The following is a 57,671-nucleotide window of genomic DNA, read 5'->3' as shown; positions in this document are numbered from 1 at the left end:
CGGAGTTGTTGGCGGTGAAGTTGGCGGTACGGACGTTGCCTGGCACGGCCTGCGTCTGGTCCGCGGCGTTTCCGCCACTCATGGTGACGTAGTAGGTGCTGATGGGGTCGCCATTGGTGTTGGGTTCGGCCCAGGTGGCCCGCAGCTGGTTCTGGGTGCCCACGGAGGATGCGACGGCGGACGACGGCGCGGCAGGTGCGGCGGGCACGCCGGCCGGGTTGTCTTCTGCGGAGTAGGTCCCCCAGTCGGACGGGCCGAGTTCGTTGACAGCCTGCGCGCGCACCTTGTACTTCACACCGTTGGTGAGGCCGGTCCAGGTGTAGTTCAGCCCGGCTACCTCGTTCTTGACGGCAACCCCGCTGGCCGGCGGCGGTGAAATCTCCAGGTTGTAGTGCTTCACCGGCGAGCCCTCTGTCTTGGCAGCGGGCCAGGTGATGGCCATGGTCTTGTCGCCGGCCTTGACCGTGGGCGCCTCCGGCGGGGACGGCTTTTCGTCAGGCCGGATTTCGTTGGACTGCGGGGAAGGAGCGGAATCCCCCACCTCGTTGGTGGCCAGCACCGTGAACACGTACTTCACGTTGTTGGTGAGTCCGCTCAACGTGCAGGTGGTGGTGGGGCACTTCTGTTCGAAACCGTTGTTCGAGCGGACCGTGTACCCGGTGATGGGGGCGCCGTTGTCCGAGGGCGGCGCCCACTTGAGCACGGCGGTGCGGCTGCGGACGTCAGTGGCGCTGGGCGCCGAAGGCGCATCGGGTTTGCCGCGGACGGTGAGACGCAGGCGCCCGTCGACCTGGCGTGACAGGTCGCCCGTTTTGTCCCCCACGGTGTAGCGGACCACCATGACGCCCTTGTACCCGTCAGCCGGGGTAACGGTGATGCTGTCGCCTGCCACCGCCGGCTGTCCGGCCGCGGCTCCGGTCTCCACGGTGGCGCCAATGATCCGCAGGGGTGTGTCCGGGAACGGATTGAAGTCGTTGGCCAGGACTTTGACCTGTTCCGTCTTTCCCGCGTTGGCTTTGTCCACCACGTCATCGTTGGCCACGGGCAGGGGCCGGTTGGAGGCGACGTGGCGGGCGGTGATGGTGGCGCCCACGGCGGGTGACCTGCCGTCGGTGACCTTCACCTGGATATTTCCAGTGACGCCGACCCCAAGGGAACCGTCGGCAGTGATGGCGAGCGTGGCGCCGTCGACCTTTGCCTTGAACCCGGCCGGAAGCGTCCCGTCCAGTTCGAAGCGGAGGTTGTCCTTGTCCCGTTCATCCACGTCCTTGGCCAGCCCGGCCAGGTCAACCGTTGCCTGTTCGGCTTTCGGAACGTCCACCGAAGTGCCGCTGAAGGTGGGCGGGTGGTTGGCGTTGGGGTCCGGGATCACCTTGGTCATGATTACCAGCGTGGCTTTCAGGCCGTCGCCATCGTCCGGTCCGGAGCCGTCCGTCACCTCGAACGTGATGGAGCCGGGGCCCACATAATCGGCTTTCGCGGTGTAACGCAGGGCCTTGCCGTCGGACTGGATGACGCCCTCCGGCGATCCGCCCTGGACCCGCACCGAATCAGCCACGGTGACCCTGGCGGTGCGGCCGTTGCGGACCCGGACGTATTCGGCGAGGTCCAGGGTGATGTCCTTGCCGGACATGACTTCGACCGGCTCCGTTTTGGCCAGGGTGGGGTACTGCGCACCCTGGCCGGGGATCCACATGAGGGCCGTGGAGGTGAGGCCGTCCACGTCGGTCACGGTGTAGGGGATCAGCTGGTCCTCCGCGGTCAGCGTCACCACGAGGTTGCCGGAGCCGCCCACGCGGGCATTGGGGTTGCCGTCGGGCAGGCTGATATTAAGGTCTGCGGCCACGCCGTCGGCATCGGAGTCGTTCTTCAGGACGGGTACATCCACTGCGGTCTTGCCAAGGGTTTCGGCCACCGTGACCCGGTCATCCTTGGCCACGGGCCGTTTGAGCTCCGCGTCCGGGCTGGTCCGGATGCGGATCACCGCACTGGCGGAGGCCTTCTTGTCGTCCTGGATGCGGTAGCTGATGCTTTCGTTGCCGGCGGCCGCGGGAGCGGTGAAAAGCACCTTGGCGCCGTCCGTTGCCTCGACCTGAAGTTCGGGTGCGGCCTCGAAACCGTCGGAAACCAGGCTGAGGGGATCGCCGTCGGGGTCTGAATCATTGGCCAGGGCCTCCACGGCCACTTTGCGGCCGGGCCGGACGTCGACGGCGTCGTCCACGGCAATGGGTCTCTGGTTGTTGGCTTCCAGCGGGGCGATGCCGACAATGACGGTGCCGGTGTTCTCGGCACCGATCCGGTCGCGGACCCGGTAGGTGAAGCTGTCGGTGCCCGCAGCATCGCCCGCGGCGGTGAATTCCAGGTAGCCGTCCCGCACCACGGCTGTTCCCATGGCCGGTGCCTTGTCGATGCCGATGAGCTGGACGGAGTCGCCGTCGGCGTCGATGCCGTCCAGGGGCACGGGTACTTTGACCGTCATTCCTGCCACGACGCGGGCGGTCAGGTTGCGCGGCTCGGGCCGGGTGTTCCGGTCATCGTCGCGGGCGCGGATGCGGATGGTGACCTGCTGGGAGTCCACCTGCCCGGATGCGTTCTGCACCTTGTAGATGGCATAGACGGTTTTTGCCTCGGGCCCGGCGATGAACCGTAGCTGGTCGCCCGCCACGAACATGCGCCCGTCGGCAGCGTCAGGCTGCTGGGCAAGATCGGGCAGCAGGGTGAGCTTGGAGCCGTTGGGGTCGGAATCGTTGGCCAGGACAGGGATGGTGACGACGTCGTTGATCCGGACCGTGGCCTCGTCCGGCTTTGCCTGGGGTGCCTGGAGCTTGGCCGGGGCAGGGACCATCAGCACGGCAATCTCGCCGATGGCGGAGGAGCGGCCGTTGGACACGGTGTACCGCACGGTCAATTGGCCTTCGGCGCGGATGTCGGTGATCCTCACCACGGAGTGGTCAAGCACCGCGACGCTCACCGGCAGTCCAGCGTCGGCGGTCACGGATTGCACCACCAGGACCCCGCCCGACGGGTCGAAGTCGTTGCCAAGGACGTCTACCAGGACGTCGCCGCCGGTGGGCAGCAGTGCGGTATCGCGGACGGCAACGGGCGCTCCCTCGTCGGTGCCCGGCACCACATCCACGCGCACCAATTGCTGTGCGCTGGCGGGACCGTTGGTCGCCAGGTAGCTGACGTAGTGCGCCCCGAGGGTGCGGGAGTTGAAGGTGAAGGTCTGCTGGTCCGGGTTGAGGGTGGCAGTGGATTCAGCGTCGGGGCTGGCCTGCGCCAGCCGCAGGGTCCCACCCTGGGGGTCCGAATCGTTCTTCAGCGGCGTGATGACGGTGTCGCTGCCTGCTACTGCCACCACGTGGTCGGCGTTGGCGATGGGCGGCAGGGCGCCGGGGCTCCTGACATCCACAGTGATCTTCCCCTCCGCTGTGGATTGTCCGTCCGAGACCGAAACGGTCAGGACCTTCCGGCCGGGACCGGAGCCGGAATCCTGGAAGGTGAGCTGGCCGTCGGGGCGGATGCGGGCCTGGTCCAGGGGGTCGCTGCTGGACACGGAGACGGCGAACAGGTCGTCGCCGTCAGGGTCCATCCAGTCCGGAAGGATATTTTGCGTGACGGCCTTGCCCGATTGGACCACCAGCGTGGTGTTCCGGTTCGGTTTCTGCCGCGGCGCCGTGTTGGTGCCGGGCGGGACAATGCTGAGGGTGATGTCCGCCGACGCGGAAAGGCCCCGGCCGTCGTCCACCGTGTACGTGAAGGTCTCGCTGCCTGTTTTGTCAGCCGGTACGGCGATCTGCAGGCCTGTCGAGCCGTAGATGGGCGACACCGCACCCGCCTTCACCCCTTCCGGGGTGCGGACGGTGAGGACGTCGCCGTCGGGGTCGGAGTCGTTGTCCAGCACCGGCAGGATGGTTGTCTTGCCGGCACGGATGCCGAATTGGTCCGGTTTGGCCACCGGGGCATTGTTGGGTTTGGTGCGGTCCGGCAGGACCGTCTGCTGGACTTCGTCGGCGGAGTCCTTGTCCGCGTCATCGGAGGTTTCCTTGGGCGGGATGACGTCGTCCCAGTTGTTGACCAGCTGCATGTTCTGGTTCACCAGCCACACATTGCCCGAATTCACATCATTGAGGACCACCAGATCCCGGTTCACCCGGAAAACATACGACGGCGACGCACTCGCCTTAGGCACGTCCACCTTCTTATCGTCCCCATCATTGACGCAATCCCGGACATACTTATTCGCCCCCGACCACGCCGCATGCACACAACCACCCAACTGCACCGGAGCAGCCGGAACACCCTCACCATCGAAGGTCACCGTCCTCGCAGTCCCCCCACCCAACGGCTGCTCCAACAACGCCGACCGCGTCGCCACCGCCACAACATCACTGCCCGGCCCGGCCTGCTGCAGCCTCGCCTCCCGCGCATTCTCCAACGCCAACTTCTTACCACCAGGCAAAAACAGGCTCCCCGCCGCAGCATCCAACACCACCGGCCGGTCCCCCACCACCGTCATCTGCAAATCCCCCGCACCCTTAAGACCATCCCAGGCACTGGACTCCGACGACGTCACCGCCCCACTGGCATCCACCCCCGTCACCGTCACCACCCCGGTCTTCGGATCCGCCGAATAAATCCGGTCATCGGCACCCACCGCCGACACAATCCCCTCCGAACCCACCATCACCGGCTCGGACGCTTCCTTATCAAAACCATTCACCGTGGACGGCGACACCGCCCACACCTTCCCCGACGCAGCATCCGTCACCGAAATCGTCCGCGCACCAAAACTCACATCAGCCGCCCCCGGCAACTGCTTATCCCCACCAAGACGCATATTCGCCGGCGACACCTGATTCAACGTCGAACCAGTCTCATCATCAACAAAAACCTCACCGGCATGCTGCAACACATCAAACGTCGTCGACGCCGGCGTCACCGCCCCATCCAACACCCGCGACGGATAATTCAACCGCCCCACAGCATTCTTCGACTTCGACACCACCCACACGCCACCGTCATTCAACTCCACCTCAGTGGTCTTAAACCCCGGATACAACACAGCACCCGTCACCACAACAGCCACCACAGCACCAAACGCAGTACCAGGGAACCACCGGGGGCGCGAAAACCGGCGCTTGGGCAGGCCGGCAGCAGTGCTTTGGGCGCGCGTTTGTCCGCGGCGTTTCATTCGTAGAATCTCCCCCAGATTTCTGGCTCACAGCCGGACCCGGCTTCCATGGACGCCGGGCAGCACAACAGTACCGCTAATTCACCAACAAGTGGATAAACAGTGACAAGGACGCCGGAACCAAGACGCCGCGCCCCGGATTCACCAGGGCTTAGTCCAACACCAAGCCCTTGCCGCGGCCGCGCGTGAGGCGTACCGGGTTGATCTCGCCGAACCCGCGGACGTTCTCGGGGTCCTGCGGGATCAGGACGAAGCGCTCATCGTGCTCCAGGGCAGAGGCGGTCATGGAGTCCACCAGGACGGTGCCGGGATCGGCGAGGGTAGTCAAGCGTGCTGCGAGGTTGACGGTGGGACCATAAATGTCACCGAGGCGGGACAGGATCCTGCCCCACACCATGGCCACCCGGGCTTCCGGGAGAATCTCATCCTCGGTGAAGGCCTCGGCGAGCGCCAGGGAAATCTCGGCGCCGGCCGCAGGGGTTTCGGCGATATAGAGGACTTCATCGCCCACGGTCTTGACAAGCCGTCCGCCGCCCACGGAGATGATCTCGGCGCACTTGTTTTCAAAGCGCTGGACCAGCCGTGCGAGTGTCTTTTCGTTCATCCGGCGGGACAGGCTGGTGTAAGAAACCAGGTCCGCGAAACCCACGGCGCGGGCCAGGGGCAGCGGCGCGTCATCCTCGTCGCCTTCCCGGCCTTCTTCGCTCGCCTGTAAGCCTGCTTCAGCCCGGAGGGCGAGACGCTGGACGGCGGCGTTGAGCTGTCGGCGCCAGGAGTACACCAGGACTTCCTCGAGCGGGTCAACCAACGCGGGGAGCTCATTGACCAGCCGTTTTCGGGCCACGGCATCCGTGACGCCCTGCTCGTGGACCATGTCCTCAACCAGGGCCTCGATCTGCCAGACCACCATGCGGTCGGTCATCTGCCCGATCGAGCGGGTGATCGAGATGGCCGCTTCCTCGGTCAGCTTGCCGGTGCGGACCAGGTCCACCACGGTGGACAGGGCCGCTTGGTCGCGCTCGGTGAAGGCAACGTCCTCGTCGCCGAGATTCGGGAAGCCCAGGGCGCGCCAGAGTTTGCGGGCCGAGAGGAGTGAAAGGCCGGCGCCGGCCGCAACTTCACGACGGCGCAGCTTGCGTTCCCCGCCCAGGAGGCGGGCCTCGAGGGCCTTCATGGCAAGGCGCTCGGCGGACATCGCGCCGGTGGGCGGGTGCCGGTCGACGGCGGGCATCACGGGGTCGGAAAAGGTTTCGGACCCCGACGGGTCGGCGGAGGAGTCCGCGCCGGTATCAGAAGCGGCAGGCCGAAAAGCGGCGGATCCAAAAGGGGCAGGATCAAAGCCGGCGGTGCCGGGTGCGATGCTGTCGACGCGTTCCTGCTGGTCCTCATCGGTCATCCCGTCCACCTTCTCTCATATCCTCCGGAAACGCACCGGCGGGGTAATACGTGGCGCCGCCCGGCTGGGCCCCGCTTTCATCCGGCAATTCCCCGATGGCATCGAGGATAAAGTCACGGAACCTTGCAACCTCGGGCACGTCACGAAAGGTCACCACGCCCTGGTACCCGGTTTCCAAGGATATATTCCCGGAGCGCACCAATCGCTGCAGCACCGATTCGTGGACCGTCAGGTTACGGACCGATGCGAGGTTCACCTGCTGGTCCCGCCGGTTCAGCAGGCCGTACCGGGCCACCATCCGCTGGCTGGTCAGGGTGTAGCGGGTGCCCTGCCAGCGGAGCAGGCGCGGCAGGCAGTAGCCCAGCCATACCGCTGCAGCCGCGAGGACGCAGGCGGTGACGAGCCACGGCGTCCATTGCCGGCCGATCGCTGGCGCCAGGCGTGCCGCGCCGCCGCGGATGATCCAGGCGCTTGCGTAGGCAGCCAGCGCCGGGGCCAGCACGAAGGCCACCGCAGCCCCGGCCAGCCTCCTCGGCTGCGGACGGGTTGTGACGATGACCTGCTCCCCGGGAACGAGGGTTTTACGCATAACCGCCTTGGTTGGGCGCGTCCGGCGCTGTCCAGGGCCGCAGGTGCACCACGTCTCCCGCCGTCACCACGTGCTCGCGCCCGTCGCGGTCCACCACCAGCAGCGAGCCGTAGTCGTCCAGCCGGGAGGCGTGTCCAATAATTTCGTGGTCGCCGGGAAGCTGGGCGCGCACCTGCTTGCCCAGCGTGACCATGACGGCCTCCACCCTTTTGTGCAACGAGGGCCCACCCGCCATGCCCGCTGTGGGGTCGCCGTCGGCATTGCAGAAACTGCGGTAAAGGACCGCAAAGTGGGACAGGTAGCTCTTCAGCAGGGCTGTGCGGTCTGTGGTGCCGGCACCTTCAAGGGCCACGGAGGTGGCGGTGGGAACGGGAAGTTCGCTTTCGCGCAGGGTGACGTTCAGGCCGGTGCCCAGGATGACGGGGGGCACGTTGCCGTCCGCCATCGGTCCGAGCTGTGCCAGGATGCCGGCGATCTTCCTGCCGCGCACCAGGACGTCGTTGGGCCATTTGAGCTCGGCCGGGATGCCGGCGGTTTCCAAAAGTGTCTCCCGCAGCGCGAGAGCCGCGATCAAAGAGAGCCAGGAGTAACTCTGGGTAGGCAGCGGCCGTCCGTCCGCGTTGACCGGGCGCAGGACTATCGAGACGGACACCGAACTCAGCGGCGGAGTTTCCCAGTGCCGGTCCAGCCGGCCCCTGGCGGCAGTCTGGTACTCGGCGGTGAGGACGGAGAGGTCCGGCCAGGCCGCGGGATCCACCGTGGCACCGCGCAGGAGGTCAGCATTGGTGGAGCCGGTGGAGTCCACCACATCGATCCGGGGTATCCCCGTGGCGGACAGGAAGCGCTGGTCGGCCAGGTCCCCTCGGTTCAGGGGGGTGCCCGGTGCGTGTGCGTCGTCCATACCTAAATCCTACCGAGCGGAACACCGCGCCGGTGGCGCCGCTACAGGAAGATGTCGGGAACCAGCTGGTCCTCGGGCGCCCCCAGGCTGTAGGGGCGGAAGTCCGCCACGCCGGCAGCAGCCAGGACCTGCTCGTCCGTGTAGAAGTTGCCCGACGGCGGCGTGCCGGTACCGAGGTTGGCTCCGGTGAGGACCGCATGGGCGGCGTCGGCCATGATCTGCGGGCCCCGCGCGGCCAGGACCATGCTTTCGCCGTGGGGCATGTTGCGGATGGCAGCGGTGTCGATCAGGGTGCAGGGCCACAGGGAGTTGACCCGGATCCCGTCCGCCTTCAACTCCTCGGCGAGGCCCAGGGTGGTCAGGCTCATCCCGTATTTGGCCATGGTGTAGGCGAGGTGTTTGCCCGCCCAGGAGGGGTGCAGGTTCAGCGGCGGGGAGAGCGTGAGGATGTGCCCCTGCTCCGAGGCCCGCAGCGCCGGCAGGGCCAGTTTTGACAGCAGGAAGGTGCCGCGGACGTTGATGTCCTGCATCAGGTCGTACTTCTTCATGTCGACGGCGTCCGTAGTGGACAGGTCGATGGCTGACGCATTGTTGATGACGACGTCGATGCCGCCAAACCGCTCCATCGCGGCATCCACCGCGCCGGCCACGTCGTCATCCCTGCGCACGTCACCCACCAGTGGCAGAGCCTGGCCACCCGCGGCCACCAGTTCCTCGGCAGCGGTGTAGACCGTACCCTCCAGCTTGGGATGCGGCTCCCCCGTCTTGGCCAGGAGCACGATGTTGGCGCCGTCGCGCGCCGCCCTTTTGGCTATGGCGAGCCCGATCCCGCGGCTGCCGCCGGAAATCAGGATGGTCCGTCCGGCCAGGGAACCTGCCGCCCGGTAGGGGCTGTCGGGAGCATGCAAAGCATCGTCGCTTGGGGTCATGGCACCACTGTAGCCCAACTAAGTTACCGGTGAGTAACATTGATGGGAGGCGGCTGGAACGGCAGAAAATTGTAGGTTCCCTACAGCCGTGGGCGTCCAAAGCGTCACTAGACTTGCCAGCAGGGTTCGTCTTTTGTGTGGATGCTACTTAAAGCGCCGCGCAGCCCGACGTACCAGCCAACGGAATTGACCTGCTACAGAGCCGGAGACACTTGATGAGCCACGATCTGACAACGACCGCGGGGAAGATTGCCGATTTCCGCGACCGCCAGGCGCGCGCCGAACAGCCCTCCGGCCCCGAAGCCATCGAAAAGCAGCACGCGCGGGGCAAGAACACCGCCCGTGAGCGCATTGCCCTCCTGCTGGACGAGGACTCATTTGTCGAGTTCGACGCCCTGGCTGTCCACCGCTCCACCGCCTTCGGCATGGAGAAGAAGAAGCCGCTGGGCGACGGCCTGGTCTCCGGCTACGGCACCGTGGATGGACGGCTGGTTGCCGTCTACAGCCAGGACTTCACCGTCTACGGCGGATCACTCAGCCAGGTCAACGGCGAAAAGATCGTCAAGGTCCAGGAGTTCGCGCTCCGGAACGGTTGCCCCGTCGTCGGCATCCTGGACGGCGGCGGCGCCCGCATCCAGGAAGGCGTTGCCTCGCTGGCCATGTTCGCCGACATCTTCCGCAACAACGTCCATGCCAGCGGCGTGGTGCCGCAGATCTCGCTCATCATGGGCCCCTCCGCCGGCGGCGCGGCCTATTCCCCCGCCCTCACCGACTATGTGGTGATGGTGGACAAGACCTCGCACATGTTCATCACCGGCCCGGACGTCATCAAGACTGTCACCGGCGAGGACGTGGACATGGAAACCCTGGGTGGAGCGCGGCAGCACAATGCCACCACCGGAACCTCCACCTACCTGGCCTCGGACGAAACCGACGCCATCGAGTTCGTGCGCGAACTGCTGGACTTCCTGCCCTCCAACAACCTGTCCGAGGCGCCCGTGCTGGGACACCAGCAGGAGTTGGAAATTGACGACGACGACCTCGCCTTGGATGCGCTGGTCCCGGATTCTGCCAACCAGCCCTACGACATGCGCGCCGTGGTGGAACAGATCGTCGACGACGGGCACTTCCTCGAGATGCAGGCCTTGTACGCCCCCAACGTGATGATCGGCTACGGCCGGGTGGAGGGGCACACTGTTGGCATCGTGGCCAACCAGCCGCTGCAGTTCGCCGGCACCCTGGACATCGCCGCCTCCGAAAAGGCCGCCCGCTTTGTCCGCCACTGCGACGCCTTCAACATCCCGATCATCACCCTGGTGGACGTTCCCGGGTTCCTTCCCGGCAAGGACCAGGAGTTCCAGGGCATTATCCGCCGCGGGGCCAAGCTCCTCTACGCCTACGCCGAGGCCACCGTCCCCAAGCTCACCGTCATCACCCGCAAGGCCTACGGCGGCGCCTACATTGTCATGGGTTCCAAGAAGCTTGGCGCGGACCTGAACCTGGCCTGGCCCACGGCGCAGATCGGCGTCATGGGTGCACAGGGCGCGGTGAACATCCTGTACCGGCGCGATCTGGCAGCCGTCGCCCAGGACGGCGGCGATGTTGAGGCCCGCCGGGCCGAAGTGATCCGCCAGTACGAGGAAGAACTCCTCAACCCCTACCAGGCTGCCGAACTCGGCTACGTGGATGCGGTCATCGCCCCCTCGGACACCCGCATCCAGATCATCAAGGGATTGCGTGCCCTGCGCGACAAACGGGCCAGCCTCCCCGCCAAGAAGCACGGGAACATCCCGCTGTGACGCCCACTGAAAGCCCTGCAGGCCCAGCCGACACCCCTGAAGCCCAAGCCGCTCCCCTGCTCTCTGTTGTCAAAGGGCAGCCGAACGCCGAGGAACTGGCCGCGCTGACCGCCGTCGTGCTCTCCCTGGGTGGCGAGAGCCCTGCTCCCCGCAAGAGCCCCAGCGTGCGCCACTGGGTGCGCCGGCAGCAGCTCCGCCTCGCCCCCACGCCCGGGCCGGGCGCCTGGAAGCGCAGCCAGGGCTGACAGGAGCGCCGACCCCGGCGGGGCATGCTGACGTTGCCCACCCTGCCCCGTTAGGCTCTGGGTGTGACTACAGACACCTCTTCCGCCGCGCGCCCGCATACCCGGATCGACGCCGTCGCGGACAACTACACAGACACCCTCATCAGGCTCAACCCGACGTTTGCCACCACCCTTGGCCTGCCCGGACATGAGACGGAGTACCAGGACTTCTCCCCCGCCGGCATCGCAGGTTTCGCAGAGGCGGCACGTGATGCCCTGGCCACGTTGGAAGGCCTGGAGCCTGAGGACGACGTGGACGCCGTCACCTTGGACGCCATGCGGGAGCGGCTGGGCCTGCAGCTCCTTATCCACGCCTCCGGGTGGGAGTACGCGGAGCTGAACAACATCGCCTCCCCGGCCCAGGACATCAGGGCCATTTTCGACCTCATGCCCACCGACACCGAGCAGGACTGGGAACACATTGCCGGGCGCGCGCACAACGTGCCTGCGGCCATCAGCGGCTACACCGAATCCCTGCGCCTGGCCAAGGACGCCGGCAGGGTGGCAGCTGCACGCCAGGTGCGGATCGTCATCGAGCAGGTGGCGAAGTACGCCGCGGCAGACGGCTTCTTCGCCAAGCTGGCGGCGCAGGCCTCCACCTCTGCCGGGCCATTGCCCGCAGCCCTGCAGGACAAGCTCGACGCCGGCGCTGACGCCGCCCGGCGTGCCTACACCGGACTGGCGGAATTCCTGCGCACCGAACTGCTCCCCGCTGCTCCCGAGAAGGACGCCGTAGGCAGGGGCCGCTACGCCCTGGCTTCCCGTTCGTTCCTGGGCGCCGAGGTGGACCTGGAGGAAACCTACGCGTGGGGCGTGCAGGAACTGGACCGCCTCATCGCCGAGCAGGAACAGGTTGCGGCAACCATCAAGGCAGGCGCCACCATCTCCGAAGCCAAGGAAATCCTCAACAACGATCCCGCCCGCCAACTGAAAGGCACCGAGGCACTGCGGGAATGGATGCAGGGCCTCTCCGACAAAGCCGTGGCCGAACTCGCCGGCGTGCACTTCGACATCCCGGACGTCATGAAGAAGCTCGAGTGCAGGATCGCCCCCACCGACGAAGGCGGCATCTACTACACCGGCCCCTCCGACGACTTCAGCCGCCCCGGCCGCATGTGGTGGTCCGTCCCCGCCGGCGAGGACACGTTCACCACCTGGGCTGAAACCACCACCGTGTACCACGAGGGCGTCCCCGGCCACCACCTCCAGGTGGCCACTGCCACCTACCGCCGCGAACTGCTGAACAAGTGGCGTCGCAACGTCTGCTGGACCTCCGGCCACGGCGAAGGCTGGGCCCTCTACGCCGAAAAGCTCATGCAGGAACTCGGTTACCTGAAAGACCCGGGCGACCACATGGGCATGCTGGACATGCAGCGCATGCGTGCAGCCCGGGTGGTCTTCGACATCGGCGTGCACCTCGAACTGGAAATCCCCGAACGCTGGGGCTCCGGCACCTGGACCGCCGACAAGGGCTACGACTTCCTCAAGGAAAACCTCCCCATCAGCGAGGGCCAACTGAACTTCGAGTTCACCCGCTACCTCGGCTGGCCTGGCCAGGCCCCCTCCTACAAAGTGGGCCAGCGCCTCTGGGAACAGATCCGCACCGAACTGGAATCACGGCCCGGGTTCGACCTCAAGGAGTTCCACACCAAGGCCCTCAACATCGGCTCCGTTGGACTCGATACCCTTCGCCGGGCGCTGCTGTCCTGACTCAATCGCGAGATGTTAAGCACACCGGCGCTGGGAATAAGTAACAAATGCCACTGTCTGCCTTACGTTCTCGCGGTTTTTCCAGATCTCGGCGCAAATCATGTACGTAACATTTCTCAATGTTGGTTCGACGTGGTATTGGATGGGGTCTAGCTTGTTCTGGTGAGCACTCAGACAAGCACCCCATCTCCCGCAGGGAAGACCGGATTCCAGCTGCCCAAATGGGCGGGCTCGTTCGGCTTCCAGATTATCGCCGCCCTTATCGTGGGCCTCGGCCTCGGACTGCTGGCCAAATACACCGGCAGCACCAAGGCCAACCCCAACGCGCTCGGCGCCACACTGCAGACCATCGGCTCAAGCTACGTGTCCCTGCTGCAGACCGCCGTCGTTCCGCTGATCTTCACCGCCGTGGTCAGCTCCATCTCCAACCTGCGCCAGGTATCGAACGCGGCCAGGCTGGCATGGAACACGCTGCTGTGGTTCGCCATCACGTCCCTGATCGCAGTGCTGATCGGCATGGGCCTGGGCGTCCTGCTGCAGCCCGGAGCCAACACCGGCATCAGCGGGGACGCCAAGTACACCGGCAAGTCCGGTGACTGGTGGGCCTTCCTCGTGGGCCTCTTCCCCAAGAACTTCCTGGGCCTGGGTGCCAGCTCCACCGTCGGCGATTCCGGCGCCGTCACCACCTCCGTCAGCTTCAACGTCCTGCAGATCCTGGTCATCGCCATCGCCGTGGGCGTCGCCGCCCTCAAGGTGGGCAAGGCTGCAGAGCCCTTCCTGAAGCTGAATGCCTCGGCCCTCGCCGTCATCCAGAAAGTCCTATGGTGGATCATCCGCATCGCACCGCTGGGCACCATCGGCCTGATCGGCAACGCCGTCGCCGTCTATGGCTGGGACACCATCGGCTCGCTCGGCAAGTTCACCGTGGCCATCTACGCAGGCCTGGTCCTGGTGCTGTTCGTGGTCTACCCCATCCTGATCCGCAGCCACGGCCTGTCCATCAGGCAGTACTTCTCCGGCGTATGGCCCGCCGTCCAGCTGGCCTTCGTATCCCGCTCCTCCGTGGGAACCCTGCCGCTCACCCAGCGCGTGACCGAGCGCAGCCTGGGCGTCCCCCGCGCCTACGCTTCCTTCGCCGTGCCGCTGGGCGCCACCACCAAGATGGATGGCTGCGCGGCCATCTACCCTGCCGTGTCGGCCATCTTCGTGGCCCAGTTCTTCGGCATCCACCTGGACTTCAGCCAGTACCTGCTGATCGCCCTGGTCTCGGTCCTCGGATCCGCAGCAACCGCCGGCACCACCGGCGCCGTGGTGATGCTCACCCTTACGCTCTCCACGCTGGGACTGCCGCTGGCCGGCGTCGGACTCCTGCTCGCCATCGACCCGATCCTGGACATGGGCCGCACCGCTGTGAACGTTGCAGGCCAGGCGCTGGTCCCCACCATCGTGGCCAAGCGACAGGGCATCCTGGATGAGTCGCTGTACAACGCGCCCCGCAACGGCACGCCGTTTGTGGACGACAGCGACGCCGTGGCCGCCGCGACCGACGGCACCACTGCTGACACCGCACCCCGCGAACTGCAGGATGCAAAGGCGTAACGGGCACCAGATATAGAAGAGCGTCCCCGGGAGATTACCCGGGGACGCTCTTTTGGGTTAAGGACTCCCAGCACGCTGGGTTAGCGGCCGCCGCCCCCGATTACTCCGCTCTGGACAGCCTTGGTCACCGCGTCCGCCTCGGCCTGTGTCAGCTTCCCGTCCGTGACCGCCTTGTCCAGCCGGCTCTTGAGCTCAGCGGCATGCTCGGACTGCTCCTCGCTGCGGATCTCCTGGAGGGCCGCTGTCACCTTCGCCTCATCAATGCCCAGCGATGTGGCAAGGGACTTGGCGAGCGCAGCCTCGCGGGCAGCCGCATCCGGCTTCTGCCCCTCAGCCGGCGGCGTGCTGGGCTTGTTGGCCTCGCGGAAGGTTTTCAGGGCTTCCTTCACCTTGGCTTCGTCCACGCCGAGCTTCGCAGCCAGCGTGGAGGCCTGCTCCAAGCCGTGGCCGCCGCGTCCGCCGCGCCTGCCCATCCCGTCCTGGGCAGCACCGGTGCTTCCGTCAGCCGAAGCGCTGGAACTCGAGCTGGGCGTGGGAGTGGGCGTCGTAGTGGTGGCAGAGGCCATTCCGGCAACGCCGATTCCGGCACCGAGCGCCAGCGCGGCGGCTGACAGGCCCAAGGTCATCTTCTTCGTGCGTTTCATCTTTTGTCTCCTGATTCGCCGTCGCGTGACGGCTGCTGGTGGTACGCCTCTTGGCGAGACACACCAAGCTTCACTGGCCAGGATCAGGAGGGGCTGTTCGGAACCTTTCGTTCTCCTGTGAATCCAGTTGGACCTTCAGTCCTCGGGAGTCTCACAACTTGCATGCAGTGCAAAGTTGCACGTAGTGTAAGGGCTGTGGCAACACCCCTTTCTTCGCCAGGCGCTGAGCCGGCTACCCCATCGCGCCGGGAGCTCAACAAGGCAGCCACGCGCCAGGCCATCACGGACGCCGCGCTGGGACTTCTTCGTTCCAAGGGCCCCGGCAACTTTACGGTGGAGGACATCGCCGACGCCGCGGGCATTTCACGCCGCACCTTCTTCAACTACTTCAGCAGCACCGACGCCGCCCTGGCGTCCATCGTCCACGGCTTCCTGGACAAGGCCATACAGATTCTGCGCCTCCGCCCGGCAGAGGAACCCATGCTCGAGTCGGCGCAGGCCGCACTGGTGGCCCTGGCCGACCCCAAGGCCATAGCACCGCTGGCGGAACTGTTCACGCTGACGCAGCAAAGCCCGCTGATGTCCTACCCCGAACTCGAGGCATGGGACTACTGCCGGACCCAGGTCTTCACGGTCGCCCGGGAACGCCTCGCCGGTACCCCCGGCGGACAGGACGAGCTGTACGTCCACGCCTTGGCCGGCTCCATCATCTCCTGCGGCAAGGCAGCCATGGAGGTCTGGTTCAGCCGCCGCGGCCCGGACTTATCCCCCGCTTCGCTGGACGAGCTCCGCCAGCTGCTCATCGACTCCATGGCCCTGCTGGGCGCAGGCTTCAACACCACTGCTTTCCCATCCGCAACCCGTTCCTCCTGATCAGATCGGCTCTCCCGCATGGCACTCCTCCTCTACCGCCTCGGCAAGTTCTCCTACCGCCGGCGCTGGCTTGTCATCTCGCTTTGGCTTGCCGTGCTGGTGGCCGTGGGCGGTTCGGCCGCGGCCTTCCACGGCACCCTGTCCAACAACTTCCAGATTCCCGGAACCGAAACCCAGCGGATCGCGGACAAGCTCAAGCAGGAGCTGCCCTCGGCGTCCGGCGGAAGCGCCACCATCGTCTTCGAAGCGCCCGACGGCGGCTTCACAGCGGAGAGCCGGGCGGCCGTAACGGACGCACTGAAGAAGCTCCAGACCCTCCCCGAAGTCCGCGGCACGGTGGATCCGTTCGCTACCCAGGCCCAGGTGGACCAGGCCGGCAAGGCCATCACCGACGGCGAACAGCAGCTGGCCGCCGGCCAGGCCCAGCTTGACGCCTCCCGGACACAGCTGGAGGCCGGCAAGGCGCAGCTTGCGGCCGCCGAGCAGCAGCTCACCGCGGCGGGAGCGCCGGCAGCACTGATTGAGGCCCAGCTGGGCCAGCAGAAGGCGGCGCTGGCGGCCGGGCAGGCCAAGCTCGACGCCGGCACCCAGGAACTGGAGGCCAATAAGGCCAAGCTGGAACTCGGCAAGCGCCAGGCCCAGGCAGCCTCCGCGATCCGCTTCGTTTCCGAGGACAACAAGGCGGCCGTGGCCCAGGTGCAGTTCAACACGTCCATCAACGGACTGGCCCCAACGGTCCGCAAGCAGGTGCAGCAGATCGCCCACGAAACCTCCTCGGCCGGCGTGACGGCATTCGCGAGCAAGGAGATCACCGAGGACATCTCGGCCCTCTTCGGTACCGCGGAAATCGTCGGCATCGCAGTGGCCGCATTGGTCCTCATCCTCATGCTGGGAACGCTGATTGCCGCCGGGCTTCCGCTGTTGATGGCCATCATGGGCGTCGGCGTGGGTGTCGGCATTACGTTCGCGCTCTCGGGCCTGTTCGACATGAGCTCCATCTCCCCCATGCTGGCCCTCATGCTGGGCCTCGCCGTGGGCATCGACTACTCCCTGTTCATCGTCAACCGGCACCGGACCCAGCTCCTGGCTGGCATGGACCCTGAAGAGTCCGTGGCCCGGGCCAACGGCACATCCGGCAACGCGGTGGTCTTCGCCGGCCTCACGGTGATCATCGCCCTCGCAGCCCTGGTGGTTCCCGGCCTGCCGTTCCTCACCGTCATGGGCCTTTCAGCAGCCGGAACCGTGGCCGTTGCGGTCCTGGTCGCCATCACCCTGACCCCCGCCATGCTGTCCCTGATCGGCCGGCGCATCATCTCCAAGCGGGCCTGGGCCAAGTCGGAGGCCCACAACGCTGAACCGGGCCACGAAGCCAGCGACCTTGCGCTCGACCGCGAACGCAGCACCCACGGTTGGGGCGGCCTGGTCACCAAGCACCCGTGGGTGGCGCTTATTGCCGGCGTCCTCCTGCTGGGCACCCTCGCCCTGCCAGCTACCCAGCTGCAGCTGGCCCTGCCCGACGGCGGCTCCGAACCCGTGGAGTCCGAGGCCTACCAGGCCTACGACCTGACCGCGCGCAGCTTCGGTGAAGGCGTCACCGGACCCATCGTGGCGGTGGGCGAGTTCCCCGCAAACCTGGACGCAACCCAGGCGCAGAAGCTGCAGTATGACATCGCGGACAAGCTCCGTGCCGTGGACAACGTGGTGGCCGCCGTGCCGGTGGCGCTCAGCGAAGACCGCCGCACCGCCGTGTTCCAGGTCATCCCGAAGGAGGGCCCGGCCAGCGCCAGTACGGTCAAGGTAGTCTCCGAACTGCGCGGGCTCAACGGCGACATCAAGGCCGACTACGACGTCGCCATGGGCCTGACCGGGCAGACCGCCGGCAACGTGGACGTCTCCACGAAGCTTGGTGACGCCCTGCCGCCTTACCTGGCGATCGTCGTCGGCCTTTCCCTGGTCCTGCTGCTGCTGGTGTTCCGCTCCATCGTGGTGCCGCTGCTGGCCACGGGCGGCTTCCTGCTGTCCCTTTCGGCGGCCTTCGGCGCCGTGGTGGCCGTGTACCAGTGGGGCTGGCTGGGGAACGTCTTCGACGTGGCCAACCCCGGGGCGGTGCTCAGCTTCCTGCCCATCATCCTGATCGGCGTGCTGTTCGGCCTGGCCATGGACTACCAGGTGTTCATCGCCTCCGGCATGCGCGAGGCCTACATGCACGGATCATCCGCCAAGGAGGCAGTCCGTGTGGGCTTCCGGCACGCGGCAGCTGTGGTTACGGCCGCGGCGATCATCATGGTGAGCGTGTTCTCCGGCTTCATCTTCAGCCACCTCACCATGGTCCGGCCGCTGGGCTTCGCGATGGCCTTCGGCGTCCTGTTCGACGCCTTCGTGGTCCGCATGACCATCGTCCCGGCCGTGATGTACCTGCTGGGCGCCAGGTCCTGGTGGCTGCCGCGCTGGCTGGACCGGATCCTGCCGGACGTTGACGTGGAGGGCGCCAAGCTCAACCGCGGCCAGGCTGCACCGGTTGCCGGCGAGCTGGTCCACTAGGCTGAAGCCGTGCTCCATCTGATCCTCGCCTCCCAGTCCCCCGCCCGCACCAAGCTCCTGGCCGAGGCCGGTATCCGGCACACCGTGCTGGTGTCCGACGTCGACGAAGCCGCCGTCCAGGAACGGTATGGTGTCACCGACCCGCATGACACCGCGCTGCTGCTGGCCCGGGCGAAGGCTGAGGCCGTGGCGTCGCTGCCGGAGGCGGAAGGTGCGCTGGTGCTGGGCTGCGACTCCGTCTTCGAGTTCGACGGCGAGGCCCACGGCAAGCCCTACACCGCCGACGTCGCCCGCGAGCGGATGCTGCGGATGAGCGGCAGGGCGGGCGTGCTGCACACGGGCCACTGGCTGGTGGACTGCAGGGACACGGACGACGACGGCAACGGCGGCCGCGGCTCGGGCGCCACGCTCGGGGCGGTCGCCTCCGCCGAAGTTTCCTTCCTGGACATGGAACCGGCAGAGATCGACGCCTACATCGCCACCGGTGAACCGCTGCACTGTGCGGGTTCCTTCACTATCGACGGCCTGGGCGGGGCCTTTATCCGGAAGGTCGACGGCGACCCGCACGCCGTCGTCGGCCTTTCCGTCTCCACCCTGCGCGGGCTGCTCGCTGCCGCCAATGTGCGGATCACGGACCTCTGGCCGCCGCGCTAAGACCGGCGGTTTTCAGACCTCCTTGTAGCTTCCCTACAAAGGAAGGCTGCTGCACACGCGGATTCCGCAAGTAATATCGGCGGAACCCTCAAAACCGCGCTAGGCTCCCTGAAGGAAAGAAGGAGACGCCTTGTCAGCAAATTTGGAGCAGTCCGCAGGAACCACGCAGCCGAGCCTCACAAAGGTGCTGATCGCCAACCGCGGCGAAATCGCCGTGCGCATTATCCGGGCGGCCCGGGACGAAGGCCTCGCCTCCGTCGCCGTCTACGCTGACCCGGACCGCGATGCCCTGCATGTCCGGCTCGCTGACGAGGCCTATGCCTTGGGCGGCACCACCGCCGCCGAGTCCTACCTGGTGATGGACAAGATCATCGAGGCCGCCCGCCAGTCCGGCGCCGACGCCATCCACCCCGGCTACGGCTTCCTGGCGGAAAACGCCCAGTTCGCCGCCCGGGTGATCGAGGCCGGCATCACCTGGATCGGCCCCTCCCCCGAGGCGATCTCCGCCTTGGGCGACAAAGTCCAGGCCCGGCACATCGCCGAAAAGGTGGGTGCCCCGCTGGTGCCCGGCACGGCCGATCCCGTTGAGTCCGCGCAGGAGGTCCTGGACTTCGTTGACCAGCACGGCCTGCCCGTGGCCATCAAGGCCGCTTTCGGCGGCGGCGGGCGCGGCATCAAGGTGGCCCGTACCCGGGAAGAAATCCCCGAACTGTACGAGTCCGCCGTCCGCGAGGCCACGGCAGCCTTCGGCCGCGGCGAATGCTTCATCGAGCGCTTCCTGGACGCCCCGCGCCATGTGGAGACCCAGTGCCTGGCCGATTCGCACGGCAACGTCGTGGTGGTGTCCACCCGCGACTGCTCGCTCCAGCGGCGAAACCAGAAACTCGTGGAGGAGGCCCCGGCCCCGTTCCTCACTGAGGACCAGAACCGCAAGCTGTACGAATCGTCCAAGGCCATCCTGAAAGAGGCCGGCTACCTGGGCGCAGGCACCTGCGAATTCCTGGTTGGCCAGGATGGAACCATTTCCTTCCTTGAGGTCAACACCCGCCTCCAGGTGGAGCACTGCGTCTCCGAGGAAGTGACCGGCATCGACCTGGTCCGCGAGCAGTTTCGGCTGGCCCGCGGCGAGGAACTGGGCTACGGCGACCCCGAGGTGCGCGGCCACTCCATCGAATTCCGCATCACCGGTGAGGACCCGGGCCGGAACTTCCTGCCCGCCCCCGGCACCCTCCGCGTCCTGAAAAACCCCACCGGCCCCGGTGTCCGCGTGGACTCCGGCGTGGAGCAGGGCGACGTGATCAGCGGAAACTTCGATTCCATGCTGTCCAAGCTCATCATCACCGGCGCCAGCCGCCCGCAGGCCCTGCAGCGTGCCCGCCGCGCCCTGGAGGAGATGGTGGTGGAGGGCATCCCCACCGTCATCCCGTTCGACCTCGCTGTCGTCTCGGACCCTGCGTTCGCACCCGCCGAAGGCCCCTTCAAGGTCCACACCCGGTGGATCGAAACCGAATTCAGCAACAACCTGCCCGCATGGACCCCTGAGGGGACCGTTGACGGCGAAGGCTCCGGCGAAGACCGCCAGCGCGTGGTGGTGGAGGTAGGCGGCAAGCGCCTTGAGGTGGTCCTTCCCGCGTCCCTGGGGACGCCGGGAACGGCAGCGGCTGCGACGGGCAAGCCGGGCAAGTCCAAGAAGCGCTCCCGCTCTGCTGGTCCCGCCGCCGCCACCGGCAATGCGCTGACCTCCCCCATGCAGGGAACCATTGTGAAGGTGGCTGTGACGCACGGCGACGTGGTGTCCGAAGGCGACCTGGTGGTGGTCCTCGAGGCCATGAAGATGGAGCAGCCGCTCACCGCACACCGTTCCGGCACCATCACGGGCCTGACCGCAACGGCCGGCGAGACGGTGTCCGCGGGCGCCATCATCGCCACCATCGAGGACTAGAAGGCGGCCCGGGAGCCATGCTCGCACCAAGTTTCCAGGAAGAAGTGGACCGCTACCACCAAGCGGTTCCCGAGATCACCCGCGGCAATGCGGCTCCAATCAAGGAACTGTACTCCCGGCTGGATGACGTCACGCTGGCAAACCCGTTCGGCGGGATCGCCCGCGGCTGGGCCCAGGTGGAAGCCCGGTTGGACCAGGCGGCACGCCAGTTCCGCGACGGCGAGATGCTGGGCTTCGACACCGTGACCTCCTACACGGCGCGCGACACTGCCTACCTGGTGGAGACAGAGCATTTCCGGGCACGGCTGGACGGGGCTGCAGCCACGGAGGAGTTCGCCCTGCGCGTGACCAGCATCTTCCGGCGCGAGGAGGGCTACTGGAAGCTGCTGCACCGCCACGCGGACCCGGCGGCCCGGCCCCAGTCCCGCCGGTCGCTGACGCAACCGCCGGCCTGAGCCCGCATCTAACCTGGGCCGGCACATAGCCTGAACGCAAACAGCCCGACCCGGCGGGTGCAGTCCTGGTGCCGGCAGGCGTGGTGCTGGCAGGTGCAGCCGCCAGGATGCAGACTTTACTCATGCTGCCTTTCCTGCTCCTGGCCTCCCGTGCGGAGGATGCCGCCGCGGAGGATGAGTACGCCGCCTACCTGAGGTACGGCGGGCTTGAAGAACGGGAACTGGTCCGCGTCCGGCTCGAAGCCGCTCCCCTGCCCTCGCTGGACCTTTCAAAGTACTCCGGCGTGATCGTCGGCGGCAGCCCCTTCACCTCCAGCGACCCGCCGGAGCACAAGAGCCCTGTCCAGCACCGCGTGGAGCAGGAGTTGGCAGCGCTCCTGGACCAGCTGGTGGACCTTGACTTCCCGTTCCTCGGCGCCTGCTACGGAGTCGGCACGCTCGGGAGCCACCAGGGCGCCGTGATCGACCGGACCTACGGCGAGCCGCTGGGCGCGGTGCAGGTGGAACTGACTGAGGAGGGACTGCAGGACCCCATCCTGCAGGGAATGCCCCAAACCTTCACAGCCTTCACCGGGCACAAGGAAGCTGTCAGCTCGCTGCCCCCGCACGCTGTGCTGCTGGCGCGGGCGGCCTCCTGCCCCGTCCACATGTTCCGCGTCAAGACCAACCTTTACGCCACCCAGTTCCACCCGGAGCTGGACACCGACGGGCTGGTGACCCGGATCGACATCTACCGGCATGCCGGCTACTTCCCGCCGGAGTCCGCGGAGGAACTCATGGCGGCGGCACGGCAATTCACCGTCACCGAGCCCATGGCCGTGCTGAAGAACTTCGTGGCCCGCTACGCCCGCTGAGCCCCAACCTCCCAAGCCGCGGCAGCCCGCCGTCGTGCGTTCCTGCCCGGTTACCTCCGGCACTTAAGGCAGATGCCCGGCACCAACCCCGTTATTGCGGGGGCGGGGCCGGGCATCTCAGCCACTAACCGGGCCGGACTGCACCCAGGGCGTCAGGCCACGTTGTTCTCGTAGTCCACGTCCCGGGTTTCGCGGGTGAGGAACAGCGCGATCAAGGTGAGCACCGCCATCGAGGTCAGGTAGACCCCGACCAGGACCGGGCTGCCCTTGGCAGCTTCCCAGAGGGCCACCGCGATGAACGGCGCCACTGCTGCACCCAGGATGCTGGAGAAGTTGTAGCTGATGGCGGATCCGGTGTACCGCACGTTGGTGGGGAACAGTTCGGGCAGCAGCGCCCCCATCGGGCCGAAGGTGAGGCCCATGAGCGAGAACCCGAGGATCAGCAGGCCCATGGTGCCCACGAAGCCGCCGCTGAACAGCGGAACGAACAGCAGGCCGAAGACGAAGATCCCGGCAGTGACTGCGAGGAGCATCTTGCGGCGGCCGAACTTTTCCGCCAGCGGTCCGGAGACAAGGGTGAAGATGCCGAAGAAGACGACGCCGGCAATCAGCATCCAGAGGAAGTCGTTGCGGCTGTAGCCAAGGCCGGGGACGAACGCGGCGGCGGCGGCTTCGCTCATCGGTTTGCCGGCCTTTTCGGCTGCGGCCTTGGCGCCTTCCAGGGTTGGCTTGGTGCCGTAGGTGAGCGTGAACGTTGTCATCAGGTAGAAGAGCACGTAGGTGGCCAGCATGATGAAGGTACCCAGGATCAGCTGGCGCCAGCTGGTCTTGAAGACGCGGCCCAGCGGCAGCTTGGCGACCTCGTTGGACTCCAGGACCTTGGTGAAGGCCGGGGTTTCGATCAGCTTGAGGCGGACGTACAGGCCGATGATGACCATGACGGCGCTGAGCAGGAACGGCACGCGCCAGCCCCATGCCGCGAAGGCCTCCGGCGCCAGGGTGTAGCTTGCCACCAGGAAGATGACGTTGGCGATGATGAAGCCGATCGGGGCGCCGAGCTGCGGGAAGGTGCCGTAGATGGCGCGCTTGTTGGCGGGAGCATTTTCGGTGGCCAGCAGCGCGGCCCCGCTCCATTCGCCGCCGAGCGCCAGGCCCTGGGCGAAGCGCATGACCACCAGCAGGGCCGGCGCCAGGAACTCCCAGCCCGGAACCAGCGCGGTGGGAAGGCAGCCGATGAGGAACGTGGCGATACCCATGGTCAGCAGCGAAGCCACCAGCGTGCCCTTGCGGCCAAACTTGTCACCGAAGTGCCCGAAGATGATGGAGCCGAGGGGGCGGGCGATGAAGGCCACGCCAAACACGGCAAAGGAGCTCAGCAGCTGCGTGGTTTCGTTCGCGCTGGGGAAAAAGAGCTTCGGGAAGACGAGGACGGCGGCGGTGGCGTAGACGTAGAAGTCGTAAAACTCCACTGTGGTGCCGATCAGGCTGGCCACGATGACGCGGCCGCGGGAGTTCACCGGCTGGTGTGCACCTGGCAGCGCGGTGGTATCGGTGGATGACATAGGTAAGCGCTTTCGTGAGACCGGCCGGGCACAGGCAGGACTGCCACCCGGCTCGAATAGTTAGAGTTCGATCTTACTTGCCTCCGTCCAGTCAATGGACGAAACGTCCAGCATCCGGACGGGTGTTGTCCGTCTCACAATCCGGCTGTTCCCCGGCGCCTCACGCCGCCTGACTGTGCCGGATAGGCAAAAGTCACAGCGCGTTAACACACATCGACTGTCCACGAAACGAGCCATCCCTAGGTTTGAGGAAACCCCATCCCCGAAGGAGGTAAACCGTGACTGTTGACCGCACTGTCGAAACCGGCGTACAGCCCGGCCCTGCCCGCGCCACAGACTCACCTGCCCTTGAATTCCGCCCCGGCCGCTGGATCGCCAACTGGGATGCGGAGAACAAGGAGCAGTGGGAAACCGCGGGCCGCGCCATCGCACGCCGGAACCTGAACTGGTCCATCTTCGCCGAGTTCCTGGGCTTCGTGGTCTGGCAGCTCTGGTCCATCGTGGTGGTCCAGCTTCCCGCCGCCGGCTTCACCTTCTCCACGTCGGAGATCTTTTGGCTCATCTCCATGCCCAGCCTGGTGGGCGCCACGCTCCGCATTCCCTACACGTTCATGGTCCCCCGCTTCGGCGGCCGGAACTGGACCATTGTGTCCGCCCTGCTGCTCCTGATCCCCTCCACCGGGCTGGCCCTCTGCGTCTCCAACCCGGAGACCCCATTCGGCGTCATGCTCCTTGTGGCGGCCCTGGCCGGCTTCGGCGGCGGAAACTTTGCCAGCTCCATGGCCAACATCACCTTCTTCTACCCGGCCCGGGAAAAGGGCTGGGCGCTGGGCTTGAACGCCGCGGGCGGAAACCTCGGTGCCGCCGTCGCACAGCTTGCCGTTCCCATTGTGATCACCCTGCTGGCCGCCGGCACCGTGAACCTTCCCATGGCCGGCTGGATGTGGGTTCCCTTCATCCTGCTGGCAGCCTTTGGGGCCTTCAAATACATGAACAACCTCACCAGCGCCAAGGGCGACGTGGCCGGATCGGTGGCGGCGCTCAAGGAACCGCACCTGTGGATCATGGCGCTGCTGTACATCGGGACGTTTGGTTCCTTCATCGGTTTCGCCGGCGTGTTCCCCAAGCTGATCAAGGACTACTTCCCCGGGTTCTCCACCATCGGCGTGGGAACCGTGGCCCTCTCGCTCGCCTTCCTGGGCCCCCTGGTGGGCTCGCTGGCCCGCCCCTACGGCGGACGCATGGCGGACCGCATGGGCGGAGCCCGGATGACCGTTTCGGCCTTCGCCGCCATGGCCGTAATCACGCTGACCATGGTCTGGACGCTGCCGCTGAAGAACTTCCTGCTCTTCCTGGTCCTGTTCCTGATGCTGTTCACTGCCAGCGGCTTCGGCAACGGCGCCACCTACCGGATGATTCCGGTCATCTTCGCCACCTCCAGCCGGGCCGCGCGCAAGGGCGCAAGCTCCGTGGCCACGCAGCGGCTGGCGTCCTCTGCCCTCGGCCTGATCTCCGCTATCGGGGCCTACGGCGGCTTCGTCATCCCCCAGGTCCTGAACGCCTCCAGCAGCGCCAGCGGTTCCTACACCCCCGCCTTCTACGGGTTCGTCGGCGCGTATGTCCTGATGCTGGTGGTCTGCTGGGCCTGCTACATCCGCAAGGCGGGCCGGAACGCGATGGGACACATCTAGCATGCCCGCAAGCGCCGACACGCACTGCCCCTACTGCGCCCTGCAGTGCGCCATGACGCTCACGCCCACCGCGGGCCTGGCACCGGCTGCCCAACCGGGGCCGGGCCCCGCGCCGGCACCCCGTTCCACGCCCGGGCCTGCATCCAACCCGGCACCTGCCCTGGAGGTTGCCGGCCGGGACTTCCCCACCAACCGCGGCGGCCTGTGCCGCAAGGGCTGGACCTCGCCGTCGCTGCTGAACCACGCGGGCAGGATCACTGAGCCCCTGCTGAAGGGTCCCGACGGCGTGCACCGCCCCATCGGCTGGGACCACGCCCTGGACCTCGCGGCCCGGGCAGTGAAGGACGCCTGCGCCCGGTACGGTGCGGACGCCGTGGGCGTGTTCGGCGGCGGTGGACTCACCAACGAGAAGGCCTACATGCTGGGCAAGTTCGCCCGGCTGGCCCTCGGCACGTCCCGCATCGACTACAACGGCAGGTTCTGCATGTCCTCCGCGGCGGCTGCCGGGATGCGGGCCTTCGGCGTGGACCGCGGCCTGCCCTTCCCGGTCGAGGCGCTGGACACCGCCAGCACCATCCTGCTGCTCGGTTCGAACGTTGCCGAGACCATGCCGCCGTTCGTGCAGCACCTCAAGGGCGCCCGCGACGCCGGCGGATTGGTCGTGGTGGATCCACGCCGTTCCGCCACCGCAGCCTTCACGGCAGATGGCGGCGGACTCCACCTCCAGCCGCTGCCCGGCACAGACCTCACCCTGCTGCTCGGCCTCTCCCACGTGGTCATCCACGAGAACCTCGTGGACAGCGCCTACGTCCAGGAGCGCACTTCCGGCTACAGCGCCGTGGTCCGCAGCGTCAACGCCTTCTGGCCCGAACGCGTCCAGTCGATCACCGGCGTCCCGGCGGAGCTGATCCGGCTGACGGCCCGCATGCTTGCGGCCGGAGCCCGGGCGGGCGGGAGCTACATCCTCACGGGCCGCGGGGTGGAACAGCATGTCGACGGCACCGACACCGCCACCGCCGCCATCAACCTCAGCCTCCTGCTGGGCCTGCCCGGGTCCGCCCGCAGCGGCTACGGCACCCTCACCGGCCAGGGCAATGGCCAGGGCGGCCGCGAACACGGCCAGAAGGCGGACCAGCTTCCGGGCTACCGCAAAATCACCGACCCTGCCGCCCGCGCGCACGTCGCCGCCGTCTGGGGTGTCCCCGAGGACCTGATCCCCGGCCCCGGCCTGCCGGCCGTGCAGCTGCTGAAGTCATTGGGAAAGCCCGACGGCGTCCGGTGCCTCTTCGTCCATGCCTCCAACATTGCGGTGGCGGCACCCGATGCGAATGCCGTGATCGCTGGGCTGCGCAGCCTGGACTTCCTGGTGGTCTGCGACTTCCTCCTGTCCGAAACCGCCGCGGAAGCGGACCTGATCCTGCCCGTGCTGCAGTGGGCCGAAGAGGACGGCACCCTGACCAACTTGGAAGGACGCGTGCTGCGCCGCCGTCGCGCCGTCTCCCCGCCCCCCGGCGCCCGGAGCGAACTGTGGATCATGGCCCGCCTGGCCGAGCGGTTGGACGCACCCTCCACCTACAGCGAGGACCCGGAGACGGTCTTCGAGGAGCTGCGGCTCGCCTCCGCCGGTGGCCTCGCTGATTATTCAGGCATCGACTACGCCATGCTGGACCGCGGCGAGCCCGCCTACTGGCCGTACCCGGCCGGCAGTTCCGGAACGCCGCGGCTGTTCACCGACCGCTTTGCGCACCCCGACGGCAAGGCGCAGCTGGTCCCGGTGGCGCCGCGCCGCCGTCGTACGCCCGCTGTCAGCCCCGGACCCGCTGCAAAGGAAATGACCCTCATCACCGGCCGGCTCCTGGAGCACTACCAGTCCGGTGCCCAGACCCGGCGCGTGGCGGAGCTCCTCGCCGCCCAGCCCGAGGCGAAAGTGCAGCTCCACCCCGCGGCAGCGGAAGCGATGGCCATCGCCGAGGGATCATTGGTCTCCGTGGCCAACAGCCGCGGCGAGGTGGTGTGCCGGGCGGAGCTGAGCACGGCAATCCGCCCCGAGACGGTTTTCCTGCCCTTCCATTTTCCGGGTTCCGAAAGCGCCAACCGGCTGACCGAAGCGGCCACCGATCCCGTCTCCGGAATGCCCGAATTCAAGTTCAACACCGTGTGGGTCCGGCCGGTGGCCGCACCCGATTCCGCCCGCATGCTGCAAACGACGGAGGCCTCATGAGCGAGCAGATTGTCATCGTGGGATTCGGCCCCGTAGCCGCCAGGCTGGTGGATGAGCTGCTGCCCGCCGTGCGCGGAGGCCGGATCCGGCTCACGGTGGTGGGCGCGGAAGCCGATGCCGCCTACAACCGCGTGCTCGTGGCGGATCTCGGGGTCGGCCGGACCACTGCAGACGCCCTGGCACTTGCTGACGCGGCCGGGCTGGCCGAGGAGGGCGTGGACGTCCGCCTGGGCATGCGGGTGAAGCGCGTGGACCGGGCGCGGCAGCAGGTCCTGCTCTCGGACGGGTTCATGGTCCACTACGACCGGCTGGTCTTCGCCACCGGGTCCCGCCCGGTGATCCCCAACCTCACCGGCATCAACCCGGATCCCGCTACCCCGGTCCTTCCCGCGGGCGTTACGGCGCTGCGGGACCTGAGCGACGCCGCTGTGCTGCGGAAGGCGGTGGACGGCGGCAAGCGGGTGGTGGTGCTGGGCGGCGGGGTGCTGGGGCTGGAAACGGCGTTGGCAGCGGCGGAGGAGGGCGCCACCGTGACGGTGGTCCACAACGGCCCGCACCCGCTGGGCAGGAGCATCGACCGCGGCGGCGGAGCGGTCCTTGCCGCGGGGCTGCGGCGGTGCGGCGTACGGGTGGCCGCCAACGCACGTTCCACGGGGGTGGAGCACAACGGGCCCGACGGCGGCTTCTCGGCTTTGCTGCTCGATGACGGGTCCGCGATTGACGGCGACCTCCTGGTCATTTCGTGCGGTGTCCGTCCCCGGACCGAACTGGCCGAAGGATGCGGGCTGTCCACCGGTACCGGCATCCTGGTGGACCACCGGTTGCGGGCGCACCACGAACCGCACATTTTTGCCATCGGCGACTGCGCCGAGGTCCGCTGCCCGGACCCGGGCTGCGCGGGGTGCCGCAATGCCAAGGGTCCGTCGGGGCTGGTGGGGCCGGGCTGGCGGCAGGCAGAGTGGCTGGCCGGCTACCTCACCCTGCTGGCCGAAGGGGCAGCCGCGGAAGCCGAGCTGCTGCCCGCCCTGCCGCCGGAGCAGCCCGGCGTGGTGGTCTTGAAGGCCCGTGGAATGAACATGGCCGTGGCCGGCGACAACTCCGCCGATCCCTGGGACGAGGAGATTCTCACGGCCGGGGCAGCCACCGGCCGGCCCCGCCTGCAGGTCTCGCAGTGGGCAGATCCGGAGCACGGCCGGTACGTCAAAATGACCACGCGTGGGGGCGTCCTGGAAGGACTGGTGGCAGTGGGCATGCCGAGGACGGCTGCCGAGCTGGTGGGGCTCTTTGAACGTGGGGCTGAACTGCCCGCGGACCGGTCGCTGCTCCTCCGCCTGGACGGTCCGGACCAGCTGCCGGGCGCCGGCCCGGTGGATCCCGCCGGAACCGTGTGCCGGTGTGCCGGCGTGAGCGGGGCTGCCATTACGGCTGCGGTCTCCGATGGCTGTGCCACTGTTGCGGAGGTTTCGAAGGCCACCCGCGCGGGCACCGGCTGCGGCGGCTGCCACGAGGACATCAAGGGCCTTATCGAACGGCACTTCTCCCCAGCCTTGCCCTAACCTCGCAAGCTCGGTCAGGGAACCCGGCGGCCGTGGCCCCACCCAGCCTTGCCCTAACCTCGCAAGCTCGGTCAGGGAACCATAGTTGACGGCGCATGAACATGGCGGCGAAGGTAAAGGCACCACCATTGATTGGGCGGTGTTCCGGCATCCGCCCGTCCGTGACATTGAGTCGCGGCAGTTCACGACGAAAGGACACTGATGTCCCTCCTCGATTCCGCCCCCTGGGACGGCAACATATACCTCAACGGCTGGCGCAAGGGCGGCGGCGGAACCGGAACCAGCGTTGAACCGGCCACCGGCGCCCAGCTGGGCAACTACGGGGTCGCCTCCGTCGAGGACGTCCGGGAAGCTGCCACCGCGGCTGGGAAGGCCCAAAAGGACTGGGCCGCGCGCAACCCGGAGGAGCGCGCCGCCGTGCTGCGCCGCGCCGGCCAGCTCTGGGAGGAGCACGCCGCGGAGGTCCAGGACTGGATCGTCCGGGAATCCGGCGGCATTGCGCCCAAGGCAGGGCTGGAAATCCACATTGCCGCGAACGAATGCTACGACGCCTCGGCGCTGCCCTCGCTGCCGGCCGGGGATGTGCTCACCTCCAACGAGAACCGCTGGTCCTTTGCCAGGCGCCGCCCCGTGGGCGTCGTCTCCGTGATCGCGCCGTTCAACTTCCCACTGATCCTCTCCATCCGCGCCGTCGCCCCTGCCCTGGCGCTGGGGAACGCCGTGCTGCTCAAACCGGATCCCCGGACCGCTGTCTGCGGCGGCGTCACCCTCATGCGGATCTTCGAGGAGGCCGGCCTCCCGCCGGGGCTGCTGTCGCTGCTGCCCGGCGGCGCGGACATCGGTGCGGCCGTGGTGGAGGCGCCGGAAGTTCGCGTCATCGCCTTTACGGGTTCGACGGCGGCCGGGCGGAAGATCGGCGAGACCGCCGGACGCCTGCTCAAGCGTGCCCACCTGGAGCTTGGCGGCAACAACGCACTGATCGTGCTGCCGGGTGCGGACCTGGCCAAGGCCGCGTCAGCCGCCGCGTTCGGATCGTTCATGCACCAGGGCCAGATCTGCATGGCCGCGGGCCGTCATATCGTGCACGAGGACATCTACGACGACTACGTTGCCGCGCTGTCGGAAAAGGCCGCCCACCTTCCGGTCGGTGACCCAAAGAGCGGCACCGTGGCGCTGGGACCGGTCATCGATGAGCGGCAGCTGCACCGCGTGGACGGCATCGTCCAGGAGGCAGTGAAGGGCGGCGCCCGCGTGGCGGCCGGCGGTACCCACGATGGACGCTTCTACCAGCCCACCGTACTGGTGGACCTCAAGCAGGACAGTCCGGCCTGGAAGGATGAAATCTTCGGTCCCGTGGCCCCGGTAACCAGCTTCTCCACCGTGGAGGAGGCAGTGGCCCTGGCCAACGACAGCGAATACGGCCTGTCCATCGGCATCCTGGGCGATGTCGGCATGGCCATGACCATTGCCGACCAGCTGGACTCCGGCAAGGTCCACATCAATGAGCAGACCGTGTCGGACGAAGCCAATTCGCCATTCGGCGGCATGAAGGATTCGGGCAACGGCTCACGGATCGGCGGCCACCACGCCAACATGGAGTCCTTCACCGAAATCCAGTGGCTCACCATGCGCCCGGACATCGCCCCGTATCCGTTTTAAGCTGGCGCTGCCGGTTCACCGGAAGCGCCTCAGACCGTGGCCAGGAAAGCCGCTGCCGGTCCTGCAAACGGAAGCAGGACCGGCAGCGGGCAACTGAGCCGTTCCCCTTATTCGACTTCCCCGGCGGCCACGGCCTCCGCGTACTTGGTGAGGTCCGGGCCCGGCTGGAAGTCCACGAACTGGCCCTTCAGCTTCTCGAACAGGAATTCGTACACCTTGTCCTTACCGGATCCGGACAGCGATGAAGCCGCCTCCCGGACCGCTTCCTGCAGTGCCCGGTCGGCATCCAGCAGGATCTTTTCCCGCGCCTGCTCGTTCCACTTGATGCCCTGCAGTTCCATGGGCCCCTCCTTGCGTCGACGGCTGGTACAGGAACGGCCGGGAACTTCATGGAAATTCCCGGCCGCGCCTGGTTCGAGTCTAGGCAGGTGGCGCCGGAGGGGTCCAGCCCCGCCCGTGGCCGGGAAGATTTACATGTGGACGTGCAGTCGGCGGGCTGCCTCGGAGATGGACCCGGTCAGCGACGGGTACACCGTGAAGGTGCTGGCGACGTCGTCCACGTGCAGTTTCTGCTTCACCGCAATGGAAATGGGGAAGATCAGTTCGGACGCGTTGGGTCCCACCACCACACCGCCGATCACGGTGCCCGAGCCCTTCCGCGCGAAGATCTTCACGAACCCGTCCTTGGCGTTGCGCATCTTGGCGCGGGCGTTGCTTCGCAGGGAGAGCTTGATGATGTCGGCCTGGTACTTGCCGGATTCGATCTCCGCCTCGGACACGCCAACGTTCGCGATTTCGGGCGAGGTGAAGATGTTGGACGCTACCTGGTGGAGCTTGAGCGGGGTGACGCCGTCGCCCATGAAGTGCGCCACCGCGATGCGCCCCTGCATGGCGGCCACCGAGGCCAGCGGCAGGACACCGGTGCAGTCACCGGCGGCGTAGATGTTGGGGGCCGTGGTGCGGGACACGCCGTCCACCTTGATGTGGCCGCTGTCGCTGACCGCCACCCCGGCCTCCTCCAGGCCGATGCCGGCGGTGTTTGGGATGGAGCCCAGGCATAGCAGGCAGTGGCTGCCGGTCACCTTGGTGCCGTCCGAGAGCGTGACCACCACGCCGTCGTCCGTGCGCTCGACGGTCTGGGCACGGGAGCGGGACAGGACCCGGACGCCGCGGCGTTCAAACACTTCCTCAAGGACCACTGCGGCGTCCACGTCCGAGCCCGGCAGCACGCGGTCGCGGCTGGAGACCAGGGTGACTTTGGAGCCGAGGCCGTTGTAGGCGGACGCGAATTCGGCGCCGGTTACGCCGGAGCCCACCACGATGAGCTCTTCGGGCAGTTCATCCAGGTTGTAGATCTGGGTCCAGCTCAGGATCCGTTCCCCGTCCGGGCGGGCCGTTTCCAGTTCGCGCGGGTGCGCGCCCACAGCCAGCAGGACGGTGTCCGCTTCGATCGTCTCGGTGCCATCAACGGTGAGGACCTCGATGGTGTGGCTGTCCAGGAGGCGGCCGGAACCGGCGATGATGCGGACGCCCTGCTTTTCGAGGCCGTCGCGGATGTCCTGCGACTGGGTGCGGGCCAGGTTAAGGAGGCGGTCGTTGATGTGCTTGAGGTCGGCGCGCATCACGGGCACAAAGTCGCCGCCGTCGACGTCGAACTTCACGCCCAGCTCGCCGGCCTCGGCAACGCGCGTCATCAGGTCCGCCGTGGCAATGAGGGTCTTGGACGGAACCACGTCCGTCAGCACGGCGGAGCCGCCCAGGCCCGCGCGCTCAACGATGGTGACCGTCGCTCCAAGCGAGGCGGCCACCATGGCAGCTTCGTATCCGCCGGGACCACCTCCCAGGATTGCGATCCGGGGGGAACTGAAATCTGGGTGCGTAGTCACAGTCATCCATTCTCGCCCATTTACCGCCTGACCACCAAGAAATCAGGGCATGCTGCGGGCCGCAGTGACAGGGGTAACAGGGGCGGCAGGATAACTTGTACTGGTGAGTACAACAGACTTCCTGAACACGGACCCGTTCGCCGCCGCCCGCGCCGCCGCTGACTACATCGCCGAGGAGACCGGCGTGGACCGCCACGACACCGCACTGGTCCTCGGCTCCGGCTGGGGCGAGGCCGCCGACCTGATCGGCGAGACCACCGCCACCCTGTCCGCCGAGGAAGTCCCCGGCTTTCACTCCCCTGCCGTCGAGGGCCACGTGGGCACCATCCGCTCCGTGCTGACCAAGGGCGGCAAGCGCGCCCTGGTCCTGGGCGCCCGCACCCACTATTACGAAGGCAAGGGCGTCCGCGCCGTGGTGCATGGCGTCCGCACCGCGGCAGCCGCCGGGTGCGGCACCCTGGTCCTCACCAACGGCTGTGGCGGGCTCAACGAGGCCTGGGCCCCCGGCACGCCGGTCCTGATCCGGGACCACATCAACCTCACCGCGGCCTCACCGCTGGAAGGGGCCACATTCGTGGACCTGACGGACCTCTACTCACCAAGGATCCGCGGACTTGCCCGCGAAGTGGATCCCACCTTGGACGAAGGCATCTACGCGCAGTTCCCCGGCCCGCACTATGAGACCCCGGCGGAAGTGCAGTACGCCAAGCGCATCGGCGCCGACCTGATCGGCATGTCCACGGCGCTGGAGGCCATCGCCGGCCGGCACGCCGGCATGGAAGTATTCGGCATTTCGCTGGTCACCAACCTCGCCGCGGGCATCAGCCCCCAGCCGCTGAGCCACCAGGAAGTCCTTGAATCCGGCGAGGCTGCGGGTCCCCGCATCTCAAGGCTGTTGGCCGACATCATCGCCCGGCTCTAGCAGGACCACGCACCCGGGTGCATCACGGCGGGGTGCAATGACGATAGCGTTGTGCCCATGACCACTGCCGATGCCGAACTCCGCCTGCTCGCCGAGGCCCGCGAATGGGCTGCCCAGGACCCGGACCCCGTAACCAAGGCGTCCCTCCTGGAGCTTGTCCGCCTTGCCGACGACGGCGATCCGGCGGCCCGGCAGGAACTGGAAGACAGCTTCCGCGGCACGCTGCAGTTCGGCACCGCCGGCCTGCGCGCCGCCTTGGGCCCCGGGCCCAACCGGATGAACCGGGTGGTGGTGCGCCGCGCCGCGGCGGGACTCGCCGCTTTCCTGGTGGACGCCGTGGCCAATGCGGCGGCCGGCACCCGGCCGCGCGCCGTCGTCGGCTATGACGCCCGGCATAACTCCGATGTCTTTGCGGAGGAGACGGCCGCGATCTTCACCGCGGCCGGCATCGAGACGTTTCTGATGCCGGCCGCCCTCCCCACTCCCCTGCTGGCCTACGCGGTCCGCGCGCTGGACTGTGACGGCGGCGTCATGGTCACCGCCAGCCACAACCCCCCGCAGGACAACGGGTACAAGGTGTACCTGGGCCGGCATGCCGTGGCCGCGGACGGTGACGGTGCCCAGATCGTGGCCCCTTACGACGCCGAAATCGCTGCGCGCATCAGCGCGGTGGGACCGCTGGAATCAATTGCACTGGCAGCGGACGGGTGGACGGTCCTGGACGGCTCGCTGGCCGCCGGGTACGAACGGACGACGGCGGCACTCGCCATGGCGGAGCGTTTCCCCGCACGCGACCTGAAGATCGTCCTGACCCCGCTGCATGGTGTGGGCGGCGGCACCGCGCTGGACGTCCTGAGTGCGGCAGGTTTCACGGATGTCACCGTGGTGGCCGAGCAGGCGGAGCCGGACCCTGATTTTCCCACCGTCAGTTTCCCCAACCCGGAGGAACCCGGGGCGCTGGACCTCGCCCTGGAAGCAGCCGCGCGGCTGGATGCCGACCTGGTCATCGCCAACGACCCCGATGCCGACAGGGCCGCAGTTGCGGCGAAAGACCCTGACACCGGCGCCTGGCGGATGCTCCGCGGCGATGAAGTGGGGTCACTGCTGGGCGCGCACATGGTGGCCCGGCTCGCGGACGGCGCCCCCGGCGACGAAGCCGACGGCCGGGGCGTCTTTGCCAATTCGATTGTTTCCTCCCGGCTGCTGGACCGCATCGCCAATGCTGCCGGCTTCGCGCACCAGGAAACACTGACCGGATTCAAATGGATCTCCCGCGTTCCCGGCCTGGTCTACGGGTACGAAGAGGCACTGGGATACTGCGTGGCGCCGGACTTGGTGAAGGACAAAGACGGCATCTCCGCCGCGGTCCTGATCGCCGAACTCGCCGCCACCGCCAAAGCCGCAGGCAAGACGGTCTTCGACACCCTGGATGAGCTGTACCTCCAGCACGGCCTGCACGCCAGCGACCAGCTCAGCATCAGGGTTGCGGACCTGGGGCTGCTGGACGCCATGATGAACCGCCTGCGCGTTTCGCCGCCGGAATCGTTCGGCCAGTCAGCGGTGGAGGTCTTCACCGACCTTGCCGAGGGCACCGCCCAGCTGCCGCCCACCGAGGGCCTGCTCTACATCACCCGGAACCTGACCCGGGTCATCATTCGGCCCAGCGGCACCGAGCCCAAGCTCAAGTGCTACCTGGAGGTCATCCACCAGGTGGGATCCGCCGCGGAGCTGCCGGCCGCACGCCAGGCGGCCAGGGCTTCCCTGGACGAGGTCCTGCACGACGTCAGCGAAGCGCTGGGGCTTTAACAGGTCATTGAGCACGAAAGGGGCGCCGGACTGTTCAGAGTCCTGGCGCCCTTTTCCCAGCTCCGGCGAATTACTGGAGGCCCACCTCTACCAAGCCGTTGGTGACGCGGGTGGGGTACGCTGCGAGCCGCAGGCCGGGACTGGTGAAGCACTCCCCTGTCTCCAAGTCATAGACCTCCTTGTGCAGCGGCGAGGCGATGGTGGGCCTGGCACCCTTGGAGCCCAGGATGCCACGGGCCATGACGTGGGCTCCGGTGGCCGGATCCTCATGGGCCACGGCGAAGACTTCCTCCGGGCCGGTGCGGAAAAGCGCCACCTGGCGCCCCGCAACCAAGGCGGCCTCGCCCCACGCCGGTTCGAGGTCCTCAACCGCGCAGACACGGTACCAGCCGGTCTCAAATCCAGCGAGGTCTGATTCGGCGGCGAGCGCCCCAAGTTCCAGTGTTGCCGTCATGTCCGGCTCCTTTCCCTGTGCCTGTTGTCCTTGCAGCGGCTGCTTTTGCGGCCGTGTCCCACGCTAAGGTCCGGGTGTTTCATAGGGGTGCGGTACATGTGTCCGGCGCGTAAAAGAGACCTAACCCGGGTGGAAATGCATCCGTGATGCAGAAGTTAAGTTGACGAAACAATTGGGAAACTGAGGCGAAACTGCCCCTTCCTAGGCTGGAGGCACAAGCTGCAGAGCACCGTCTGCGGCCCATGCGAAAGGCCCACAGTGACCGAACAGACTTCAAGCACAGAGACTCCGCGCCGCATCGTCGTCGCCGGCGGCGGCCCCGCGGCCCACCGTTTTGCGGACGCCATGCATGCCCGGGGCCTCGACGGCTGGCATGTCACGGTCCTCACCGAGGAAGCCCACCTCCCCTACGACCGGGTGGCGCTCTCCAAGGCCCTCACCGATACCGGCGTGGACCTCACCCTGGGAACGGCCGGGATGTGGGAGCACGGTTCGCTGGTCCTAAAGACCGGCGAACGCGTGGTGAAGATCAACGCCGCGGCGAAGACGGTGGAAACCGCGGCGGGGAACTCCTACGCTTACGACGAGCTGGTGGTGGCCACGGGTTCGGACGCTGTCCGCCTGCCCATCCCGGGCGCCCAGCATGCGCACGTCTACCGGACCCTCGAGGACGTCTGGGCCATCAACAAGGCCATCGCAGAGCTCACTGAAAAGCTGGGCCGCAAAATCAACGCCGTGACCATCGGCGGCGGCCTCTTGGGCCTCGAGTCGGCCGCCGGCACGGAGCAGCTCGGCGCCACCCCCGTGGTCATCAACGGTGCCCCCTGGCTCATGAACACCCAGCTGGACGAGGGCGCCGGGCAGGCCCTTGGCCGCCTGATCGAGGCCAAGGGCTTCGAAGTGCACGGCGGCGTGTTCCCCAGCGAAATTTTGACGGACGACGACGGCCAGGTCACCGGCGTGCTGATGGCTGACGAACGCGTCATCCCGGCAGACCTGGTGATTGTCGCCGTGGGCGTCAGGCCCCGCGACGAGCTCTTCCGCGCGGCCGAGGGCGAGGAGCAGCTGTTCAGCCTGGGCCAGCGCGGCGGCGTGGCGATCAACGACTTCTGCGCCACCGAGGTCCCCGGCATCTGGGCCATCGGCGAGGTGGCCAACTTCGGTGGCATGTGCCTGGGCCTGGTGGCCCCCGCCAACACCATGGCCGAGATCGTCGCCGACCGGCTGCACGGCGGCGACGCCACGTTCCCGGGCTTCGACACCGCCACCAAGCTGAAGCTTTCCGGTGTGGACGTGGCCAGCTTCGGGGACGCCTTCGCCCGGACCGAACACGCTTTGGAGATCGTCTACGCAGACCCCGCCCGCGGTGTGTACCAGAAGATCGTCACCACTGACGACGCCAAGACCCTGCTGGGCGGCATCTTCGTGGGTGACGCCTCACCGTACATGAGCCTGCGTCCGCTCCTGGGCCGGGAACTTCCCGCCGAGCCCGGCGCCTTCCTCTCCGCGGCAGGCGGCGGAGAAGCTCCCGAAACCGAACTCCCCGACGACGCCACCCTCTGCTCCTGCAATAACGTCACCGCCGGGACCATCCGGGACACCATCAACGGCTGCGGAGCTTGTGAGGGGAATGCGCCGGTCCAGGAACTCGGCGAACTCAAGGGCTGCACCCGCGCCGGAACCCAGTGCGGTTCCTGCGTGCCGATGCTGAAGAAACTGCTGGAAACCGAGCTGACCAAGTCCGGCGTCGAGGTGTCCAAGGCCCTGTGCGAGCACATCGAGCTGTCCCGCCAGGAGCTGTTCGACGCCATCCGGGTCCTGGAGCTGACCTCCTTCGAGGAGATCATGGCCAAATACGGTACCGGCGCCGGCTGCGACATCTGCAAGCCCACCATCGCGAACATCCTCGCCAGCCAGAACAGCGCCTACGTCCTGGACGCCGGCCGCGGCACCCTGCAGGACACCAACGACCGTGCCCTGGCCAACATGCAGAAGGACGGGACCTACTCGGTGGTCCCGCGCATTGCCGGCGGTGAGATCACCCCGAAGAAGCTGGGCGTCATCGCTGCCGTCGCCGAGAAGTACGGCCTGTACACCAAGATCACCGGCGGCCAGCGGATCGACATGTTCGGTGCCCGGCTGGAGCAGCTCCCGGAAATCTGGAAGGAACTTGTAGACGCCGGCTTCGAATCCGGCCAGGCCTACGGCAAGAGCCTGCGCACCGTGAAGTCCTGCGTCGGGTCCACCTGGTGCCGCTTCGGCGTGCAGGATTCGGTGGCCATGGCCATCAAGCTGGAACTGCGCTACCGCGGCCTGCGCAGCCCCCACAAGCTCAAGATGGGCGTCTCCGGCTGCGCCCGCGAATGCGCCGAGGCCCGCGGCAAGGACGTCGGGGTGATCGCCACGGCCGACGGCTGGAACCTGTACGTCGGCGGCAACGGCGGCGCCACCCCGGCCCACGCCCAGCTCCTGGCCAAGGACCTGGACGACGAGACCCTCATCAAGTACATCGACCGCTACTTCATGTACTACATCCGCACCGCGGACCGCCTGCAGCGCACGGCCCGGTGGCAGGAGGAGCTCGACGGCGGCATCAAGCACGTTGAGGACGTGGTGGTCAAGGACACCCTGGGGATCGCCGCCGACCTTGAGTCCGCCATGGCCAGGCACGTGGACACCTACGTGGACGAATGGGCGGACACCCTGAAGGACCCCGAGCGGTTGCGCCGCTTCCGCTCCTTCGTCAACGCACCGGACCAGAAGGACGACTCCATCACCTTCGTCCCGGACGAGCGCGGCCAGATGCGCCCCGCCACCCCCGAGGAAAAGGGAAAGGTCCTGATCGGAGCCGCCATCCCGGTCCGCACGTCAACCACGGACAATACGGAAAAAGAGGCATAACCATGCAGCTCAGCATCGACCTCACCGGCCGGGACGTCCTGGTGGCCGGCACCGCCACTGCAGCGCGGCAGGCAGTGCGCCGCTACGAAGCCGCGGGCGCCGTCGTGCACCGCCTGGAGACCCCGCACAGCGCCGCCCTTACCCGGCTGCCGGAACAGTTGTTCCTGGTTGCAGCGGTCGCGGACGGACAGCCCGGCTGGGGCACATTGTTGGGCCGCTGCCGGGAAGCCGGCGTCCCCGTTGCCGCGGAGCCCGCCGCAGGGCCCGGAGGCAATGTCACCCTGGTGGGCGGTGGCCCCGGCACCCCTGACCTGCTCACCGTGGCGGCCGTCAAGGCGCTCCGGGACGCCGACGTCGTTTTCTATGACCGCCTGGCCCCGTACCAGGAGCTGCCGCTGCTGACCTCCGCCGAGCTTGTCGACGTCGGCAAGAAGCCGGGTCACCACAAGGTCAGCCAGGCGGACATCGAAAAACTGATGGTGGAAAGCGCGCTGGCCGGCAACAACGTGGTGCGCCTCAAGGGCGGCGACCCCTACGTCTTTGGCCGCGGCGGCGAGGAAGTGGCCGCCTGCGTGGCCGCGGGCGTCAAGGTCCAGGTAGTGTCCGGCGTCACCAGCGCCATCTCGGTGGCCGCCGCGGCCGGTATCCCGGTGACCCACCGGGAAGTCAGCCATCTGTTCACCGTGGTTTCCGGGCATGCCCCGCTCACCGAGAAGGAGCACCTGCACCTGGCTGGCCTGGGCGGCACAATCGTGGTGCTTATGGGCATCGGCACCCTCCACCAGCTGGCGGCAGGCCTCCGCCGCGCCGGCATGCGGCCGGACATGCCCATGGCCGTCGTGGAACGGGGCTACCGGCCCGGCCAGCGCACAACTGTCGCGGACCTGGGCACCATCACCTCCGCTGCTGCCGGCTGCAGCAACCCTGCAGTGCTTGTCATCGGCGAGGTGGTGCGGGTGGCTGAGGCCAACCGCGGGCACGCCGGCGCCGCCGCCGACCTGGACAGGTTGGCGGCTTCGCTGCTGGGATCATGAAAGGATTGACCCCCATGACTGCACTTGCACCGGTTGAACAAACGCAGGCCGAACCAACGCAGGCAGAAGCTGCTCCGGATGCCGCCGAGTCGCCGCTGGAGGGGTTCCGTATCGGCGTCACCTCTGACCGGCGGTCCCGGGACCTCATTGAGGCCCTGGAACGCCGCGGCGCCGAAGTCCTGCACGCGCCGGCGCTGAAGATCGCTCCCGTCCAGGAGGACATGCGCCTCATAGAAGACACCCGGGCCATCATCGCAGCCAAGCCGGACCTCTGTATCGCCACCACCGCTTACGGGATGCGCCGGTGGTGCGAGGCCGCGGACTCCTTTGGCATCGGCGACGAACTGTTGGAAACCCTCGGGAACTGCCGCATGTTCGTCCGGGGACCCAAAGCCCGCGGTGCCGTGCGGGCAGCCGGCCTTGCCGACGTCGGCATCAGCAGCGACGAAACCACCGCCACCCTGGTGGACATGCTGCTTGCTGAAGGCGTCCGCGGCAAGACTGTCGCCATGCAGCTGCACGGCTACACCGACGTGCGGCAGATCGAGCGGCTGCGGATGTCCGGCGCCACGGTCCTGACCGTCACGCCGTACCGCTGGGTGAAACCCGACGGCGAGGACCGGCTGCCCCGCTTGATCGAGGCTGCCTGCAGCGGAAACCTCGACGTCCTGACCTTCACCAGCGCCCCCGCTGTCGATGCCATGTGGAGCACCGCGCACGAGATGGGCCTGTATAAGCAGTTGGTGGAGAGCCTGAAACTGAACGTCACCACCGCCGTGGTGGGTCCCGTGACCGCGCAGCCGCTCCTGGACGCCGGCATCACACCGCTGATCCCCGAACGTTTCCGCATGGGCGCCCTCATCCGCCTGGTGTGCGAGCACCTTGCGCTGAACCACGTCCGCCGGCTGGAGACGCGCTCCGGAAACATCGAGCTCCGCGGCCGCTGCCTCCGCATCGACGGCCAGCAGGTGGAACTGGCGCCCGCTCCCCTGCTGCTCCTGCGCGCCCTGCTGGGTGCAGGCGGCGCAGTCCTGTCCCGTGAATCGCTCTCCGACCTGCTGGAACTCCGGGGATCCGTGCACGCGCTGGACATGACGGTGAGCAGGCTGCGTTCGTCGCTGCCGGACGGCAGGCTTATTGAGACCGTGGTCAAGCGCGGGTACCGGATCCGCGTCTAGTCCGGTTTCGAGGGGTGCCGCCGGGGCGGAATGTGTCCTGCGGCCGCCGGATGAGAGGTGTGTCACGGGTTGTGTTACCGGCCGGTAAATACTGGCGAACACAGGGCCCTGAAACAGCAACTGCGGGGAAACCTGCCGGAAAAAGCGCAAGCCTACGCTGGGTCTCATCACAGAGTTCCGGCCGCCCGGCGGCCGCCAGCGAAAGGGCCAGCACATGTCCGCTCCGGCACCCTCCCAGTCCTCATCCACCGCAACCCGCATCGTCATCGCCGGTGCCGGACCCGCTGCCCAGGCCCTGGTGGCGCAACTGGACCGGGCCCGGTTCACCGGCACCATCACCGTGCTGAGCAACCGCGACGACGCCCCCGAGGAACTGCTGGAGCTGGCCATGCTCCCCCAGGTCTCCGTCCGGTTCGGCCAGCCCGCCAGCCACATCGACGCTGCCAACCGCACCGTGGCCACTGCTGACGGCATGGAATTCGCCTACGACCAGCTGGTGATTGCCACCGGATCAGCCCCCGTGGCCAGCCCGGTGGAGGGTGCCGCGCAGTGCCTGAGCTATGCCACCATCGACGACGCACCACGCGTCGCAAAGGGCGTGCAGAAGGTGGCCCTGGAGCTGGGCAGGCGCCCCGTGGGAATCCTGGTCGGGACCGGTGCGGCGGCAGGACAGGCCGAGGCAGTCCTGCGGGCCAAAGGCGTACGTCCCATCCGCACCACCGCCCGGCCGGCCGCCATCGTCCCTGCCGTCGTGTCCGGTCCAGCTTCCCGCGTATCCGCATCCGCGGTGGTCTTCGAAGACGGCAGCAGCATGACCGGGGACCTGGTCGTTTTAGCGGAGGAGCGCGTCTCCCGGGACGGCCTGGCCGCCAGCGCAGGCCTGCAGACGGCGGCAGCTGGCGGCATCGTCATCAGCCGCGACTACCGCACCTCGGTGCCGGGGATTTGGGCGATCGGGGACGCCGCAGCGTTCGACGGCGTGCGGCTGGGGCTGCTGGTGGCAGCCGCTTCAGCGGCGGGCACCTGTGCAACGCAACTGCTGTCGGCCGCTTCGGCTGCGCCCGCCCTGCAGGCGGCTGCCTGACGGGGTCACCTGCAGGCGGCTGCCTGACGGGGTCACCTGCAGGCGGCTGCCTGACAGGTCACCTGCCGGCAGTGCCTGCGTGCCGGTGCCTGCTTTGGGTGCGCGCCGCTGTGACAAGATGGTTTCCGAAACCGAGTCAACGCCGGCCGCCCGGCCCTTCGAGAGGACCATCATGAGCAACGAAGCCACCGTGCACGCAGGCAACCCTGAGGCGGCCGGAGCCGCGAACATCGCCTCCTACATCGACCACACGCTGCTCAAGCCCGAAGCGTCGGAAGCCGACGTGCTGAAAGTGTGCGCAGAGGCGGCCGAGTACAAGTTCAAGTCCGTATGCGTGAACCCGATTTGGGTCAAGGCTGTTACCAAGGCGCTCAAGGGCTCGGGCGTCCTCACCTGCTCCGTGGTGGGCTTCCCCCTGGGGGCCACACCCACGGACGTGAAGTCGTTCGAAGCCCGCGGTGCGGTGCTGGACGGCGCCGATGAGGTGGACATGGTGATCAACATCGCCGCCGCACGGGCGAACGACAAGGGTGCCTTGACCGACGACATCGCAGGTGTGGCCGAGACCGTGCATGCGGGCGGGGCCATCCTGAAGGTCATCATCGAAACTGCCCTCCTGACAGACGAGCAAAAGGTGCTGGCCTGCCAGGCGGCGGTGGAAGGCGGAGCAGACTTCGTGAAAACCTCCACGGGCTTCAACGGCGGCGGCGCCACCGTCGAGGACGTAGCCCTGATGCGCAGGACAGTAGGCCCTGACCTGGGGGTCAAGGCCTCCGGTGGCGTACGGTCCCTGGCCGACGCGCAGGCTATGATTGCAGCAGGTGCAACACGAATTGGTGCCAGCTCCGGAATTGCCATTGTCAAGGGTGAACAGGGTTCAGCCGCCTACTGACCGGAACCGGAAGCCGCCACAGACCAAGCCCCGCGGGGCCGAGGAGGAACACATGTCCAGCCAGATCAACCCGTCCAGCCGGGACACGGCATCCAGCCAGGAACATGTCCGTACCCCGCAGAACGAAAACACCCTCGCGGGCAGCATTGTCCTCTTCGTGATCTGCTTCGCCCTGTTCCTGGGCTCCATCTACTCGCTGTCCTTCCTCAGCCTCGGCAACCCCTGGCCGATGGCCGTCTGCCTGGTCCTCTTCGCCCTGGCATTTTGGCTGCCGCAGACCATCTTCGGCCGCTCTGACTCCGCCGGCGAGCACTAACCCAAGTAGCTCGCAGTTGTTGTCGTTTTGAGGCTTCATAACGACAAGTACTGCCACCCAGTTGGGACAGGCAGCAACATCAGTACGGGCCCCGGACGCATCGTCCGGGGTCCGTTCTAGTATCTGCTTTTTGGCTGCTAGAACCAGAGCCTGATCCAGGCACCCGCCGCAGCGGCCACACGGCCCCAGTGGTGCTGGGCGATGGCCCACCCGGCCATGGTCATGCCCACCATCGCGTAGGCGCTGACCGGGATCAGCACCAGCCACTCCCGCTTGGAACCCGCCCGCCCCAGGAGGGGTACGGACAAGGCGCCGTTGGCCCGCCATACGTTCCGCAGCAGGGGCATGCGGCGCAGCATTTTGGGTGGCCGGACCACCAGAGGCCAAAGCAGCGGCACTCCCCCGGTGGTGATGAGGTCGCCCACGATGTGCACCACAACCCCGATCAGCATCGAGGTGGGCAGCCATGTCCACTGCTCCGGCGCGTAGACGGTGACCAGGCCGGCCATGACCAACGCGAAGATCCAGTTCGAGATAAAGCCGCTTTTGGGAAAGAGTTTCAGCGCCTTCGCTGCGATGTTGATCAGGAACATGCACAGCAGGCCGGCGCCGACGGACAGTCGGCCCCAGCCGGTGTCCATGTGGACCTGGGATGCCAGGCCGGCCAGGAATACGAACGCCGCCGCCCCCAGAATGGAATGCGTGCCCTGCCGGTGGCCGCCGCTGGCGTTTTCAATGCCGCGCGCTATCGCGTTGGACAGCGGCGGCAGTGCATGGGCCACCGTGCTTGAACGGTGGTCCCAGTCGCAGACCAGGGCCGTGCCGGCAGTGGCCATGCCGCCGATGAGGATCCCGGTGGGATCAAGCGGGTACCAGCCCAGGGTGTAGGGGCCGGTGGACGCAACAGCTACCCACGCCGCGGCTCCCGACGCGGCGTGGTGTCCTCCCATCAAGTGCTAGCTCACCGCCAATGGGGCATCGGAGAAGATGTTCCGGATCACGCCGTTGGCCCACTCCAGGATCTCGGCGTCCTGCAGGTCCCGGCCCCCGATCCGCGCCGTCTTGGGCTTCGGAATAAGCACCGCGTCCAGGGCAGGCTTGGACTGCGAGCCCGGGTACATCCGGTTCAGGCGCATGGTCTTGGACTCCGGCAGCGTGGCCGGGGAGAACTTGATGAAGTTGCCCTGGAGTGCGACGTCGGACAGGCCCGCTTCGCGGGCACCGACCCGGAACCGTGCCACGGCCACCAGGTTCTGGGCCGGCAGCGGAAGTTCGCCGTAGCGGTCCACGAGTTCTGCCTGCACCTCATCGATGGCCTCGTTGGTGAGGGCGGCCGCGAGTTTCCGGTAGGCCTCCAGGCGCAGCCGCTCGCCGGGAACGTAGTCGTGCGGCAGGTGCGCGTTGACCGGCAGCTCGATCTTCATCTCCGCGGCCTTTTCTTCGGCTTCGCCGCGGAAGTCCGCCACGGCTTCGCCCACCAGGCGGATGTACAGGTCGAAGCCCACCCCTTGGATGTGGCCTGACTGTTCACCGCCCAGCAGGTTGCCGGCGCCGCGGATCTCCAGGTCCTTCATGGCCAGCTGCATGCCGGCGCCCAGTTCGTTGTGCGCAGCAACGGCCTTGAGCCGTTCCAGCGCCACCTCGCCCAAGGGTTTTTCCGAGGGGTACAGGAAGTACGCATAGGCGCGTTCGCGGCCACGGCCCACACGGCCGCGAAGCTGGTGGAGCTGGGACAGGCCGTACTTGTCCGCCCCGTCCACGATCAGGGTGTTGGCGTTGGAGATGTCCAGGCCGGTCTCGATGATGGTGGTGCACACCAGCACGTCGAAGCGCCGCTCCCAGAAGTCCACGATGATTTGCTCCAGGCGGCTCTCGGACATCTTGCCGTGCGCCACCTCCACCCGGGCCTCGGGCACCAGTTCGCGGATCTTGGCCGCGGTCCGCTCAATAGTGGACACCCGGTTATGCACCAGGAACACCTGGCCTTCGCGCATCAGCTCGCGGCGGATCGCGGCGGAGGTCTGCTTGTCCGTGTACGGGCCCACGTAGGTCAGCACCGGGTGCCGCTCCTCCGGCGGAGTAGCCAGGGTGGAGGTTTCGCGGATGCCCGTGAGGGACATTTCCAGGGTGCGGGGAATCGGGGTGGCGCTCATGGCCAGGACGTCCACGTTGGTGCGCATCTTCTTCAGCGCTTCCTTGTGCTCAACGCCGAACCGCTGTTCCTCGTCCACGATCACCAGGCCCAGGTCCTTGAACTCGAAGTCCTTGGCCAGCAGCCGGTGCGTGCCGATCACGATGTCCACGGCGCCGCTCTTGACGCCCTCCGCCGTTTCCTTCGCTTCCTTGGCCGTCTGGAACCGGGACAGCGGCTTCACCCGCAGGGGGAAGCCGGAGAACCGTTCGGTGAAGGTTTCGTAGTGCTGCTGGGCCAGCAACGTGGTGGGCACCAGCACGGCCACCTGCTTGCCGTCCTGCACCGCCTTGAACGCGGCCCGCACCGCGATCTCGGTCTTGCCGTAGCCCACATCGCCGGACACCAGCCGGTCCATGGGGATCTCCCGCTCCATGTCAGCCTTGACCTCGTTGATGGTGGTCAGCTGGTCCGGCGTTTCCACATAGGGGAACGCTTCCTCCAGTTCGCGCTGCCACGGAGTGTCGGGGCCGAAAGCGTGGCCGCGGGAGGCCATGCGGGCCGAGTACAGCCGGATCAGTTCGCCGGCGATCTCCTTGACGGCCTTGCGGGCCTTTGACTTGGTGCTGGCCCAGTCCGCGCCGCCCATCTTGCTCAGCACCGGGGTGTCGCCACCCACATAACGGGTCACCTGGTCCAGCTGGTCCGTAGGCACGAACAGGCGGTCGCCGGGCCCGCCGCGCTTGGCCGGCGCGTACTCCAGCACCAGGTATTCGCGGACTCCGTCGCCACCGCCGGCAACCTTGCGCTGGATCAGTTCCACGAACCGGCCAATGCCGTGCTGTTCGTGCACCACATGGTCCCCCGCCACCAACTGCAGTGGGTCGACAGCGTTGCGCCGCTTGGAGGGCATCCGCCGCATGTCCTTGGTGGACCCGGCGGAGGTGCGGCCCAGCAGGTCGGCTTCGGTGAGCAGGCCCAGCTTGAGCCCGTCCAGGACAAAACCACGGCCGACGGCGGCAGTGGTCACCTCGATGATGCCCGGCTGGGGTTCGTGGTCAAGGCTGTCCACCCGGGCACAGGGGATATCGTTTTCGTGGAACAGCTCGGCCAGGCGCTGGGCCGGACCGGGGCCTTCGGTGGCCACCACGATCCGCCACTGGTCGCGGACGTGCGAACCAATGAAATCCATCATTTCCGCCACATCGCCCTGGTAGCCGCGGGGCTCCCGGGCGTGCAGATTCAGCACGTCGATCTCGGGCAGCAACTCCGCGTCCTGCGCCAGGGACGTGATGGACCACCAGGACACCCCGTGCGCCAGGGACGACGAACGGGTTTCGGCCAGCGAGCGGAAGCTGGCCGAATGAAGCGCCGCGCTGGCCTGGGAGCTGAGGTCCAAAGGTGCCGCCCCGCCGTCGGACGCCGTGGACCACGCCGCCTCAAGGAATTCCTCGTTGGTGGCAGCGAGGTCGTGGGCGCGGGTGCGCACCTTCTCCGGTTCAATCACCACGGCGATGGAATCGGCCGGCAGCTGGTCCACGAACGGCACCATGGCATCCACCAGCACCGGGGCCAGGGATTCCATGCCTTCCACGGCGATGCCGCCGGCGATCTTCTCCAGCATGTCCGCCGCGGCAGGAAGCTGGGACTTCAGGGTGGCGGCGCGGGACATCACGGCAGGGGTGATGAGGATTTCACGGCAAGGAGGGGCGTGCAGTTCCGTGGGGTGGTGGATGCCGGGTGCGGACAGCGAGCGCTGGTCGGCGACGGCAAACCATCGCATCTGGTCCACCTCGTCGCCGAAAAACTCCACGCGGATGGGGTGGTCTTCGGTGGGCGGGAAGACGTCGATGATGCCGCCGCGGACAGCGAACTCGCCGCGGTGGGTCACCATGTCCACCCGGGCGTATGCGGCGTCGGCCAGGCTCCTCACCACGTCGGTGAACGGAACGTCCTGGCCCACCTTCAGCGTGACCGGAACCAGGTCGCCCAGGCCGGCCACCACCGGCTGGACCACGGCGCGGACGGGCGCGACGACGACGCGCAGCCGGCCCGCCGTCGAGCTTTCCGGATGTGCCAGCCGGCGCAGAACGGAGAGCCGGCGGCCAACGGTGTCGGAACGGGGCGAAAGCCGCTCATGCGGGAGGGTCTCCCAGCTGGGGAACTCAGCCACGGAATCCGCCGGAAGGTAGGCGCGCAGGGCGGCGGACAGGTCTTCTGCCTCGCGGCCTGTCGCCGTCACCGCCAGCACTACGCCCGGGCCCGCGCCGTCCGGGTTCTCTGCCTGGGCGGCAGCCGCAAGCCCGTCCGCCATCTCGGCCAACAGCACCGGGCGCAGGCCGGCCGGAGCACTGATCTGGTAATCCTGGCCGCGGACGGCAAAGCCCCGGGCGGCCTCGGCGCGGACGCGCGCGAAGGTCGTATCCGGCTCAAGTGCGCGGCGCAGGCCGTCCAGCGAAGGAGTGCTGGAGGTGCCCGTGCTGGATGTGCCGGCTGCGGACTGGCCGGGAAGACTCATGGTGAAAGCTCCTGTGGTGTTCATCAAGGACAAGCAGGCAACACGAAAGCCCGAAATTCGCTGCGAATCCCGGGTACTCCCAGCCTACCGCGCAGGAACGACATGGCAGCGCGGCACCAACCCCGGTGGGAATACATGCAGGGTGGCAGGGCACGGGCGCTGTAGCGTGGGCGCTTTGGGCCTGGGTATTTTGGTCAGAGTATTTTGGCCGGTGCAGCAGTCCGGAGGGGGCCGCCGCTCCGAACCACCAGGGACGAAATCGGGCCACGACCGCCAGGTGCCAGGACGAACAGGAGCCAGCATGACCGATATGAATGCCCAGGCAACACCCAAGCACGCAACACCAAAGAGCGTCCTTGTCACCGGTGCCACCGGCTACATCGGCGGACGGCTTGTACCCCGGCTGCTGGAGGCAGGCCACCAGGTGAAGGTGCTGGTCCGCTCCCCTGACAAGATCGCCGGGGTCCCGTGGCGCGACAAAGTGGAGGTGGTGGAAAGCAGCCTTGACGACGGCGACGCCCTCCGCGAAGCCCTTTCCGGCGTCGACGTCTTCTATTACCTGGTGCACTCCATGGCCGCGGGCGCGGGATTCGAAGCGAAGGAAAAGGCAATGGCTGCCACCGCGGCGGAGGCCGCGGCCGCCGCCGGGGTGGGCCGGATCGTGTACTTGGGCGGGCTGCACCCGCAGGACGTAAAGCTCTCCACCCACATGCGGTCGCGGGAGGCAGTGGGCAAGGTTTTCCTGGACAGCCCGGTGGACGCCATCGTGTTCCAGGCCGGGGTGGTGATCGGGTCCGGCTCCGCCTCCTTCGAGATGATCCGCCACCTCTCCGAAACACTGCCGCTGATGCCGGCTCCCAGCTGGGTGCGCAACAGGATCGAGGCCATTGCCGTACGGGACGTGCTGTATTACCTGGTGTCCGCCGCCTCCCTCGAAGGCCCGATCAACCGGACCTTCGACATCGGCTGCCGGCAGGTGCTCACTTACGCGGGGATGATGAAGGAGTATGCCGCGGAAGCGGGCCTGCCGTACCGGGTGGTGCTGGCGCTGCCGGTCCCGGCTCCCAAGCTGGCAGGCATGTGGGTGGCGCTGACCACCCCCATTCCCCTCTCCATGGCCGTGCCCCTGGTGCAGTCGCTGCAGCATGACGCGGTGTCCAACGAGCATGACATCGACCAGTACATTCCACAGCCCGACGGTGGCCTGACCCCCTACCGGACGGCGGTGGCCCTGGCGCTGGGCAAGGAGCGGGACGGCCAGGTGGAAACCACCTGGGCCAGCGCCGGCGCCGACTCCGATCCCCTTCCCAGCGACCCCGAGTGGGCAGGGCACAAGGTGTACATCGACGAGCGGACCTTCCACGGGGACGTGGACCCGGCACATGTCTGGACCATTATCGAGGGCATCGGCGGGCGCAACGGCTGGTATTCGCTGCCCCTGGCCTGGCAGGTCCGGGGGTGGCTGGACAAGCTCACGGGCGGCGCCGGGCTGCTGCGGGGCCGCCGGCACCCCCACACGCTGGCAGCCGGAGAAGTGGTGGACTGGTGGCGGGTGGAGCGGATCGAGCGCGGAAAGCTGCTGCGGCTGCGGGCTGAGATGCGGGCACCGGGACGGGCATGGCTGGAGCTGTCCGTGGAGCCCGACGGCGGCGGCAGCCGGTACCGGCAGCGCGCCATCTTCTTCCCCAAAGGCCTGAGCGGACGGCTCTACTGGCTGGCCGTGCTTCCCTTCCACAGCCTGATCTTCCCGGCCATGGCACGGAACATCACAGCGGCGGCGCAGAAATTGGCCGATGCGGACCGGGCCGGGGTAACCCCGTAGGATGTTGGAGGCGTAAATCCTTTCCCCACGTCCCAGGAGGACCCATGGCGCTGAGCGCAACCACCACCCTTCCGCACTCCGTTGACAGCGTTGCCGCTGTGCTGGTGAACGAGGATTTCCAGCGCCACGTCAGCCAGCTGGTGGGCGGCAGCCTGGAGTCCTTCACCCTTGACGGGGACATTGCAGGAGCCTTCAACACCACGTCCGTGCGCACCCTTCCCACCAATCGGCTCCCTGAGATCGCCCGCAAGTTTGTTGGTGAGCACCTCAAGGTGACCCAGGTGGAAAACTGGGAAGCCCCCGCCGCGGACGGCTCACGCCAGAGCAACATCTCGCTGAAGATCGCCGGCGCCCCCGTGGACGTCACCGCCGTCCAGCGGCTCGTGGCCGACGCCGGCGGAACCCGAGTGGAGCTGGAGGGCGCCGTGAAGTCCTCCGTCCCGTTCCTGGGCGGCAAGATCGCCGATGCGGCCGAGCCGATGGTGGCCAAGGCACTGAACCTGCAGGCCGCACAGGCCCAGGCCTGGCTGGAAAGCCACTAGCCCATGCAACTTCCGGTCTTCGCTGCGCTGGTCCTCATCGTCGCCGGCGTCTGGTCCCTGGTGGTCTGGCCGCAGTTCCTGCGCCGCGTCATGAAGGATCCGCGTGCCCGCGACGCCGCCGGCAAGGCAACGAAGTTCCTGACCGTCCATGTGGTGCTGGTGAGCATCTCGATGGTGCTGGGACTTGCCACTGCCGTGATCGGCGTCCTCGGCCTGCTGGGCTGACCACGCACACGAAACAGCCCGGGCCTTCCTTCTGCTGAGGGAGGACCCGGGCTGTTAGCTTTGCTGCTCAGGCTGCCTGGTTGAGGGCGTCCTCGGCGGCGACCCAGGAAATCATGGCGCACTTGACCCGGGCGGCATAGCGGGCCACTCCTTCGAACGCTGCCGCATCACCCAGCAGTTCAGGGTCGGCATGGACCTTGCCCCGCGAGCGCAGCACTTCCCGGAAACTGTCGATAACCTCATGCAACTCCGCCACTGACATGCCCTCGGCGAGGTCGGTGAGGACCGAGGCGGAGGCCATGGAGATGGAGCAGCCGGCCCCGTCCCAGGCAATCTGGGCCACCTTGCCGTCCTGGACGGCAAGCCGGAGGGTCACTTCGTCCCCGCACACCGGGTTGAGCTGGTGTGACTGGCCGGTGGAGCTGCCCTGGGGTGCGTCGGTGGCGGCGAGCCCGCTGCCGTGGCGGGCCTTGGAATGGTCCAGGATGATCTGCTGGTACAGCTGGTCAAGGCTCATATGTCAACTTTCATGGTCTGCGCTAGGCGTGGAAGTAGGCCCGGACGCCGGCAACGGCTTCAAGGAAGCGGTCCACGTCGTCAGTGGTGTTGTACAGGTACGCGCTGGCCCGGGTGGTGGCGGTCAGTCCGAGCCGGCGGTGCAGCGGCTGGGCGCAGTGGTGTCCTACACGGACGGCGATTCCCTGGGAGTCCAGGAACTGCCCCACGTCGTGGGCGTGGACACCCTCGACGTCGAACGCGGCGAGGCCGATCCGTGCCTTCCCGGCGGCGGGGCCCAGGACCCGGATGCCGGGGATGCCTTCGAGCCCGGCCACCATGCGCTGGCCCAGTTCGGCCTCCCACCGGTGGATCCGGTCAAGTCCGGTTTCAGTGAGGTAGTTGGCAGCGGCGGCCAAGGCCACTGCCTGGGAAATGCGCTGCGTACCTGCCTCGAAGCGCTGGGGCGCCGGAAGGTACTCGGCCCGTTCCATGGTGACGGTGGTAATCATCGATCCGCCCGTCAGGAACGGCGGCAGGATATCCAGGAGTTCCTGCCGTCCATAGAGCACGCCAATTCCCGTGGGAGCCAGCATCTTGTGGCCGGAGAACACCGCAAAGTCCACCCCGAGTTCCTTGACGTCCAGGGGCAGGTGCGGGGCGGACTGGCAGGCGTCCAGGACCACCAGGGCGCCTGCGGTGTGGCCGAGGGCCGTCAGTTCCCTAACCGGGTTGATGATCCCCAGGACATTGGAAGCGTGCGTGAAGGCCAGGACCTTGGTGCGCGGGCCGATGATTGCCGCAGCCTGGTCCATGCGGAGGCTGCCCTGATCGTCAATGGGGATGTAGCGCAGCGTGGCCCCGGTCCGGAACGCCAGTTCCTGCCAGGGGATGAGGTTGGCGTGGTGCTCCATTTCGGTGACCACAATCTCGTCGCCCGGGTTCAGGGCCAGGTCTTTGAGCCCCTGGTCACCGCGCCCCTGGGCGGCCCACAGCCCGGCAGTGGAAAGTGAATAGGAAAGAAGGTTCAGTCCTTCTGTGGCGTTGGACGTCCAAACCGTCTCCGCATAGTCCGCGCCGATGAAGTCGGCAATGGTTTGCCGGGCGTCCTCGAATACTTCGGTGGCCTCCACGGCAAGATGGTGGGCGCCACGGTGAACAGCGGCATTGCGCTGCTCGTAGAATTCCTGTTCGGCCTCGATCACGCTCACGGGGTTTTGCGATGTGGCGCCCGAGTCGAGATAGACCAGGGGCTGTCCGTTGACCAGTTGGTTGAGGACCGGGAAGTCGTTGCGGATTCGCAGCACCTCGGCGTTGTCCATGACAGGTACGGCACGTTCCAGCGTGGCTGGCGTTGATACTAAGGCCAAAACGAACTCCTTGGGCTGTCAATGTCTGACACCCAATTGTCCCACACACGGCTGTGGCGGCCGCCCGGGAGGGGCCGCCGCCACCGCTGCCCCGGGCTTCAGCCGAGGGAACAGAGGGCCGGCGACGGCTGGGGGGAGAGTCTCGGTCTCAGAAGACTCTGACGTCGCCGGCCCCGTCTGTGCCCGGTCCATCGCGGACCGGAAATTGAAAGGGCTCAATGTCCTGTTGGCTGCTCCGCGGCCTCGAGCCTGCCGCTTTGCTTTGCCTCCTTAAGTAAATCCCGCAGTGCCACCCTGTACACGAGTAGGGTGTACTCGAATCCGGGCGGCTGCACTACCGGGGCGACGCGAGGCCACCTGCGTGCAGCGGATGATGCCCGCAGGGTCCCAGGTACTGCAGCGGGACGGGCAGGACGCAGGGCAGGCCGGGGGGCAGGAGTCCGACGCCGGGCTGGCAGCAGGGTGCCGGAGGGCAGTGGGCAAGGACGCGAGCGGCAGCTGCCCGGCGCCGGGACCTACTTGGGCAGCGCCGACTCCAGCTCATCGCGGCTGCGGACCCCGAGCTTAACATAGGTGCGGTACAGGTGGCCTTCCACCGTCCTGACCGAAACCATCAGCCGCTGCGCGATCTCCCGGTCGGTAAGGCCCTGCACGGCCAGCTCGACGATGTCCTGTTCCCTCCGGGTAAGGCGGACTGTCGGGGCCGCGGCGATGAACCGTCCTTCCCGGAACCGCTCGCCCAGTTCGTGGTCGCACTTCTCGCGCTGGGCAACGGCCTGCCGGGACCGGCGGCGTTCCCCGGCCTGCTCCAGCACGGTGCTGGCACGGGCGTAGGCTTCGCGGGCCAGGTTGACAAAGCCTGCCTCCTCCAGCGAAGCAGCCGTTGCCATGAGGGTGTCACCGTCGGCGTTTTCCCACGCGGTGGCCAGCGTCAGCAGTGCTTCCGCCCACCGGCCCTCCACGCCGCGCGCCGCTGCCTGCACCATGGGGACCACTGAGGGATCCCCGAGGTCCCAACACATGGCCAGGATCTCAAGGAGGTTTCCAGTGCGCGCGGAGGCTTCCGTGGTGGTCATCAACGTCTGCAGGGCGGCCAGGCCTTTTCCGTCACGGGCAAGGTATTCACCCGCCGCCGCCATATAGGCTGCCGCCAAAAGGTCATGGGCGGGCCAGCCGGCAGCAGCGTCCTTGTGGTCCTGTTCCAGGCGTTTGGCCTGTTCAGCATCGCCGAGCCGGGCCGCAGCATAAAACCCCAGGGCTGTGCCAAAGCGGTACAGCTGCAGCGGGTCGTTCAGCCTCAGCGCTTCCACTGCGGGCAGCAGGACCTGGTAGGCGCGCTCCATCCTCCCCTGCCGCAGCAGCGAGTAGCCCTGAAGCACCTGCAGGCTCCCGTTGAAGGTGGCCGCGGCCGGGGCATGCCCGGCGGCGTAGTGGTTAATCTCCCGCTCTGCGGACTCCCATTCACCCATGGCCAGGTAGTCGGAAACGAGCCGTCCCAGCACGAACTCGGGAAAGAAGAACAGGCTGCCTTCAAGGGGCGGAAGTTCCGAGGCTGCCAGCAGGGCGGCCTCCAGCCCTTGGACGGGCCGTCCGGCCGAGGCGAGGGCATGGGCCAGGAGACCTTCAGCCAGCACACGGAGCGGTTCTCCGCCGGTGGCTGCCGGGGGGCCCTTCCTGATCCTGTCCACCTGGTCATTGAGCGCCTGGAAATCCACTTCCGCTCCAAGCTGGAGCAGGTGCAGGAGTTCCTCCTGCCAGTCCTTCACGCTGCTGCCGGCAGCCGCGACGCGCTTTTCGACGTCTTCCGCCACCACTGCCAGAGGGTGGCCGATGGCCTGGTGCGCCGAAACCCGGAGCAACAGAACGGCCGGGCCCTGCGGGTCTTCGGCCAGCGGAAGCCAGCATTCGTCAAGGAGTGCCGCGGCTTCCGCGTAGGCCCCTTCGTTGTACAGCGCACGTGCCTGGACCGCCTGGGCCAGGGGAACCAGCGGGGGCCTGTGGACCCGGGCCGCAATGGTCCGTGCGCTGTGGTTGTGGGACCGAAGCAGGGCGTCCCTGGCCGCCGCCAGCATCTCGTCGTCGCTGACCCGGACCCCACACTCAAGGGCCCACTCCACGGACCGCAACCGGCCTTCCCCCTGCAGCAGGGTGGGGTCCTGGCGCGCCTTGACCTTCTCCAGCAGCTGCAGGCTGCGGGAGACCGAAACGGTATGCCTGATGGCGCCGGCGAAGAGCCCGTTCCAAATGGAAAGCTCAGCCGGAATACCGGGTGCTTCAATGATCATCTGCTGGTCCAGCAGGGAGCGGACTACTGCTGCCCCGCTGATGTCCTCGATGACTTTCCTGCCCACGGGCCCGGCAAGGGCAATGAGCTTTAGTGCTTCCTGTTCCTCCGGCCGCCGCCGAAGGTGGTCTTTGGCGACCACCGCTGCCAGCCGTGCCCCGTCGCAGGGGAGGGAGCCCAGGAGCATCCAGATTCCGTTGCGTTTAACCAGGACCCCCGCTTCGGCGGAGTCATGGAGCAGGGCATCGAGGATCCGGGGATTGCCGCCGGTCGCGTTCCACATGGCGTCCACCGTGGCACCAGGGACGGTCCCGTCCAGGGAATGGGCCAGGACCTCCTCGATTTGTTCACGGTTGAGGGGGCGGAGGTCGACACGTTCGGCAAGGCCGTCATACCAGAGCTGGTCGAGCGGCTGCGGCAGTCCCGGCCGGGGCCTGGCCGCCGCCACCACGGTGGCCCATCCTGCCGAAATCACCTCGGCCAGGATGCCGGCAGATGCGTCATCGAGGTGGTGCGCATCGTCCACCGCGATCAGGACGGATCCCGTGCTGCCGGCCTTCAGTTTCTCGAAGTAGGACCACATCGAACGGAGTACTGCGACCGGCGAGACGGACTCTTCAGCCGTCAGCTCGCCCGTGTAAGGGGTGAGGACCCCGAACGGCACGGCGGCCAGGGCCGAACTGGCGTGGATCCGCACAATGTTCGTGGTCCCGGCGAGGCGTTCCGTGACGGCGTCAGTCACGGCCGACTTGCCTATGCCGGGGCCTGCCATGATGAAGACGGCCTGATGTGTGCCGTTCCGGAGGATAGCGCAGATGCGCTCCACCGGCTCCCGCCGGCCGGTCAGGAGCCGGTGCGCGGCCGCCTGCTTGTGGCCATTAGACGAGTCCAGTCAGATCACCCCTTGAAGTCACGCCAAGCTTGGTGAAGACCTGGTACAGGTGGCCTTCCACGGTGCGCACTGACACGCCCATTTCCATGGCGATGTCACGGTTTGAAGCGCCCCGGCCGGCCATCCTGGCGATTTGCCGTTCGCGGCTTGTCAGCAGCGGGCTGCCGCTGCTGGGCACGATGGGCAGATTGGCGACAGTGGCGGCCAGGATGTCCAGCCGGGCCTGCGCTGTCCTGGCCGAAAGCGCGTCCCCGTCCTGGCGCGCGAAATCCACCGCCAGTGCCATGCACCGGGCCTCAACGGCGTCCAGTTCGAGCGTGGCAGCGAGTTCGCCGCCGGAGAGGAGTGCCTTGGCGTCCTTCGTCCTGCTTCCGACGGCAATCAACCGTGAGACGTCGGCAAGCGGGCCCTGCCGTTGGCCGGCAATCTCCTCCAGCAGCCGGAAGTCCGCGTCGCTGCCATTGACGGTTGCGGCCAGCAGGTAGATGCCGGCAACCGTAGGCCGGCCCGCCTCCAGGTTCCGCCGGGCTCCTTGCTTCAGGCCTGCCACCGCCTCCGGGTCTCCCAGCCACCGCCCCGCCACCAGCGCGCAGAAATCGATGATGCATTCCGTGGCGAAGCCGGCCCTGCCGGAGGTCTTCTGGAGTTTGGTGACGTACTTACGGGCAAACCCCGCATTGCCGGTCTGGGCATAAGCCAGGGCTGTGGCCGCGTAGCCGGTGCGCAGCGCGGCCTGCACCGGCTGCAACTCCAGCTGGGCTGTGGCGGAAATCAACGGCTCCAGGGCAGCCTCGCCGCGGCCGGAGAAGGCAAAGGCCACGCCGGCCGCCAGCTCAGTTGCGGCGCTTCGGAAGGGAAGCCGGTGGAGCTGTCCCGCGCTGAAGGGAGTGAGGAGGTCGATGCAGCGCCGCCATTGGCCTGCCAGGAGCAGGACGAAGTATGCCTCCTTGCTGTAGCGCTCACGAAGACCAACAATGTGCGAGGCATCGGTGAGCTGGCCGCCGAGTTGGCGCATGAGGCTCAAGGCGTCCATCTCGCGGCCCGTGAAAGCAAGGGCGGTCATCAGGATGATGGCCGACTGGAGCCGGAATCCCGTGTCGGGGTTGGCAGCGGGGTCGGCTGCCCGCTCGAGTGCCGGAATCATGGCGGCAAAATCACCGGCATGGGCCTGGTACTCGAATTCGCTCAGCGAGATCCGGTTGGCTGCGATCACGGCGGGCGCAGGCCAGGAAGAATCCTTGGCTGCCTGTTGCAGGCGTTGGCGGGCGGCGGCGAGGAGTTCCGGCACTTTGCCCGCCTGTTCCGGGATCGAAAGCATGACGCGCGCTTTGGCGGCTACTACCTGGGCGTACTCCTCGGGGTCCAGGGCGTCGAGTTCAGGCTGCGAGATGTCGTCCAGGGCTGCAAGGGCCTGGACGGGCATGTCCAACTGGAGGTACGCCGATGCCTTTTGGCGCTGCGCCGATGCCCACCCCGTGTCGGTCCTCCTCAGCATGTCCGCATAGGTCAAGGCAAAACGGGGATCGAACAGCTGGACTGCGGCCTGGGCGGCCGCAAGCGCCAGCGCCGGGCTAAGCTCGGCCTCGCATTCATGGGTCCAGGCGGCAAAGGACATCAGTTCTTCGACCGTCATGGATGCCGGATCCGGCTCCGCGCCGCCCAGCATCACGCTTCGAAGCTCCCGGCGCCGGGAAATGCTGAGCCAGGTCCTGACCACGTCCCCGATGTATTTCTCCCGCAGGGATACCCAGCGGTGTTCGGACTCGTCGATCTCCAGCAGCCCGCCGTCCTCCATGTCCGCAATGACATCCGCACCGTAAATCGCGGTGAGGCGGGACAGCTCCACCCTGCGGGCACAGGAGAGCA

Annotated in this window: 41 protein-coding genes, 1 tRNA gene and 1 pseudogene (2 of these 43 only partly in view); 27 read left to right on the top strand and 16 right to left on the bottom strand. The window is 67.3% G+C overall.

Annotation, left to right across the window (positions count from 1 at the left end; all coding sequences use genetic code 11):
• The 5 genes from LFT46_RS06800 to LFT46_RS06780 all read right to left on the bottom strand — a co-directional run.
• Positions 1-5,194: the 5' portion of an Ig-like domain-containing protein gene (locus LFT46_RS06800; protein WP_236821661.1), read on the bottom strand. 977 nt of this gene lie to the left of the window's left edge; only the first 5,194 of its 6,171 coding nucleotides appear in the window; it begins with the start codon at positions 5,192-5,194; the stop codon falls past the left edge of the window.
• A gap of 151 nt (positions 5,195-5,345) precedes the next feature.
• Complete coding sequence (locus LFT46_RS06795; RefSeq protein WP_373462197.1) at positions 5,346-6,590, bottom strand: adenylate/guanylate cyclase domain-containing protein; 1,245 nt, start codon at positions 6,588-6,590, stop codon at positions 5,346-5,348.
• The gene (locus tag LFT46_RS06790; RefSeq protein WP_236801781.1) at positions 6,580-7,179 is read right to left on the bottom strand and encodes a PH domain-containing protein; all 600 of its coding nucleotides are present in this window, start codon (positions 7,177-7,179) and stop codon (positions 6,580-6,582) included. Before LFT46_RS06790 ends, LFT46_RS06795 begins: the two co-directional genes overlap by 11 nt.
• Positions 7,172-8,080: a biotin--[acetyl-CoA-carboxylase] ligase gene (locus LFT46_RS06785; RefSeq protein ID WP_236821660.1), complete on the bottom strand. Its 909-nt coding sequence runs from the start codon at positions 8,078-8,080 to the stop codon at positions 7,172-7,174. Before LFT46_RS06785 ends, LFT46_RS06790 begins: the two co-directional genes overlap by 8 nt.
• Before the next feature lie 41 nt (positions 8,081-8,121).
• Positions 8,122-9,009 carry an SDR family oxidoreductase gene (locus LFT46_RS06780; protein ID WP_236821659.1) on the bottom strand — a complete coding sequence of 296 codons (888 nt, stop codon included), beginning with the start codon at positions 9,007-9,009 and terminating at the stop codon, positions 8,122-8,124.
• 215 nt (positions 9,010-9,224) lie between these two features.
• Here LFT46_RS06780 and LFT46_RS06775 point away from each other — a divergent pair, with 215 nt between their 5' ends.
• The 4 genes from LFT46_RS06775 to LFT46_RS06760 all read left to right on the top strand — a co-directional run bounded on the left by LFT46_RS06775 (position 9,225) and on the right by LFT46_RS06760 (position 14,401).
• Entirely contained in the window at positions 9,225-10,808 is a 1,584-nt protein-coding gene (locus LFT46_RS06775; protein ID WP_236801778.1) for an acyl-CoA carboxylase subunit beta, read from the top strand.
• A complete protein-coding gene (locus LFT46_RS06770; protein WP_236821658.1) occupies positions 10,805-11,053 on the top strand; it encodes an acyl-CoA carboxylase subunit epsilon in 249 nt (82 codons plus the stop codon). Before LFT46_RS06775 ends, LFT46_RS06770 begins: the two co-directional genes overlap by 4 nt.
• A 63-nt stretch (positions 11,054-11,116) precedes the next feature.
• Positions 11,117-12,802: a DUF885 domain-containing protein gene (locus tag LFT46_RS06765; RefSeq protein WP_236821657.1), complete on the top strand. Its 1,686-nt coding sequence runs from the start codon at positions 11,117-11,119 to the stop codon at positions 12,800-12,802.
• Positions 12,803-12,964: 162 nt separating this feature from the next.
• Positions 12,965-14,401, top strand: a complete 1,437-nt coding sequence (locus tag LFT46_RS06760; protein WP_236821656.1) for a dicarboxylate/amino acid:cation symporter — start codon at positions 12,965-12,967, stop codon at positions 14,399-14,401.
• 80 nt (positions 14,402-14,481) lie between these two features.
• Here the strand turns inward: LFT46_RS06760 and LFT46_RS06755 are convergent, their stop codons facing one another.
• A complete protein-coding gene (locus LFT46_RS06755) occupies positions 14,482-15,045 on the bottom strand; it encodes a hypothetical protein (RefSeq protein ID WP_236821655.1) in 564 nt (187 codons plus the stop codon).
• Positions 15,046-15,207: 162 nt separating this feature from the next.
• Here LFT46_RS06755 and LFT46_RS06750 point away from each other — a divergent pair, with 162 nt between their 5' ends.
• From LFT46_RS06750 to LFT46_RS06725, 6 genes are all read left to right on the top strand, one after another.
• The gene (locus LFT46_RS06750) at positions 15,208-15,918 is read left to right on the top strand and encodes a TetR/AcrR family transcriptional regulator (protein ID WP_442863679.1); all 711 of its coding nucleotides are present in this window, start codon (positions 15,208-15,210) and stop codon (positions 15,916-15,918) included.
• Between the two features lie 18 nt (positions 15,919-15,936).
• Positions 15,937-18,459, top strand: a complete 2,523-nt coding sequence (locus LFT46_RS06745; RefSeq protein WP_236821653.1) for an MMPL family transporter — start codon at positions 15,937-15,939, stop codon at positions 18,457-18,459.
• 9 nt (positions 18,460-18,468) lie between these two features.
• The gene (locus tag LFT46_RS06740) at positions 18,469-19,113 is read left to right on the top strand and encodes a Maf family protein (protein WP_236821652.1); all 645 of its coding nucleotides are present in this window, start codon (positions 18,469-18,471) and stop codon (positions 19,111-19,113) included.
• A gap of 130 nt (positions 19,114-19,243) precedes the next feature.
• Positions 19,244-21,055, top strand: coding sequence for an acetyl/propionyl/methylcrotonyl-CoA carboxylase subunit alpha (locus LFT46_RS06735; protein WP_442863678.1), 1,812 nt, complete (start codon positions 19,244-19,246; stop codon positions 21,053-21,055).
• Between the two features lie 17 nt (positions 21,056-21,072).
• Positions 21,073-21,510 carry a YybH family protein gene (locus LFT46_RS06730; protein WP_236801771.1) on the top strand — a complete coding sequence of 146 codons (438 nt, stop codon included), beginning with the start codon at positions 21,073-21,075 and terminating at the stop codon, positions 21,508-21,510.
• Between the two features lie 122 nt (positions 21,511-21,632).
• Positions 21,633-22,364, top strand: a complete 732-nt coding sequence (locus LFT46_RS06725; RefSeq protein WP_236801770.1) for a glutamine amidotransferase — start codon at positions 21,633-21,635, stop codon at positions 22,362-22,364.
• Between the two features lie 152 nt (positions 22,365-22,516).
• On the opposite strand, the gene LFT46_RS06720 is transcribed toward LFT46_RS06725, so the two are convergent.
• Entirely contained in the window at positions 22,517-23,926 is a 1,410-nt protein-coding gene (locus LFT46_RS06720) for an MFS transporter (RefSeq protein ID WP_236821651.1), read from the bottom strand.
• A 278-nt stretch (positions 23,927-24,204) separates the two neighbouring features.
• On the opposite strand from LFT46_RS06720, the gene LFT46_RS06715 reads away from it, so the two are divergent.
• From LFT46_RS06715 to LFT46_RS06700, 4 genes are all read left to right on the top strand, one after another.
• The gene (locus LFT46_RS06715; RefSeq protein WP_236801768.1) at positions 24,205-25,617 is read left to right on the top strand and encodes an MFS transporter; all 1,413 of its coding nucleotides are present in this window, start codon (positions 24,205-24,207) and stop codon (positions 25,615-25,617) included.
• A gap of 1 nt (position 25,618) precedes the next feature.
• A complete protein-coding gene (locus LFT46_RS06710; protein WP_236821650.1) occupies positions 25,619-27,838 on the top strand; it encodes a molybdopterin oxidoreductase family protein in 2,220 nt (739 codons plus the stop codon).
• Positions 27,835-29,394, top strand: coding sequence for an FAD-dependent oxidoreductase (locus LFT46_RS06705; RefSeq protein ID WP_236821649.1), 1,560 nt, complete (start codon positions 27,835-27,837; stop codon positions 29,392-29,394). Before LFT46_RS06710 ends, LFT46_RS06705 begins: the two co-directional genes overlap by 4 nt.
• 201 nt (positions 29,395-29,595) lie before the next feature.
• A complete protein-coding gene (locus LFT46_RS06700) occupies positions 29,596-31,053 on the top strand; it encodes a benzaldehyde dehydrogenase (protein WP_236821648.1) in 1,458 nt (485 codons plus the stop codon).
• A gap of 107 nt (positions 31,054-31,160) precedes the next feature.
• On the opposite strand, the gene LFT46_RS06695 is transcribed toward LFT46_RS06700, so the two are convergent.
• Both LFT46_RS06695 and LFT46_RS06690 read right to left on the bottom strand, forming a co-directional pair.
• Complete coding sequence (locus LFT46_RS06695) at positions 31,161-31,394, bottom strand: hypothetical protein (protein WP_236801764.1); 234 nt, start codon at positions 31,392-31,394, stop codon at positions 31,161-31,163.
• A gap of 129 nt (positions 31,395-31,523) precedes the next feature.
• Positions 31,524-32,939 carry an NAD(P)H-quinone dehydrogenase gene (locus LFT46_RS06690; protein WP_236801763.1) on the bottom strand — a complete coding sequence of 472 codons (1,416 nt, stop codon included), beginning with the start codon at positions 32,937-32,939 and terminating at the stop codon, positions 31,524-31,526.
• A 103-nt stretch (positions 32,940-33,042) separates the two neighbouring features.
• On the opposite strand from LFT46_RS06690, the gene LFT46_RS06685 reads away from it, so the two are divergent.
• The gene (locus LFT46_RS06685) at positions 33,043-33,861 is read left to right on the top strand and encodes a purine-nucleoside phosphorylase (RefSeq protein WP_236801762.1); all 819 of its coding nucleotides are present in this window, start codon (positions 33,043-33,045) and stop codon (positions 33,859-33,861) included.
• Positions 33,862-33,918: 57 nt separating this feature from the next.
• A complete protein-coding gene (locus LFT46_RS06680; RefSeq protein ID WP_236821647.1) occupies positions 33,919-35,667 on the top strand; it encodes a phospho-sugar mutase in 1,749 nt (582 codons plus the stop codon).
• Positions 35,668-35,737: 70 nt separating this feature from the next.
• Here the strand turns inward: LFT46_RS06680 and nirD are convergent, their stop codons facing one another.
• On the bottom strand, positions 35,738-36,121 hold the full coding sequence (nirD, locus tag LFT46_RS06675; protein WP_236821646.1) for a nitrite reductase small subunit NirD: 384 nt from the start codon (positions 36,119-36,121) through the stop codon (positions 35,738-35,740).
• A 345-nt stretch (positions 36,122-36,466) separates the two neighbouring features.
• Here nirD and LFT46_RS21330 point away from each other — a divergent pair.
• The 8 genes and pseudogenes from LFT46_RS21330 to LFT46_RS06625 form a co-directional block, all read left to right on the top strand.
• Positions 36,467-38,236: pseudogene (locus tag LFT46_RS21330) on the top strand (FAD-dependent oxidoreductase); the annotation flags it as partial.
• A tRNA-OTHER gene (locus tag LFT46_RS06655) sits at positions 38,206-38,325 on the top strand. The pseudogene LFT46_RS21330 and the gene LFT46_RS06655, both read left to right, overlap by 31 nt.
• Before the next feature lie 19 nt (positions 38,326-38,344).
• A complete protein-coding gene (locus tag LFT46_RS06650; RefSeq protein WP_236821643.1) occupies positions 38,345-39,022 on the top strand; it encodes a hypothetical protein in 678 nt (225 codons plus the stop codon).
• 2 nt (positions 39,023-39,024) lie between these two features.
• On the top strand, positions 39,025-40,056 hold the full coding sequence (gene cobA, locus LFT46_RS06645) for a uroporphyrinogen-III C-methyltransferase (RefSeq protein ID WP_236821642.1): 1,032 nt from the start codon (positions 39,025-39,027) through the stop codon (positions 40,054-40,056).
• Positions 40,057-40,070: 14 nt separating this feature from the next.
• Positions 40,071-41,234 carry a uroporphyrinogen-III synthase gene (locus LFT46_RS06640; RefSeq protein ID WP_236801754.1) on the top strand — a complete coding sequence of 388 codons (1,164 nt, stop codon included), beginning with the start codon at positions 40,071-40,073 and terminating at the stop codon, positions 41,232-41,234.
• 214 nt (positions 41,235-41,448) lie between these two features.
• Positions 41,449-42,318 (top strand): FAD-dependent oxidoreductase, encoded by an 870-nt coding sequence (locus tag LFT46_RS06635; RefSeq protein ID WP_236821641.1) that lies wholly within the window; start codon positions 41,449-41,451, stop codon positions 42,316-42,318.
• Between the two features lie 172 nt (positions 42,319-42,490).
• The gene (gene deoC, locus LFT46_RS06630; protein ID WP_236801752.1) at positions 42,491-43,210 is read left to right on the top strand and encodes a deoxyribose-phosphate aldolase; all 720 of its coding nucleotides are present in this window, start codon (positions 42,491-42,493) and stop codon (positions 43,208-43,210) included.
• 52 nt (positions 43,211-43,262) lie between these two features.
• Positions 43,263-43,526 carry a hypothetical protein gene (locus LFT46_RS06625; RefSeq protein WP_236801751.1) on the top strand — a complete coding sequence of 88 codons (264 nt, stop codon included), beginning with the start codon at positions 43,263-43,265 and terminating at the stop codon, positions 43,524-43,526.
• A 137-nt stretch (positions 43,527-43,663) separates the two neighbouring features.
• On the opposite strand, the gene LFT46_RS06620 is transcribed toward LFT46_RS06625, so the two are convergent.
• On the bottom strand, positions 43,664-44,476 hold the full coding sequence (locus LFT46_RS06620) for a metal-dependent hydrolase (protein WP_236821640.1): 813 nt from the start codon (positions 44,474-44,476) through the stop codon (positions 43,664-43,666).
• 6 nt (positions 44,477-44,482) lie between these two features.
• Positions 44,483-48,175, bottom strand: a complete 3,693-nt coding sequence (mfd, locus tag LFT46_RS06615; RefSeq protein WP_236821639.1) for a transcription-repair coupling factor — start codon at positions 48,173-48,175, stop codon at positions 44,483-44,485.
• 301 nt (positions 48,176-48,476) lie between these two features.
• Here mfd and LFT46_RS06610 point away from each other — a divergent pair, with 301 nt between their 5' ends.
• Genes LFT46_RS06610 through LFT46_RS06600 form a run of 3 tightly spaced genes read left to right on the top strand, consistent with a single transcriptional unit; the run spans position 48,477 to position 50,764 of the window.
• Positions 48,477-49,997, top strand: coding sequence for an SDR family oxidoreductase (locus LFT46_RS06610; RefSeq protein ID WP_236821638.1), 1,521 nt, complete (start codon positions 48,477-48,479; stop codon positions 49,995-49,997).
• Between the two features lie 44 nt (positions 49,998-50,041).
• Positions 50,042-50,539: a DUF2505 domain-containing protein gene (locus LFT46_RS06605; protein ID WP_236821637.1), complete on the top strand. Its 498-nt coding sequence runs from the start codon at positions 50,042-50,044 to the stop codon at positions 50,537-50,539.
• 3 nt (positions 50,540-50,542) lie between these two features.
• Positions 50,543-50,764, top strand: a complete 222-nt coding sequence (locus tag LFT46_RS06600) for an SCO4848 family membrane protein (protein WP_142130627.1) — start codon at positions 50,543-50,545, stop codon at positions 50,762-50,764.
• 67 nt (positions 50,765-50,831) lie between these two features.
• On the opposite strand, the gene sufU is transcribed toward LFT46_RS06600, so the two are convergent.
• From sufU to LFT46_RS06580, 4 genes are all read right to left on the bottom strand, one after another.
• Complete coding sequence (gene sufU / locus LFT46_RS06595) at positions 50,832-51,281, bottom strand: Fe-S cluster assembly sulfur transfer protein SufU (protein WP_236801746.1); 450 nt, start codon at positions 51,279-51,281, stop codon at positions 50,832-50,834.
• 22 nt (positions 51,282-51,303) lie between these two features.
• Positions 51,304-52,629 carry a SufS family cysteine desulfurase gene (locus LFT46_RS06590; RefSeq protein WP_236821636.1) on the bottom strand — a complete coding sequence of 442 codons (1,326 nt, stop codon included), beginning with the start codon at positions 52,627-52,629 and terminating at the stop codon, positions 51,304-51,306.
• Positions 52,630-53,144: 515 nt separating this feature from the next.
• Complete coding sequence (locus LFT46_RS06585) at positions 53,145-55,655, bottom strand: helix-turn-helix domain-containing protein (protein WP_236821635.1); 2,511 nt, start codon at positions 55,653-55,655, stop codon at positions 53,145-53,147.
• A gap of 136 nt (positions 55,656-55,791) precedes the next feature.
• Positions 55,792-57,671: the 3' portion of a helix-turn-helix transcriptional regulator gene (locus tag LFT46_RS06580; RefSeq protein ID WP_236821634.1), read on the bottom strand. Its footprint extends 856 nt past the window's final position; the window shows 1,880 of its 2,736 coding nt (coding positions 857-2,736); its start codon lies off the right edge, out of view; it ends in the stop codon at positions 55,792-55,794.

It is taken from the genome of Arthrobacter sp. FW306-07-I (assembly GCF_021800405.1).
In the GTDB taxonomy this organism is placed as follows: domain Bacteria; phylum Actinomycetota; class Actinomycetes; order Actinomycetales; family Micrococcaceae; genus Arthrobacter.
The sequence above is the reverse complement of the archived record's forward strand: the minus strand, read 5'-3'. Positions and strand labels throughout refer to the sequence as shown.

Excerpts from the sequence above, each read along its gene's own strand:
- LFT46_RS06610 (WP_236821638.1), top strand. The coding sequence starts at position 48,477 with ATGACCGATATGAATGCCCAGGCAACACCCAAGCACGCAACACCAAAG.
- LFT46_RS06620 (WP_236821640.1), bottom strand. The coding sequence starts at position 44,476 with ATGGGAGGACACCACGCCGCGTCGGGAGCCGCGGCGTGGGTAGCTGTT.
- LFT46_RS06705 (WP_236821649.1), top strand. The coding sequence starts at position 27,835 with ATGAGCGAGCAGATTGTCATCGTGGGATTCGGCCCCGTAGCCGCCAGG.
- LFT46_RS06635 (WP_236821641.1), top strand. The coding sequence starts at position 41,449 with ATGTCCGCTCCGGCACCCTCCCAGTCCTCATCCACCGCAACCCGCATC.
- LFT46_RS06695 (WP_236801764.1), bottom strand. The coding sequence starts at position 31,394 with ATGGAACTGCAGGGCATCAAGTGGAACGAGCAGGCGCGGGAAAAGATC.
- deoC (WP_236801752.1), top strand. The coding sequence starts at position 42,491 with ATGAGCAACGAAGCCACCGTGCACGCAGGCAACCCTGAGGCGGCCGGA.
- mfd (WP_236821639.1), bottom strand. The coding sequence starts at position 48,175 with ATGAGTCTTCCCGGCCAGTCCGCAGCCGGCACATCCAGCACGGGCACC.
- LFT46_RS06745 (WP_236821653.1), top strand. The coding sequence starts at position 15,937 with ATGGCACTCCTCCTCTACCGCCTCGGCAAGTTCTCCTACCGCCGGCGC.
- LFT46_RS06795 (WP_373462197.1), bottom strand. The coding sequence starts at position 6,590 with ATGACCGATGAGGACCAGCAGGAACGCGTCGACAGCATCGCACCCGGC.
- LFT46_RS06600 (WP_142130627.1), top strand. The coding sequence starts at position 50,543 with ATGCAACTTCCGGTCTTCGCTGCGCTGGTCCTCATCGTCGCCGGCGTC.
- LFT46_RS06790 (WP_236801781.1), bottom strand. The coding sequence starts at position 7,179 with ATGCGTAAAACCCTCGTTCCCGGGGAGCAGGTCATCGTCACAACCCGT.
- LFT46_RS06625 (WP_236801751.1), top strand. The coding sequence starts at position 43,263 with ATGTCCAGCCAGATCAACCCGTCCAGCCGGGACACGGCATCCAGCCAG.
- LFT46_RS06775 (WP_236801778.1), top strand. The coding sequence starts at position 9,225 with ATGAGCCACGATCTGACAACGACCGCGGGGAAGATTGCCGATTTCCGC.
- cobA (WP_236821642.1), top strand. The coding sequence starts at position 39,025 with ATGCAGCTCAGCATCGACCTCACCGGCCGGGACGTCCTGGTGGCCGGC.
- LFT46_RS06725 (WP_236801770.1), top strand. The coding sequence starts at position 21,633 with ATGCTGCCTTTCCTGCTCCTGGCCTCCCGTGCGGAGGATGCCGCCGCG.
- LFT46_RS06720 (WP_236821651.1), bottom strand. The coding sequence starts at position 23,926 with ATGTCATCCACCGATACCACCGCGCTGCCAGGTGCACACCAGCCGGTG.
- nirD (WP_236821646.1), bottom strand. The coding sequence starts at position 36,121 with ATGACGGCAACACTGGAACTTGGGGCGCTCGCCGCCGAATCAGACCTC.
- LFT46_RS06605 (WP_236821637.1), top strand. The coding sequence starts at position 50,042 with ATGGCGCTGAGCGCAACCACCACCCTTCCGCACTCCGTTGACAGCGTT.
- LFT46_RS06700 (WP_236821648.1), top strand. The coding sequence starts at position 29,596 with ATGTCCCTCCTCGATTCCGCCCCCTGGGACGGCAACATATACCTCAAC.
- LFT46_RS06755 (WP_236821655.1), bottom strand. The coding sequence starts at position 15,045 with ATGAAACGCACGAAGAAGATGACCTTGGGCCTGTCAGCCGCCGCGCTG.
- LFT46_RS06780 (WP_236821659.1), bottom strand. The coding sequence starts at position 9,009 with ATGACCCCAAGCGACGATGCTTTGCATGCTCCCGACAGCCCCTACCGG.
- LFT46_RS06680 (WP_236821647.1), top strand. The coding sequence starts at position 33,919 with ATGACCACTGCCGATGCCGAACTCCGCCTGCTCGCCGAGGCCCGCGAA.
- sufU (WP_236801746.1), bottom strand. The coding sequence starts at position 51,281 with ATGAGCCTTGACCAGCTGTACCAGCAGATCATCCTGGACCATTCCAAG.
- LFT46_RS06750 (WP_442863679.1), top strand. The coding sequence starts at position 15,208 with ATGCAGTGCAAAGTTGCACGTAGTGTAAGGGCTGTGGCAACACCCCTT.
- LFT46_RS06730 (WP_236801771.1), top strand. The coding sequence starts at position 21,073 with ATGCTCGCACCAAGTTTCCAGGAAGAAGTGGACCGCTACCACCAAGCG.
- LFT46_RS06710 (WP_236821650.1), top strand. The coding sequence starts at position 25,619 with ATGCCCGCAAGCGCCGACACGCACTGCCCCTACTGCGCCCTGCAGTGC.
- LFT46_RS06640 (WP_236801754.1), top strand. The coding sequence starts at position 40,071 with ATGACTGCACTTGCACCGGTTGAACAAACGCAGGCCGAACCAACGCAG.
- LFT46_RS06785 (WP_236821660.1), bottom strand. The coding sequence starts at position 8,080 with ATGGACGACGCACACGCACCGGGCACCCCCCTGAACCGAGGGGACCTG.